Origin of the sequence: Arthrobacter sp. MP_M4 (assembly GCF_035984855.1) — a bacterium.
Classification (GTDB): Bacteria; Actinomycetota; Actinomycetes; order Actinomycetales; family Micrococcaceae; genus Arthrobacter.
On sequence record NZ_JAXCHX010000020.1, the window covers coordinates 1 to 56285 of the forward strand.

The 56285-nt window shown below is 67.1% G+C and carries 53 protein-coding genes, 3 tRNA genes and 1 pseudogene (1 of these 57 running past the window's edge); 30 read left to right on the forward strand and 27 right to left on the reverse strand.

What is annotated here, in order from left to right:
- Positions 1-91: 91 nt before the first annotated feature.
- Positions 92-676, reverse strand: coding sequence for an orotate phosphoribosyltransferase (gene pyrE, locus RCH15_RS13800; RefSeq protein WP_326961240.1), 585 nt, complete (start codon positions 674-676; stop codon positions 92-94).
- 139 nt (positions 677-815) lie between these two features.
- On the opposite strand from pyrE, the gene acsA reads away from it, so the two are divergent.
- The 5 genes from acsA to RCH15_RS13825 are packed head-to-tail and all read left to right on the forward strand — an operon-like array spanning position 816 to position 6334.
- Positions 816-2678 carry an acetate--CoA ligase gene (gene acsA, locus RCH15_RS13805; RefSeq protein WP_326961241.1) on the forward strand — a complete coding sequence of 621 codons (1863 nt, stop codon included), beginning with the start codon at positions 816-818 and terminating at the stop codon, positions 2676-2678.
- On the forward strand, positions 2675-3709 hold the full coding sequence (gene pdhA / locus RCH15_RS13810; protein WP_326961242.1) for a pyruvate dehydrogenase (acetyl-transferring) E1 component subunit alpha: 1035 nt from the start codon (positions 2675-2677) through the stop codon (positions 3707-3709). The genes acsA and pdhA overlap by 4 nt, the downstream gene beginning before the upstream one ends.
- A complete protein-coding gene (locus tag RCH15_RS13815) occupies positions 3706-4686 on the forward strand; it encodes an alpha-ketoacid dehydrogenase subunit beta (RefSeq protein WP_326961243.1) in 981 nt (326 codons plus the stop codon). The genes pdhA and RCH15_RS13815 overlap by 4 nt, the downstream gene beginning before the upstream one ends.
- Positions 4679-6061, forward strand: coding sequence for a dihydrolipoamide acetyltransferase family protein (locus RCH15_RS13820; RefSeq protein WP_326961244.1), 1383 nt, complete (start codon positions 4679-4681; stop codon positions 6059-6061). Before RCH15_RS13815 ends, RCH15_RS13820 begins: the two co-directional genes overlap by 8 nt.
- Positions 6062-6091: 30 nt before the next feature.
- On the forward strand, positions 6092-6334 hold the full coding sequence (locus RCH15_RS13825; protein ID WP_326961245.1) for a phosphopantetheine-binding protein: 243 nt from the start codon (positions 6092-6094) through the stop codon (positions 6332-6334).
- A gap of 14 nt (positions 6335-6348) precedes the next feature.
- On the opposite strand, the gene RCH15_RS13830 is transcribed toward RCH15_RS13825, so the two are convergent.
- On the reverse strand, positions 6349-7590 hold the full coding sequence (locus RCH15_RS13830; RefSeq protein WP_326961246.1) for an FAD-dependent oxidoreductase: 1242 nt from the start codon (positions 7588-7590) through the stop codon (positions 6349-6351).
- Between the two features lie 106 nt (positions 7591-7696).
- Here RCH15_RS13830 and nadE point away from each other — a divergent pair, with 106 nt between their 5' ends.
- On the forward strand, positions 7697-8536 hold the full coding sequence (nadE, locus tag RCH15_RS13835; protein WP_326961247.1) for an ammonia-dependent NAD(+) synthetase: 840 nt from the start codon (positions 7697-7699) through the stop codon (positions 8534-8536).
- Positions 8537-8610: 74 nt separating this feature from the next.
- On the opposite strand, the gene RCH15_RS13840 is transcribed toward nadE, so the two are convergent.
- Positions 8611-9384, reverse strand: coding sequence for an IclR family transcriptional regulator (locus tag RCH15_RS13840; protein ID WP_326961248.1), 774 nt, complete (start codon positions 9382-9384; stop codon positions 8611-8613).
- A 198-nt stretch (positions 9385-9582) separates the two neighbouring features.
- Between RCH15_RS13840 and RCH15_RS13845 the strand changes: the two genes are divergently transcribed.
- The 8 genes from RCH15_RS13845 (at position 9583) to RCH15_RS13880 (ending at position 19837) form a co-directional block, all read left to right on the forward strand.
- Positions 9583-10326, forward strand: coding sequence for a CoA transferase subunit A (locus RCH15_RS13845; RefSeq protein ID WP_326961249.1), 744 nt, complete (start codon positions 9583-9585; stop codon positions 10324-10326).
- A gap of 31 nt (positions 10327-10357) precedes the next feature.
- Positions 10358-11071, forward strand: coding sequence for a 3-oxoacid CoA-transferase subunit B (locus RCH15_RS13850; RefSeq protein ID WP_326961250.1), 714 nt, complete (start codon positions 10358-10360; stop codon positions 11069-11071).
- Complete coding sequence (locus RCH15_RS13855; protein ID WP_326961251.1) at positions 11068-12252, forward strand: acetyl-CoA acetyltransferase; 1185 nt, start codon at positions 11068-11070, stop codon at positions 12250-12252. The genes RCH15_RS13850 and RCH15_RS13855 overlap by 4 nt, the downstream gene beginning before the upstream one ends.
- An 85-nt stretch (positions 12253-12337) precedes the next feature.
- Positions 12338-13393, forward strand: a complete 1056-nt coding sequence (locus tag RCH15_RS13860) for a zinc-dependent alcohol dehydrogenase family protein (protein WP_326961252.1) — start codon at positions 12338-12340, stop codon at positions 13391-13393.
- A 121-nt stretch (positions 13394-13514) separates the two neighbouring features.
- The gene (locus tag RCH15_RS13865; RefSeq protein WP_326961253.1) at positions 13515-16226 is read left to right on the forward strand and encodes a PEP/pyruvate-binding domain-containing protein; all 2712 of its coding nucleotides are present in this window, start codon (positions 13515-13517) and stop codon (positions 16224-16226) included.
- A 102-nt stretch (positions 16227-16328) separates the two neighbouring features.
- Positions 16329-17267: an alpha/beta fold hydrolase gene (locus tag RCH15_RS13870; protein WP_326961254.1), complete on the forward strand. Its 939-nt coding sequence runs from the start codon at positions 16329-16331 to the stop codon at positions 17265-17267.
- 356 nt (positions 17268-17623) lie between these two features.
- Positions 17624-17827, forward strand: a complete 204-nt coding sequence (locus RCH15_RS13875) for a cold-shock protein (protein WP_013599688.1) — start codon at positions 17624-17626, stop codon at positions 17825-17827.
- 195 nt (positions 17828-18022) lie between these two features.
- Positions 18023-19837, forward strand: a complete 1815-nt coding sequence (locus tag RCH15_RS13880; protein WP_326961255.1) for a sensor domain-containing diguanylate cyclase — start codon at positions 18023-18025, stop codon at positions 19835-19837.
- A 33-nt stretch (positions 19838-19870) separates the two neighbouring features.
- Here the strand turns inward: RCH15_RS13880 and RCH15_RS13885 are convergent, their stop codons facing one another.
- On the reverse strand, positions 19871-20590 hold the full coding sequence (locus RCH15_RS13885; protein WP_326961256.1) for a FadR/GntR family transcriptional regulator: 720 nt from the start codon (positions 20588-20590) through the stop codon (positions 19871-19873).
- A gap of 221 nt (positions 20591-20811) precedes the next feature.
- On the opposite strand from RCH15_RS13885, the gene eat reads away from it, so the two are divergent.
- Genes eat through RCH15_RS13910 form a run of 5 tightly spaced genes read left to right on the forward strand, consistent with a single transcriptional unit; the run spans position 20812 to position 26633 of the window.
- On the forward strand, positions 20812-22263 hold the full coding sequence (gene eat / locus RCH15_RS13890; protein ID WP_326961257.1) for an ethanolamine permease: 1452 nt from the start codon (positions 20812-20814) through the stop codon (positions 22261-22263).
- 52 nt (positions 22264-22315) lie between these two features.
- Positions 22316-23698: a glutamine synthetase family protein gene (locus tag RCH15_RS13895; protein WP_326961258.1), complete on the forward strand. Its 1383-nt coding sequence runs from the start codon at positions 22316-22318 to the stop codon at positions 23696-23698.
- Positions 23673-24428 carry a gamma-glutamyl-gamma-aminobutyrate hydrolase family protein gene (locus tag RCH15_RS13900; RefSeq protein WP_326961259.1) on the forward strand — a complete coding sequence of 252 codons (756 nt, stop codon included), beginning with the start codon at positions 23673-23675 and terminating at the stop codon, positions 24426-24428. Before RCH15_RS13895 ends, RCH15_RS13900 begins: the two co-directional genes overlap by 26 nt.
- Positions 24425-25798 carry an aldehyde dehydrogenase family protein gene (locus RCH15_RS13905; RefSeq protein WP_326961260.1) on the forward strand — a complete coding sequence of 458 codons (1374 nt, stop codon included), beginning with the start codon at positions 24425-24427 and terminating at the stop codon, positions 25796-25798. Before RCH15_RS13900 ends, RCH15_RS13905 begins: the two co-directional genes overlap by 4 nt.
- A 52-nt stretch (positions 25799-25850) precedes the next feature.
- Entirely contained in the window at positions 25851-26633 is a 783-nt protein-coding gene (locus tag RCH15_RS13910) for a 3-oxoacyl-ACP reductase (protein ID WP_326961261.1), read from the forward strand.
- A gap of 67 nt (positions 26634-26700) precedes the next feature.
- Here the strand turns inward: RCH15_RS13910 and RCH15_RS13915 are convergent, their stop codons facing one another.
- A complete protein-coding gene (locus tag RCH15_RS13915; protein WP_326961262.1) occupies positions 26701-27834 on the reverse strand; it encodes an acyl-CoA dehydrogenase family protein in 1134 nt (377 codons plus the stop codon).
- 264 nt (positions 27835-28098) lie between these two features.
- Here RCH15_RS13915 and RCH15_RS13920 point away from each other — a divergent pair, with 264 nt between their 5' ends.
- The 3 genes from RCH15_RS13920 to RCH15_RS13930 all read left to right on the forward strand — a co-directional run bounded on the left by RCH15_RS13920 (position 28099) and on the right by RCH15_RS13930 (position 31315).
- On the forward strand, positions 28099-29838 hold the full coding sequence (locus RCH15_RS13920; RefSeq protein WP_326961263.1) for an AMP-binding protein: 1740 nt from the start codon (positions 28099-28101) through the stop codon (positions 29836-29838).
- A gap of 36 nt (positions 29839-29874) precedes the next feature.
- Positions 29875-30381: a MarR family winged helix-turn-helix transcriptional regulator gene (locus RCH15_RS13925; protein ID WP_326961308.1), complete on the forward strand. Its 507-nt coding sequence runs from the start codon at positions 29875-29877 to the stop codon at positions 30379-30381.
- Positions 30382-30460: 79 nt separating this feature from the next.
- Positions 30461-31315: a helix-turn-helix transcriptional regulator gene (locus RCH15_RS13930; RefSeq protein WP_326961264.1), complete on the forward strand. Its 855-nt coding sequence runs from the start codon at positions 30461-30463 to the stop codon at positions 31313-31315.
- 51 nt (positions 31316-31366) lie between these two features.
- On the opposite strand, the gene RCH15_RS13935 is transcribed toward RCH15_RS13930, so the two are convergent.
- Positions 31367-32803, reverse strand: coding sequence for an MFS transporter (locus tag RCH15_RS13935; RefSeq protein WP_326961265.1), 1437 nt, complete (start codon positions 32801-32803; stop codon positions 31367-31369).
- Between the two features lie 172 nt (positions 32804-32975).
- Here RCH15_RS13935 and RCH15_RS13940 point away from each other — a divergent pair, with 172 nt between their 5' ends.
- Positions 32976-33404, forward strand: coding sequence for a DUF1761 domain-containing protein (locus RCH15_RS13940; protein ID WP_326961266.1), 429 nt, complete (start codon positions 32976-32978; stop codon positions 33402-33404).
- Positions 33405-33530: 126 nt separating this feature from the next.
- On the opposite strand, the gene RCH15_RS13945 is transcribed toward RCH15_RS13940, so the two are convergent.
- From RCH15_RS13945 to RCH15_RS13960, 4 genes are read right to left on the reverse strand one after another with little or no spacing between them, the layout of a single operon-like run.
- Positions 33531-34310 (reverse strand): enoyl-CoA hydratase, encoded by a 780-nt coding sequence (locus RCH15_RS13945; RefSeq protein ID WP_326961267.1) that lies wholly within the window; start codon positions 34308-34310, stop codon positions 33531-33533.
- Positions 34307-35263 (reverse strand): 3-hydroxyisobutyrate dehydrogenase, encoded by a 957-nt coding sequence (gene mmsB / locus RCH15_RS13950; protein ID WP_326961268.1) that lies wholly within the window; start codon positions 35261-35263, stop codon positions 34307-34309. Before mmsB ends, RCH15_RS13945 begins: the two co-directional genes overlap by 4 nt.
- Positions 35256-36329 carry an enoyl-CoA hydratase/isomerase family protein gene (locus RCH15_RS13955; RefSeq protein WP_326961269.1) on the reverse strand — a complete coding sequence of 358 codons (1074 nt, stop codon included), beginning with the start codon at positions 36327-36329 and terminating at the stop codon, positions 35256-35258. The genes mmsB and RCH15_RS13955 overlap by 8 nt, the downstream gene beginning before the upstream one ends.
- On the reverse strand, positions 36329-37828 hold the full coding sequence (locus RCH15_RS13960) for a CoA-acylating methylmalonate-semialdehyde dehydrogenase (protein ID WP_326961270.1): 1500 nt from the start codon (positions 37826-37828) through the stop codon (positions 36329-36331). Before RCH15_RS13960 ends, RCH15_RS13955 begins: the two co-directional genes overlap by 1 nt.
- Before the next feature lie 201 nt (positions 37829-38029).
- Between RCH15_RS13960 and RCH15_RS13965 the strand changes: the two genes are divergently transcribed.
- Positions 38030-38836 (forward strand): exodeoxyribonuclease III, encoded by an 807-nt coding sequence (locus tag RCH15_RS13965; protein ID WP_326961271.1) that lies wholly within the window; start codon positions 38030-38032, stop codon positions 38834-38836.
- Positions 38837-38867: 31 nt separating this feature from the next.
- Positions 38868-39791, forward strand: a complete 924-nt coding sequence (locus RCH15_RS13970; RefSeq protein WP_326961272.1) for a hypothetical protein — start codon at positions 38868-38870, stop codon at positions 39789-39791.
- Positions 39792-39831: 40 nt separating this feature from the next.
- On the opposite strand, the gene RCH15_RS13975 is transcribed toward RCH15_RS13970, so the two are convergent.
- The 14 genes from RCH15_RS13975 to RCH15_RS14040 all read right to left on the reverse strand — a co-directional run bounded on the left by RCH15_RS13975 (position 39832) and on the right by RCH15_RS14040 (position 48336).
- Positions 39832-40920: a LacI family DNA-binding transcriptional regulator gene (locus RCH15_RS13975; protein ID WP_326961273.1), complete on the reverse strand. Its 1089-nt coding sequence runs from the start codon at positions 40918-40920 to the stop codon at positions 39832-39834.
- A 111-nt stretch (positions 40921-41031) separates the two neighbouring features.
- Positions 41032-41286 (reverse strand): hypothetical protein, encoded by a 255-nt coding sequence (locus RCH15_RS13980; RefSeq protein ID WP_326961274.1) that lies wholly within the window; start codon positions 41284-41286, stop codon positions 41032-41034.
- Between the two features lie 10 nt (positions 41287-41296).
- Entirely contained in the window at positions 41297-42184 is an 888-nt protein-coding gene (locus tag RCH15_RS13985; protein WP_326961275.1) for a carbohydrate ABC transporter permease, read from the reverse strand.
- Positions 42181-43218 carry a carbohydrate ABC transporter permease gene (locus tag RCH15_RS13990; RefSeq protein ID WP_326961276.1) on the reverse strand — a complete coding sequence of 346 codons (1038 nt, stop codon included), beginning with the start codon at positions 43216-43218 and terminating at the stop codon, positions 42181-42183. Before RCH15_RS13990 ends, RCH15_RS13985 begins: the two co-directional genes overlap by 4 nt.
- Positions 43219-43225: 7 nt before the next feature.
- On the reverse strand, positions 43226-44509 hold the full coding sequence (locus tag RCH15_RS13995; RefSeq protein ID WP_326961277.1) for an ABC transporter substrate-binding protein: 1284 nt from the start codon (positions 44507-44509) through the stop codon (positions 43226-43228).
- A gap of 129 nt (positions 44510-44638) precedes the next feature.
- Complete coding sequence (locus RCH15_RS14000) at positions 44639-45250, reverse strand: hypothetical protein (RefSeq protein ID WP_326961278.1); 612 nt, start codon at positions 45248-45250, stop codon at positions 44639-44641.
- Positions 45247-45879, reverse strand: a complete 633-nt coding sequence (locus RCH15_RS14005) for a DUF6286 domain-containing protein (RefSeq protein WP_409017188.1) — start codon at positions 45877-45879, stop codon at positions 45247-45249. The genes RCH15_RS14000 and RCH15_RS14005 overlap by 4 nt, the downstream gene beginning before the upstream one ends.
- A 38-nt stretch (positions 45880-45917) precedes the next feature.
- Positions 45918-46298, reverse strand: a complete 381-nt coding sequence (locus tag RCH15_RS14010) for a hypothetical protein (RefSeq protein ID WP_326961279.1) — start codon at positions 46296-46298, stop codon at positions 45918-45920.
- Positions 46295-46486, reverse strand: coding sequence for a hypothetical protein (locus RCH15_RS14015; protein WP_326961280.1), 192 nt, complete (start codon positions 46484-46486; stop codon positions 46295-46297). Before RCH15_RS14015 ends, RCH15_RS14010 begins: the two co-directional genes overlap by 4 nt.
- The gene (locus tag RCH15_RS14020; RefSeq protein WP_326961281.1) at positions 46483-46950 is read right to left on the reverse strand and encodes an Asp23/Gls24 family envelope stress response protein; all 468 of its coding nucleotides are present in this window, start codon (positions 46948-46950) and stop codon (positions 46483-46485) included. Before RCH15_RS14020 ends, RCH15_RS14015 begins: the two co-directional genes overlap by 4 nt.
- Positions 46951-47154: 204 nt before the next feature.
- A tRNA-Phe gene (locus RCH15_RS14025) sits at positions 47155-47230 on the reverse strand.
- A gap of 48 nt (positions 47231-47278) precedes the next feature.
- Positions 47279-47352 (reverse strand) — tRNA-Asp (locus RCH15_RS14030).
- A gap of 96 nt (positions 47353-47448) precedes the next feature.
- A tRNA-Glu gene (locus RCH15_RS14035) sits at positions 47449-47521 on the reverse strand.
- A gap of 176 nt (positions 47522-47697) precedes the next feature.
- On the reverse strand, positions 47698-48336 hold the full coding sequence (locus tag RCH15_RS14040) for an FMN-binding negative transcriptional regulator (protein ID WP_326961282.1): 639 nt from the start codon (positions 48334-48336) through the stop codon (positions 47698-47700).
- A gap of 17 nt (positions 48337-48353) precedes the next feature.
- Between RCH15_RS14040 and RCH15_RS14045 the strand changes: the two are divergent.
- The 5 genes and pseudogenes from RCH15_RS14045 to RCH15_RS14065 all read left to right on the forward strand — a co-directional run.
- Positions 48354-49115 (forward strand): annotated as a pseudogene (locus tag RCH15_RS14045) (ArgP/LysG family DNA-binding transcriptional regulator); the annotation flags it as partial.
- Between the two features lie 116 nt (positions 49116-49231).
- A complete protein-coding gene (locus RCH15_RS14050) occupies positions 49232-50233 on the forward strand; it encodes a DMT family transporter (protein WP_326961283.1) in 1002 nt (333 codons plus the stop codon).
- 21 nt (positions 50234-50254) lie between these two features.
- A complete protein-coding gene (locus tag RCH15_RS14055; protein ID WP_326961284.1) occupies positions 50255-50707 on the forward strand; it encodes a metallopeptidase family protein in 453 nt (150 codons plus the stop codon).
- A gap of 10 nt (positions 50708-50717) precedes the next feature.
- Entirely contained in the window at positions 50718-51638 is a 921-nt protein-coding gene (locus RCH15_RS14060; RefSeq protein WP_326961285.1) for a cation diffusion facilitator family transporter, read from the forward strand.
- 238 nt (positions 51639-51876) lie between these two features.
- Positions 51877-53367, forward strand: coding sequence for a C40 family peptidase (locus tag RCH15_RS14065; RefSeq protein WP_326961286.1), 1491 nt, complete (start codon positions 51877-51879; stop codon positions 53365-53367).
- A gap of 34 nt (positions 53368-53401) precedes the next feature.
- Here the strand turns inward: RCH15_RS14065 and RCH15_RS14070 are convergent, their stop codons facing one another.
- The 3 genes in view from RCH15_RS14070 to RCH15_RS14080 are tightly spaced (at most 27 nt apart) and all read right to left on the reverse strand, a layout consistent with a single transcriptional unit that may run on beyond the window.
- Positions 53402-54262: an ABC transporter permease gene (locus RCH15_RS14070; protein ID WP_326961287.1), complete on the reverse strand. Its 861-nt coding sequence runs from the start codon at positions 54260-54262 to the stop codon at positions 53402-53404.
- Positions 54252-55223, reverse strand: coding sequence for an ABC transporter ATP-binding protein (locus RCH15_RS14075; protein WP_326961288.1), 972 nt, complete (start codon positions 55221-55223; stop codon positions 54252-54254). The genes RCH15_RS14070 and RCH15_RS14075 overlap by 11 nt, the downstream gene beginning before the upstream one ends.
- Before the next feature lie 27 nt (positions 55224-55250).
- Positions 55251-56285, reverse strand: partial view of a LolA family protein gene (locus tag RCH15_RS14080; protein WP_326961289.1) — the 3' portion only. 126 nt of this gene lie beyond the right edge of the window; 1035 of the gene's 1161 nt are visible here — the last part of the coding sequence; its start codon lies off the right edge, out of view — the gene reads right to left on this strand; the stop codon is at positions 55251-55253.

Sequence of the window (56285 nt, forward strand, 5' to 3'; positions counted from 1 at the left end):
AATCCGGGACCACTGGCCATCACTCAAAACAGATGTTCGCGACACCCAACAAGCATTCCAGCCAGCGACCCCCTCATTTAGGAGACACGCCCTAGCTCAGGCCCAGTTCAGCCTTGCCGAATGCGAACAGGTAGGGGACACCGGCCTCGTCCTCGATTTTTTCCTTGGCGCCCGTGGCGCGGTCCACGATCACCGCCACGGCAACGACGTTGCCGCCGGCTTTGCGGACACCCTCGACGGCGGCCAGCGCCGAGCCCCCGGTGGTTGAGGTGTCCTCAAGCACCAGCACCTTGCGGCCTTCGACGGAGGGCCCCTCCACTTGCCGGCCCATGCCGTAGGACTTCTGCGCCTTACGGACCACGAACGCGTCCACGGGGCGTCCGGCGTCGACGGCGGCGTGCATCACGGCGGTGCCCACCGGATCGGCGCCCATGGTGAGCCCGCCCGCGCACTCAAAGCCGATGCCGGCCTCGTCCAGCAGCGAGAGCATGACCTCACCCACCAGCTTCGAGGCTTCGTGGTGCAGCGTGACCCGGCGCAGGTCGATGTAGTAGTCCGCCTCGGCGCCGCTGGACAGGATGACCTTGCCGCGGACAACCGCCAGTTCCTTGATGAGTTCAAGAAGGCGGGCTCGGGCGGCAGCGGTATCAGCTGTGGGGGCACTGGTGGCAGTCATGGGACCCAGTTTAGTGGCTCGCCGTGACCGGATTTCCAGCCGCTCCGTCACATGCAGGCGGCCTGCTGATTCCGCGGGGGCGGGGCCGCCGGGTCTTTATCCTCTAGGAACCGCCGCCGGTCCGGAGTGCGATGGACGTATGACGGCGGGAACGGAACCTTCGGTCCGCTGGCCCATCATCAGCAAAGATGTCGGCGGCCTCCGGGTCCGGCCGAACATGGTGGACTACGACGCAGCATGTGCAGCTTTCTCCTGGGATGAAGCCCGCCATCAACTCTCCGGGCTCCCGGGCGGCCGCGGCGTCAACATCGCGTACGAGGCAGTGGACCGGCACGCCACCGGGGAGCACGCCGGGCACGAGGCGCTGCGGTTTGTCCGGGCCGACGGCAGCAGCCACTCCCTGACTTTCGCTGAACTTTCCGAACAGACGAACCGCTTCGCCGGTGTGCTGCGCGGCCTGGGCATCGGGCGGGGTGAGCGGGTCTTTTCGCTCACCGGCCGCGGCCCGGAGCTGTACGTCGCGGTGCTGGGCACCTTGAAGAACGCCAGTGTTTTCTGCCCGTTGTTCTCCGCGTTCGGCCCGGAGCCTGTGCGCCAGCGGCTGCAACTGGGCTCCGGCCGGGCCCTGGTCACCACCCGGGCCCTCTACCGCAAGAAAATTGCCCAGCTCCGCGACTCGCTGCCGGAGCTCCGGCACGTTCTGCTGACCGACGCCGACGGCCGCCCGGAACCGGGGACCCTGGACCTCGCCGCGCTGATGCGCGGGGCCCCGACGGACGGCGCCATCGCGGCGACGCAGGCCGAGGACATGGCGCTGCTGCATTTCACCTCCGGCACGACCGGAACGCCCAAGGGTGCGATCCATGTGCACGACGCCGTCACCGCCCACCACGCGACCGGCCGGTCCGCGCTGGACCTGCACCCGGAGGACATCTACTGGTGCACGGCCGACCCCGGCTGGGTCACCGGGACCTCGTACGGGGTGATCGCTCCCTTGACCCACGGGGTGACGACGATCGTGGATGAAGAGGAGATGGACACGGACCGCTGGTACCGGATCCTCGCCGAGCAGCACGTCACCGTCTGGTACACCGCCCCCACGGCTCTGCGGATGCTGATGAAGGCCGGCGCGGACCGCGCCCGGGGACACGACCTGTCGGCGCTGCGTTTCGTCGCCAGCGTCGGGGAACCGCTTAATCCGGAGGTCGTCCTCTGGGGCCGGGAAGCGTTCGGCCAGCCCGTGCATGACAACTGGTGGCAGACCGAGACCGGCGGCATCATGATCTCCAACTACGCAGCCACGGAAATCCGCCCCGGCTCCATGGGCCGGCCGCTGCCCGGCGTCGAGGCGGGCATCGTGGCCCGGGATGCCCGGGACCGGCCGGTGGTCCGCGACGGCAAAGCGGTCCTCGTGACGGCGCCGGACGGCGTCGGCGAACTGGCCCTGCGGCCGGGCTGGCCCTCGATGTTCCGCGGGTACCTGCATGAGGAGGAACGCTACCGCCGCTGCTTCGTGGGCGGCTGGTACCTCACCGGCGACCTCGCCCGCCGCGACGCCGACGGGTATTACTGGTTCGTCGGCCGCGGCGACGACGTCATCAAGTCCTCGGGACACTTGATCGGGCCGTTCGAGGTGGAGAGCCTGCTGATGGAACACGCGGCTGTGGCCGAGGCCGGAGTGATCGGGGTCCCCGATCCGGTGGCCGGCGAAGTGGTGAAAGCGTTCGTGGAGCTGCGCCCCGGCTGGGAGCCCTCCGAAGAGCTGCAGCTGGAGATCATTGGATTCGCCCGGAAGAGGCTCGGCCCGGCGGTGGCGCCCCGGTTGCTGGACTTCACCGATGCCTTGCCTCGGACCCGCAGCGGCAAAATCCTCAGGCGCCTGCTCAAGGCCCGCGAACTGGGCCTGCCGGAGGGCGATACCTCCACTGTCGAAGCCCAGGCAGCCGCACCGGAACCGGACGGCGCACCTCCCGGCACCCGGGCGCCGGAGGCACCGAAATGACCGGGTCCCTGGACAGGCCGGCGAGCGGGCCGGAACCGGCCCACGGCCGGCACCTGCTGCTGCAGATGCTCCGCGTCCGCCGGTTTGAAGAGAAATGCGTCGAGCTCTACAGCGCCGCCAAGATCCGCGGCTTCCTGCACGTCTACATCGGCGAGGAGGCCGTCGCAGCAGGGGTGCTGAACACCCTGGCTCCGGAGGACGCCGTCGTCGCCACGTACCGGGAGCACGGCCACGCGCTCCTGCGCGGGGTACCCGCTGGCGCGATCCTGGCGGAGATGTACGGTTTCGTGGAGGGTTGCTGCCGCGGCCGGGGCGGATCCATGCACTTGTTCGACGCTGCGACCCGCTTCTTTGGCGGCAACGCGATCGTTGCCGGGGGGCTGCCGCTCGCCGTCGGACTGGCGCTCGCGGACAAGATGGCCGGACGCTCCCGGGTGACCGTGTGTTTCTTTGGCGAGGGCGCCGTCGCCGAAGGGGAATTCCATGAGAGCCTCAATCTCGCCGCGCTGTGGCAGCTGCCGGTGCTGTTCTGCTGCGAGAACAACCTCTATGCCATGGGGACGGCGCTGGGGCGCTCGGAATCGCAGCCGGACATCGCCCTCAAGGCTGCGGGTTACGAGATAGCGGCGTGGGCCGTGGACGGCATGGACGTCCTGGCCGTCGAGGAGGCCGCCCGCCGCGCGGTGGACGCCGTCCGTTCCGGCGGCGGCCCGCACTTCCTGGAGCTGCGCACATACCGGTTCCGGGCGCACTCGATGTTCGACCCGGAACGGTACCGCGACAAAGCAGAAGTTGCCCGCTGGCTCGAACGCGACCCCATCGTCCTGCTCCGCGCCACGCTGGAGGCCGCCGGCCAGCTCTCCGCGGAGGATTGGGAGCAGCTGGAGGCGGACGCCGCCGCGGAGGTGGCCGCCGCGGTCCAGTTCGCCGAAGCCGGGAGCCCCGAACCGCTCGAGGACCTCACCCGGTTCGTCTACAGCGAGCGCGGAGCCGGACCTGAAACCGGTGCCGGCGGGCAGGGCAGGCCATGAAAACCAGCTACCGCGAGGCGCTCCGGGCCGGCATCCGTGCCGCGATGCTCCGGGACGAGAGGGTGTTTCTGATGGGCGAGGATGTGGCGGCGTACGGCGGATCCTTCGCGGTCAGCCTGGGGTTGCTGGAGGAATTCGGGCCCCAACGGATCCGCGATACCCCGCTGTCGGAGTCCGGCTTTGTCGGGGCAGGGATCGGGGCGGCGCTCGGCGGGATGCGGCCGATCGTGGAGATCATGACCGTCAACTTCAGCTTGCTGGCGCTGGACCAAATCGTGAACAACGCCGCCTCCTTGCTGCACATGTCCGGCGGGCAATTCAACGTCCCTCTCGTGATCCGGATGACCACGGGCGCCGGCCGCCAGCTCGGTGCCCAGCATTCGCACAGCCTGGAGGGCTGGTACGCGCACATCCCCGGGCTGCGCATCCTCGCTCCTGCCACGCTCGCCGACGCCCGCGGCATGCTGTGGACCGCGCTGGAGGATCCCGATCCGGTGCTGATCTTTGAGCACGGTTCGCTGTACAACGTCACCGGGGAGCTCGACGACGACGCCGGCCCGGTGGACATCGACACCGCCGCCGTGCGGCGGCCCGGAAACGACCTGTCGCTGATCACCTATGGCGGAACGCTTCCGGCAGTGCTCGACGCCGCCGGGCAGCTCGCGGCTGACGGCATCGATGCCGAGGTGCTGGACCTGCGCACGCTGCGGCCGCTCGACGGGGCCGCCATCCTCGCCTCCGTGCGGCGGACGCACCGGGCAGTGGTGGTCGATGAGGGGTGGCGCAGCGGAAGCATCTCCGCCGAGATCAGCGCCCGGATTACGGAGCAGGCGTTCTACGACCTGGACGCCCCGGTTGGCCGGGTCTGCAGCGCCGAAGTGCCAATCCCCTATTCCAAGCAGCTGGAACTGGCGGCCCTGCCGTCCGTCGAGCGGATTGTGGCCGCGGCCCGGGAGGCGGTCGCCGGACGTGGGTGATTTCCTGATGCCCTCGCTCGGGGCTGATATGGAGCACGGCAAGATCGTCGAATGGCTGGTCAAACCCGGCGACTACGTGCGCCGCGGGGACCTCGTGGCGGTGGTGGACACGGACAAGACCGTGATGGACGTGGAGTCCTTCCAGGAGGGGGTGGTCGCCGAGCTGCTGGTGGACCTCGACGAAACTGTGCCGGTGGGCACCCCGATGGCCCGGATCACGCAGACCCCGGCCGAGGTCGGGGCCCCACATCATGAGGCACCCCCGCCCCGTGCCGCGGCAGGCGCCGCGGCGTCGGCCGCATCCAGGGGGGCCACCCCGATCGCGCCGCCGGTGCGGCACCTGGCCCACCGGCTGGGTGTGGACACCGCCCGCATCCACGGCACCGGCAAGGGCGGCACCATCACGAGGGCGGATGTGGAGCATGCCGTAGCCGCCGCGCCGCCCGCCGCGGGCCGGGTTCGGTCCGCACCCCGGGCCCGTCGGCTGGCAGCCGAACTCGGCGTCGAGCTCTCCGCCGTCAGCGGTACCGGCCCGGAGGGTGCCGTGACCGTCGATGACGTGCAGCGCGCCGCTGCCCGGAAAACGGAGCCGGGCACCCCGGAGGCTGGTCCCCCGGAGGAAGCTCCCGAAGCTCCGGGTCCCGGGGCCCCTGCCGCAGGGCCGCCGGCCGGGCAATCGGTTCCGGAAAAACCCTCAGAGGCCCGCGAGCGCGTGGCCAGCCTGCGCCGCGCCATCGGCGCGCTGATGTCCCGCTCCAAGAAGACCATTCCGCACTACTACCTCAGCACCACCCTGGACCTGAGCGCCGCCGTCGGCTGGATGCAGTCCGTTAATGCACAGCGGCCGGTCGCCTCCCGGCTAGTTCCCTCCGCTCTGCTGCTCAAGGCCGCGGCGCTCGCAGCCAAGGAGGTCCCGGAAGTCAACGGCTTCTACGACGACGGCGGGTTCCGACCAAGCGCGGCCGTGCACCTCGGCATCGCCGTTGCCCTGCGACAGGGCGGCCTGGTGGCCCCGGCCATCCACGATGCGGACACCCTGCCGTTGGACGTGCTGATGGAGCAACTCCGGGACCTCGTCAGCCGGGCCCGCGCCGGGCGGCTTCAGCGCGCTGAAATGGCCGACCCCACGATCACCGTGACCAACCTCGGGGACCTCGGTGTGGAAAGCGTCTTCGGTGTCATCTATCCCCCTCAGGTCGCGATGGTCGGTTTCGGCCGGGTGCTGGAACAGCCGTGGGCGCAACACGGAATGCTCGGCGTCCGGCCCGCCGTCGTCGCCACGCTCTCCGCTGACCACCGCGTCAGCGACGGGCTGCGGGGCGGCCGCTACCTCGCCCGGATCGATGAGCTGCTGCAGAACCCGGAGGATCTGTGAACCGGGCGGGGAAGGTGAAAGGGAGGAACCATGAATGAACAGGACGCCCGGGCTGCGGTGCAATCCGCGATCGGCAAAGTGGCCCCTGATGTGGACCTGGCCGAGGTGGACGGGGACGCCCGGCTGCGGCAGGACCTCGACCTCGATTCGCTGGACTTCCTCCGGCTGGTCGAAACCCTCGACACCGCCACCGGTGTCGACATCCCGGAGCGGGACTACCCTGAGGTAACCACGGTCAAGGGACTGATCGGCTATCTCGCGGCCCATGGATAAGGCGGACCCCGTTCCTAGGGGGCCTGCGGGGCACGCCGGGCGAACGCCGGCGCGTGTTCGGGCCGCGGCCCGAACGCGACGAACCGAGGCAGCACCCTGCCGAGCGCCGGTACGTGCCGGGCCGCGAACAACAGCACGGCTGGCGCCCCGGCGCGTGTTCCGGTCATGATCGGCCCGAAAACCACACGGTGCATCACCCGCTGCACGGCCTGCACGACGGCGGTAGGCAGCTGCCGGCGGCGTTGGACCCTGGCCAGCCCGGAGCGCGGCACCTGTCCGCGGAGCAGCGCAGGGGCCAAACAATCCGCGGCCGCCACAGCATCCTGGATGGCCAGGTTGATCCCCACCCCGCCGGCAGGTGACATCGCGTGGGCAGCGTCACCGATGCACAACAGGCCGTCAATATGCCATTGCCGGAGCCTGTCCAGGCGCACGTCCAGCCAGTGCAGATCGTCCACCGATGTGATGGCGTCCACCCGGTCGGCGAGGTCGGGGCGGAGAGCCGCGACCCGGCCCCGGAACCTGCCGATACCTTCGGCCCGGATCCGGGCATCCATGCCTTTCGGCGCCAGGTAGCCCATTTGGTAATAGTCGGTGCGAGTGAGCGCTATCAAGGCCTCACCCCGGCCGAACGCGGGAACGATTCCCGCCACGGCCCCCACCTCGGAGGGATGGCGCGGCAGGCGGAACCACCAGGCGTCGAACGGCACGGGATACTCCTTGGACACCAGCCCGGCCGCTCGCCGCAAAACTGAATGCCGGCCGTCGGTGGCTATCACGAGGTCCGCCCGGATGTCGCCGTCGAAACCTTTCGCAGTCCGGTACCGGATGCCCGCGACCCGGCCGTCGTCGCGGACCAGGCCGGTGGCCGTGTGGCCCATGCGCAGGCTGAAGGATGGTTCCTGGGCTGCGGCGTCGGCCAGGAAGTTCAGGAAATCCCACTGCGGCATCATGGCGATGTAGTTGTAGGGCGGAGGCAGCGAATCGAAGTTTCCCACCGTCACGGGCGGGCCGCCAGGCACGGGAAAGGCGACGCTGCTCATGCGGCTCTGCGGCAGGCCGCGGAACTCCTCACCGAGGCCCAGTTCGTCGATCAACCGGATGGTGGAGGCGTGGACGGTGTCGCCACGGAAGTCCCGGAAGAAATCAGCGTGCTTCTCCAGCACGGTGACCTGGACGCCGGCCCGCGCCAGCAACAATCCCAGCATCATGCCGGCCGGCCCGCCGCCGACCACCAGGCATCCCGTCGTTTCCATGGCCATACGCTACGCCTGCGCAGGGTGCAGCGGGAGGGCTTCCCGCTGCCGTCGTTCCCGGGGACACAGTTGGGCCCGGTTGACAGTGCTGGCTAGGCTTTAACGCATGCGTGAACTCCAGGCGACAATCATCGAAGAAATGGGCGTGCAGCCCCGGATCGACCCCGCCGGGGAGGTGCGCAAACGCGTCACTTTCCTCAAGGAATATCTGACGTCGACCCACACGAAGGGATTCGTGCTGGGCATCTCCGGCGGCTTGGATTCCTCACTGGCGGGGCGCCTGGCCCAGCTTGCCGTCGAGGAGTTGACGGCCGACGGTGTGGACGCGAACTTCGTTGCCGTCCGCCTGCCCTACGGCGTACAGCACGACGAGGACGACGCCCAGGCCGCCCTGGACTTCATCCAGGCCAAGACCGAGTGGACGTTTAACATCTCCGCTGCGGTGGACGGCTTCGAGGACGAATTCGAGAAGACCGTCGGCAATGGCATTTCCGACTTCCACAAGGGCAACACCAAGGCCCGCACCCGCATGATCGCGCAGTACGCCCTCGCCGGTGAGCACAACTACCTGGTCATCGGAACAGACCATGGCGCGGAGTCCGTCACCGGTTTCTTCACCAAGTACGGCGACGGCGGCGCGGACATCCTGCCGCTGTTTGGGCTGAACAAGCGCCAGAACCGGGCGCTCCTGGCCGAACTCGGCGCACCGGCGAGGATCTGGGAAAAGGTCCCGACGGCGGACCTCCTCGACGGCCAGCCCGGCCGCACCGACGAAGACGAACTCGGCCTGAGCTACGACACGATCGATGACTACCTTGAGGGCCGGGATATCCCCGTGGCCGCAGCCGAGCTGATTGAACGCAAATACCTGCAGACCCGGCACAAACGCACAGTTCCGGTGACCGTCTTCGACACCTGGTGGAAGCAGCCGGACCGCCAAGTGTGAACCACGACGTCGGGACTTACCTTCATGGGGCGACGCCCGCCGTCGAACTGCCCGCCGAGGCGGGTCGTGCTGCTTTAGCGCCCCTGCAACAGGCCTGAGATCCGGTGGGCCTCATCCATCAGGAGACGGCCGAGCATCTCCTGCCGTTCGCCTTTGAAGCGCGGCTCGATGCCCGTCAGCGACAGTGCCCAGCCCGGGCGCCCGCGCGGGTCGAAAACTGCGGCGCCCATCCCCCAACTGCCCTCCAGCACGAGCCCCGGATTCACCGAATAGCCGGCCTGCCGCGTCGCAGCAAGGTTGGCACGGACCAGGGCCTCGGTGTGCGCGGCCGCGAACCAGCCCGCGTGCGTGGCCCAGCCGGTAAGCAGTTCCTCCTGCTCCGCCTCGGGCAGGAAAGCCAGAATGGCGGTCCCGGCGGAGGCCACCCCGAGCGGGAACCGGACACCCTCGTGCAAGACGAAGGACCGCACCGGGAAGCTGCCTTCCTCCCGGAGCAGGCACACCGTTTCGGCACCGCGCCGGATGGAGAAGAACGCGCTTTCGCCGGTCTCTTCGGCGAGCCGGCGAAGACTGGGGCGGGCGATGTCCTCCAGCGGAAAGCGCGCCGACGCCACCGAGCCCATCAGCAGGATTTCCGGCCCCAGCACCCAGTTGCCGTTGGCCGGGTCCTGGTCCAGCAGGCCCTCGGACGCCAACGAGGAGAGCAGCCGGTGCACAGTGGGGCGGGTGAGACCCGATTCCCGGACGAGTTGTACGAGCGGGGAGCCTTCCGGTTGCCGCCCGACAATGCGCAGCAGCGACGCGACGCGGCTGACGACCTGTGCGCCCTGGACCGGTGGTGACGTCATTTTTCCTCGCAACTGGATTTCGATCGACCTGCATCATCCACAGTGTGGACAGTCTCCAGCCTACCGTCCACACTGTAAAGATGCCCCGATTTGGGCCACAATTATTCATTGACAGCCGTCATTTTGTCCCCGTAGGCTCCAACAGCAGAGAAACAGTCCACAAAGTGGATTGCGTCAAGAGCTCAACGAGGAGATGCGATGTCAAAGCTGAAATCCGGACCAGCCGCCGCGCTGCAGGACGTACTGCGGGACGGCATGACGCTCGCCGTCGGCGGTTTCGGCCTCAGCGGCATCCCGGCGGACCTGATCGAGGCGGTGCGCGACTCGGGCGTCAAGGACCTCACCGTGGTCTCCAACAACATGGGCGTGGACGGCAAGGGCCTTGGCGTGCTGATTGAGGCCGGGCAAGTCCGCAAGGTGATCGCCTCCTATGTGGGCGAGAACAAACTCTTCGCCGAGCAGTACCTCGCCGGGAAGCTGGAGGTCGAGTTCACCCCGCAGGGCACCCTGGCGGAGCGCCTGCGCGCCGGCGGCGCCGGCATCCCGGCGTTCTACACCAAGACCGGCGTCGGGACCCTTGTCGCCGAGGGCAAACCGCTCGCGGAGTTCGACGGCGAGACGTTCGTTTTGGAGCGCGCCATCAAGGCCGACGTCGCCCTGGTGCACGCCCACACCGCCGACACCGACGGCAACCTGACCTACCGGTTCACCGCGCAGAATTTCAACCCCGTCGTCGCGGCGGCCGGCGCCGTGACCGTCGCGGAGGCCGAGGTGATTGTGGAGCCAGGTCAGCTGGACCCCAACCACATCATCACACCGGGCGTTTTCGTCCAGCGCCTGGTCCAGGCCAGCGACCGGGTCAAGGACATCGAACAGCGCACGGTCCGCCCCCGCGCCGAAGCCACCGCAGCCAGCGCAGCCGCCGCATCCGTTCCGGCCTGAGCGCCGCCCCTACTTTTTCAGGAGAATCATCATGGCTTGGACCCGGAATGAAATGGCCGCCATCGCGGCCGAAGAGCTCAACGACGGAGACTACGTCAATCTCGGCATCGGCATCCCCACGCTGGTCGCCAACAACCTGCGCGACGGCGTCCGCGTGGTCCTCCAAAGCGAGAACGGCCTGCTCGGCATGGGCCCGTTCCCCTATGAGGGCGAGGAGGACGCAGACCTGATCAACGCCGGCAAACAGACCGTCACGGTCCTTCCGGGCGGCAGCATCTTCGACTCCGCCGCCTCCTTCGGCATGATCCGCGGCGGACACGTCAAGGTCGCCATCCTCGGCGCCATGCAGGTCTCCGGCGCGGGCGATCTGGCCAACTGGACCATCCCCGGCAAGATGGTCAAAGGCATGGGCGGCGCCATGGACCTCGTCGCCGGCACTCCGCGCGTCGTGGTGCTCACCGAACACAACGCCAAGGACGGCACCGCCAAGATCGTGAAGGAGTGCACCCTTCCCCTCACGGGCCTGAGTTGCGTCGACCGGATCATCAGCGACCTCGCGGTGTTTGACCTGAAGAAGACTGACGCGGAAGCAGGCGGCGGCCGGAAGCTTACGCTCACCCGCCTCGCCCCCGGCGTCACCGTGGAAGAGATCCGGGAAAAGACCGGGGCGGCGTTCGACGTCGACGCCTCCCTCGCGTCCACTCCCACCCGGGAAGCCGGCACCCTCGAAGGAGCCACCGCATGAGCCTGAAAGCGCAGTTCGGCAAAGATGTTCTGCTCACCGGCTGGGGACACAGCCGGTTCGGCAAGCTCACGGACGAGACCCTCGAGTCGCTGATCGTTCAGGTGGCCACCGAGGCGATCGGCAACGCCGGGATAGAACCGGGCCAGCTCGACGAGATCTACCTGGGCCAGTTCAACTCCGGCATGATGCCGCTCGCGTTCCCGTCCTCGTTGGCCCTGCAGGTCTCGGATCAGCTGGCCAACGTCCCGTCCACCCGGGTGGAAAATGCCTGCGCGTCCGGTTCCGCGGCGTTCCAGCAGGGCACCAAGTCACTGCTCGCCGGTACCGCGAAAACCGTCCTGGTGATCGGTGCCGAGAAGATGACCCACGCCGGGGCGGACGTCGTGGGCGCGGCCCTGCTGGGCGCCGACTACGACATGGCCGGCAAGCCCTCCACTACCGGCTTCACCGGGCTCTTCGCCGAGGTGGCCAAGCACTACGAGAAGCGCTACGGACCTGTGTCCGACGTCCTGGGCACCATCGCGGCAAAGAACCACCGCAACGGCGTGGACAACCCCTACGCACAGCTCCGCAAGGATCTTGGCGAGGAGTTCTGCCGGACGGTCTCGGACAAAAACCCGATGGTCGCCGACCCGCTGCGCCGCACCGACTGCTCCCCCGTGTCGGACGGCGCAGCCGCCGTCGTGCTGAGCCTCGGTCCCACCGGCGGCGCCACCGCCCCGGTGCGCCTGGCCGGCTTTGGCCAGGCGAATGATTTCTTCCCGGCCGACCGCCGGGATCCTACCGCTTTCGCCGCGACCCGCGTGTCCTGGCAGCGCGCCCTGGCGATGGCCGGCGTCGGGCTGGACGGGCTCGACTTCGCAGAAGTCCACGACTGCTTCACCATCGCCGAGCTGCTGATGTACGAGGCCATGGGACTGACCGAACCAGGCCAGGGGGCCCGCGCCGTGGCGGAAGGCTGGGTCTTCAAGGACGGCAAATTGCCCATCAACGTCTCGGGCGGCCTTAAGGCCAAGGGCCACCCTGTGGGCGCCACCGGTGTGTCGCAGCACGTCATCGCTGCGATGCAACTCACCGGCACCGCCGGTGGCATGCAGCTGGCCACCGCCCGCCGGGCCGCGGTGCAGAACATGGGCGGCGTCGGCATCGCCAACTACGTCAGCGTCCTCGAAGCCGTCTGATCCCAGCGGTGGGAACCGGGCTACTTCCGCGGCCGGCGGAAGACTAAACTCGGTCCACACCCGCCAATCCCCCGCGAGGAGCCCCATGCGCGCCACGATCATCCACGCCCCCGGAGACATCCGGGTCGAAGACCGCGACTACCCCACCGTCCAACTGCCCACCGACGTCGTCGTGAAAGTCACCGCGTCCTGCGTCTGCGGCTCCGACCTCTGGCCCTACCGGGGCGTGCGGCCCACCAGCCGGCCCACTCCGATCGGGCACGAGTTCATCGGGACCGTTGAGAGCGTCGGCGCCGACGTGACGGACCTGACCGTCGGCGACCTCGTCATCGCCCCCTTCGTGGTCAGCTGCGGGACGTGCCCCCAGTGCCTCAACGGCGTCACCGTGGCATGTGACCATCTCGCCGGCTGGGGTGGCAAGGATGACACCGGACACGCGATCGACGGCGGTCAGGGCCAGGCGGTCCGCGTCCCGCTGGCCGAGTCCACCCTCGTCAAAGTTCCCGGAATCATCGAGCCCGATGACGCCCTCCGGAAGAGCCTGCTCACGCTGTCCGACGTCATGGCCACGGGCCACCATGCGGCCCTCGCCGCGCAGGCCGGGCCCGGCCGGACCGTCGTGGTGGTGGGCGACGGCGCCGTCGGGCTCTGCGGGGTGCTGGCCGCCAAACGGCTCGGCGCGGAGCGGATTATCGCGATGTCCCGCCACGCCGACCGGCAGGCCATCGCCCGGGAATTCGGGGCCACCGACATTGTGGAGGAACGCGGGGACGCCGGGGTCGCCAAAGTCCGCGAGCTTCTCGGCGGAGTGCTGGCCGATTCCGTGCTGGAGTGTGTCGGGACAAAGGAGTCCATGGACCAGGCCCTGCACAGCACCCGGCCGGGCGGCGCACTGGGATTTGTCGGCGTCCCTACCGGCGGCGGCGAGGTGCCGCTGCGATACCTCTTCGACACCAACATTTCCATCGGCGGCGGCATGGCTCCGGCCCGGACTTACATCCCGGAGCTGTTGGCCGACGTCCTCGACGGCACCATCAACCCCGGCCGGGTCTTCGACGTCGTCATGCCGTTGGAGGAAGCCCCGGAGGCTTACCGCGCCATGGACGAACGGCGTGCCATCAAGGTCCTCCTGACGCCCTAGAAACATTCCCGACGGCGGCGGGCCGGGACAGCGCGCGGGCTCTTGTTCTGCCCGAGAGTCCGGTCTAGCGTGAAGCACATCAGCATCCGCCACCGTCACGGACTTTCCTTGGGGGCCTGCCATGGATCCTGCACCCGACGCCCCGCCGGCGCACCGTCCCACCAATGATCCGCTCGTGCTGGACCTCGCCGGGACCGGCACGGAACCCCTGCGGCTTGTCGGGGGGAAAGCCTTGAATCTCGGCACGCTGGTGGCCGCCGGGCTGCCGGTGCCACCCGGGTTTTGTCTGACAACGGTTGCCTACGAGCTGGCAGCGCCTCACGTGCTGGGCACCCTCGCCGCCGCACTCGACGCGGCGCGCTCCGATCCGGCGGACGGCCCCGGCGCCGGTGCTGCGGCCCCGGGCAGCCTCGCAGCCCGGGCCAGGATGCTGATCGCGGAGGCGCCAATCCCGGCCGCTGTGGACGCCGCCATCCGCACCGCCTACGCGGGAATGGGCGGCGCCCTGCCGGTCGCGGTCCGCTCCTCGGCCACGGCGGAGGACCTGCCGTTCGCCAGTTTCGCCGGCCAGCAGGACTCCTACCTCGACGTCGTCGGGGCAGACGCCGTGGTCGAGGCTGTCCGGCGTTGCTGGGCTTCCCTCTGGAGCGAGCGGGCGGTGGCCTACCGCGCCGCCGCCGGGATCAGCCACCGCGAGGTGGGGCTCGCCGTCGTCGTTCAGGCCATGGTCGACGCCGCCACGGCCGGGGTGCTGTTCACCGCGAATCCCGTGACGGGCACCCGGACTGAGACCGTCATCAACGCGAGCCCGGGCGGAGGCCAGGCTGTGGTCTCGGGAGCCGTCAACCCGGACCAGTTCGTACTGGAGACCTCGTCCGCCCGGGTCGTGGCGCGGACGCCGGCAAGGGCGGAACCGGGCCGCAAACCGGCCGTGACCAGCCCGCAACTGCAGGAGCTCACCGCCCTGGGAGACGGCGTCCAGCGCCTCTTTGGAATGCCGCAGGACATTGAGTGGGCGATCGATGCGGGCGGCAAAGTCTGGCTGACCCAGTCGCGCCCGATCACCACCCTGTATCCGCTGCCTGAGCCCGCCCCGGGGGATGCGGCGGCCGGCGCCGCGGCCCCGATCCGGTTGTACCTCTGCGGCACCCTGCTCCAAGGCCTCACCCGGCCCATCACGCCGATGGGCCTTACTGTCCTCGAGGCGATGCGGAACAGCAAAGGACCCTGGCGGTACGCCAACCCGGGGCTGCGGATGTTCGTGGACCTCACCAGCCTGGTCCGCACCAAATCCGGCCGGCTCTATCTGCTGCGGATGCTCCCCCTCGCGGATGGCCGGTCCGGCGCGGTCCTCCCGGCCCTGCTTGAGGATCCGAGGTTTGGCCTGGCCAGGAACCCCCTCCGGCAGTCCCTCCGCAGAGCGTGGACCGCCCGCAGCCTCCCGTCACCGCGCCGGCACTCGGAAGAATCCGAAAGCGCAGCCGGCCTCGGTCTCATCGCACAGCTGGTTCCCGCCATGGTCCGGGCCGCAGTCCGTCCCGCCGCAAAACTGCGCCGGGCGACGAGGTACGGAACCCGGCTCGAGGCCGGCCTCAGCCTCGCCGAACCCGCCAGCGCCCTCCAGCGGCTCGACCACACCCAGCTGATCCTCCACCGGACGATCAACGGGCTCATCCAGGCCACCTTGCCGGGCCCGTCGACTGGCTACCTCATGCTGGCGGTGGCACGCCGGCTGCTGCGCGGCATTGCGCCGCCCCGGGAGCTGGAAGCTGTCCTGCGCGGGCTCCCGCACAACGTCACCACCGAAATGGATCTGGAACTCTGGCGCCTCGCCGTGTCCATCGCCGACGATCCGGTGTCACGCGGGATGTTCCTGGCCGACCACCCCTCGGAGTTGTCCGCCGCTTATCTCGCCGGGAAGCTGCCACCGCAGGCCCAGGCCGGGGTGCGCGGCTTCCTGGCCCGCTACGGCCACCGCGCCGTAGCGGAGATCGACGTCGGCATGCCCCGCTGGTCGGAGGAGCCCGGCCACATCCTCGGCATGATCGCCAACTATCTGCGCGTCGATGACCCGGAGCAAGCTCCCGACCGGCAGTTCGCCCGGGCCTCCGAGCACGCGGAGGCCCGGATTCGCAGCCTTGTGGACCGGACCCGGACACGGAGCCCCTGGCGGGCACGGGCGCTGAAGCTTTGCCTGCGCCGCGTGCGGCAACTGGCGGGACTGCGCGAACTGCCTAAATTCAATATTGTGGTGGTGCTCGGCGAGATGCACCGGCAGCTGGTACAGATCGGCGCGGACATGGTGTTGGCTGGCACCATCGGGGCCGCTGAGGACGTTTTCTTCCTCGATTTCGACGAAATCCGGGTGGGCCTGCGCGGCGCCGACCTCCACGGCCTCATTGCGGACCGCCGCCGGCTGTACAACACCGAGCTGCGGCGCCGGCGCATCCCGCGGCTATTGCTTTCTGACGGTACTGACGTGGAAGCCGCCCTGCTGGCGAAAGCGCCGCCGTCCGGCGCGCTGGCCGGGACACCGGCTTCGGCCGGAACGGCCACCGGACGGGTGCGGGTGATCCTGGACCCTGTCGGCGCCCACCTGGAGCCCGGTGAGATCCTGGTCGCTCCCTCCACGGACCCCGGCTGGACGCCGCTGTTCCTGACAGCCGGTGCCCTCGTCATGGAAATGGGCGGGGTGATTTCCCACGGGGCCGTGGTGGCACGGGAGTACGGCATCCCGGCCGTCGTCGGTGTTCCCGACGTGACCACGCGGCTGCGGAACGGCCAATTGGTCACGGTCGACGGCGCCGCCGGCACCATCCGTGAGGAGCCGTGATGGTGCGGGCCCGGCCGGTGCTGATGCACTTGGTGAAGGCCCAGCGGGACCCCGGCCCGGAGTATCCCGGCCCGTCCGTATCCGCAGGACTATGTTTATTCCATGGTGTCTGCTGACCGCAACGCCCGGGATGATCGGGAGCCAGAGGGCTTCGGGTCGGCGCTGATCGACGAGGCAGCCCGTCGTGATGCCGCCCTGGGCGACGTCGATTGGGCTGCAGTGCCCGACGGAGCCGTGCGTGGCTCGTTTGCGGCCCCCAGCGGACCGCTGACCACCCTCTCCATGGGCACCCCGGGGAGCCCGCGGGTGCTTCTGGTCCCCGGGGCCACGGGCTCCAAGGAAGACTTTGTCCTGATGCTGCCCGAACTGGCCGGGGCAGGGTATTTTGTCCAGAGCTACGACATCGCCGGCCAGTATGACTCGGCCGCCGCTGGCCCCGAGCATCTGACGCCTCCCCGCGCCCATTACGATTACGACCTTTTCGTCGATGACCTGCTTGCCGTGCTCGATGCTGTCGAAGGTCCCGCTCACGTCGTCGGGTACTCGTTCGCCGCGATCATCGCCCAGCTCGCGTACACGCGGTGTCCGGCGAAGTTCCGGAGCCTCACCCTGCTCAGCTGCCCGCCGGAGCCGGGGCAGAGCTTTCGCGGGATCCAGCGCATTGGCCGCTTCAGCCGCTGGGCCAGCCCGCGGATCGGCGCCGCGGTGATGATCTGGGGCATCCGGGCCAACGTAATCCACGTTCGGCCCAACCGGATCCGATTCGTGAAGCACCGGTTCCGTTTCACCCGCCGGAGCTCGGTCGCGGACATCTTCGGGCTGTTGCAGCATGCACCCGATGTGAGGGCGGCACTGGGCGCGGCATCGCTGCCGAAATTCGTCGCCGTGGGCGAGCACGACCTATGGCCGCTCGCATTGCACCGTAATTTCGCTCAGTCGGTTGGCGCTCGCATCGCGGTTTACCGGGGCGGGCACAGTCCCAGTGAGACCTCGCCGTACCAGATCAGCCGCGACTTGATCGCGCTTTACGGGTCCGTCTGACGCGGGTGGTCGCGTTCGAATTACCGGCTGCGGACGGAGTGCCCGCTCGCCAGCGGCCGGGCAGAGACCTGCACCCGCAGCGCGGGGTGGGAGGGCGGGCCGAGTCCGTGTCCAGCCTCGCCATCAGGGGAGCGCGGCCAAGCACCCGCGAGCATGCCAGCGTCGTTGCGGGTGGACTACCACCGGGATTTTGCTCATATTGCCCCGGCTCTCATGCACGCGTTCGGGGAAATGCCCCCGTTGGGCCCTTGCACCACGGGCCCGCGCCCCGTAGGTTGGGCAACAGCGGACGAATGTCTCCGCAGCCGTTGGCCTCCGGGCCGCCGGAGATCATCAGCATTTCAGAAGGATATGGCATGGCTACTGGCACAGTTAAATGGTTCAACGCCGAAAAGGGTTTTGGCTTCATTGCCCCGGATGACGGGTCAGCCGACGTTTTCGCCCACTACTCGGCAATCGCCAGCAGCGGCTACCGCTCGCTGGACGAGAACCAGAAGGTCGAGTTCGACGTCACCCAGGGCCCGAAGGGCCCGCAGGCTGAGAACATCCGCCCGCTCTAAGTACTCCGGATAGCAGCACCGGCCAGCCGGCCGCCACGCTCTCCCCAAGACCACAAACGCCCCCCTCGAGGCTTCCTCGGGAGGGGCGTTTGTCGTCCGGGACGCCTCCGGTCCGCGCCCTGGAGCGGTCCGGTTGGATCCTCCGATGTCCGCGACAGTTGTTCCCTGCGCGGCCAGGCCGTGGATACTAGGAAAATGACTACTCGCAGTCCTCTCAACCGGGATCAGGCAATCCCGGCGCCGCTGCCGGAACTGCCGGAACTGATCCAGGCAGTTCTGAACGGGATTCCCGCAATGATTGGCTACTGGGACAAGGATCTGCGCAATTGTCTCGCCAACGACGCTTACAGTGAGTGGTTCAAGGTCGATCCCCGGCAGATGCACGGACTCCATATCCGGGACCTGCTCGGCGAGGAGCTCTTCGCCGCGAACCGGCCGTACATCGAAAAGGTGCTCACCGGTGAACCGCAGCTCTTTGACCGGACCCTGGTGGACGCCTCGGGCACAACCCGATACGCCCAGGCATCCTACGTTCCGGATCTCAGGGACGGCGGCGTCCAGGGCTTTTTTGTGCTCGTCACCGACATCACCGAGCGGGTCCTGGCCGAGCGACGCCAGCAGCGCGACATGGACCGGTACCGGACACTGGCCCGCAGCATTCCCGGGGTCTTTGTACTTCTGTTCGATGCGGACTTGCGCTATTTGGTGGCGGAGGGGCAGGAGCTGGAAGCATTTGGCTATAGCCCTGAAGCCATGGAGGGCCGACTTCTCCATGACGCCGTCAGTGCAGGGCTGGCCCACGAACTGGAGCCGCGGTACCGCGCCGCCCTTGCCGGCGAGGAAGTCACTTGGAAACGGACCATCGGCGAGCGCCAGTACCTTCTGACGGCCCGCCCGGTCGTCTCCGACGACGATGCCGCCGGCATGGTCGTCGCCGTGGACGTCACCGCCCGCCGGCAGCAGGAAGACACCTGGGCGGCGCTGCATGAAATCGCCACCGCCGTGGCACGGAGCCAGGCCCTGGCGGACATCGCAGGCCAGGTCGCCGCCATTGTCCGGACCCTTTTCGATGTCGATTCGGCCGCCGTGGCGCGCTTCACCGGCCCCACGTCCGCTGAAGTCGTGGCGATGGCACCCGTGCTTCCGCCTACCCTGAGCCGCACACACATCTTCGCTGCCACCGATGCCTCGGCCACCGTCCGGGTCGCTGTCACCGGAAAGCCCGCCCTCGTCACCTACGGCCCCGATGGCGGCAGCACCTCTGAGCAGATGCTTGCCGGCGGATTCCGGTCCACCGCTGCAGCACCCATTCGGGTCAACGGTTCACTGTGGGGCGTCATCGCCCTGACATCGAAGTCCACCACGGCCCTCACGGAGTCAGTACTGGCCCGGCTCGCGCAATTTGCCGAGCTTGTGGAGATTGCCATCGCCAACGCCGAGGCCCGCGCGAGCCTGGAACGGCAAGCAAGCACCGACATGCTCAGCGGGCTGCCGAACCGGCGGGCCCTGGAGGAATACCTCGACAGGGAGGTGGAGCTCGCCCGGACCCGCGAAACGCCGCTCAGCGCTGTGGTCCTGGACATCGATCACTTCAAGCGGGTCAATGACACCTTTGGCCACCTCACCGGCGACACCGTTCTTTCCGAGGTCGCCGATCGACTGCGCCGGGTTGCCCGCCAGGGCGAGATCGTCGCCAGGTTCGGCGGCGAGGAGTTCGTCTGGCTGCTGCCCGGCAGCGACGCAGCCGAGGCACTGGAGGCCGCGGAACGTGCCCGCGCGGCCATCGCGTCCCGGCCTTTCGACGGCGTCGGGTCCATCACGGTCTCCGCTGGAGTCTGCGAACTGCAGGAGGCCGGCACGCATAGCTTGCTCTCCTGCGCGGACCGTGCGCTGTACGCCGCCAAGCATGGCGGCCGGAACCGCTGCCAGCGCTACCACGCTCCTTCAGCGGACGACGCCGGGATGGCCGACCGTGAGGCTGCGGCTGCACAGGACAGACGAAGCGCCTAAAGCGGCGTCACCGCCCTACGCTGACCGGGCCCCTTAAGACAGGAAGCCGCGCAGCAGGGCTCCCGTTCCTTCCAGATGTTCAACTGTGGCTTCTTCCGCCGCCACCGCATCGCCGCGCAGGATGGCGTCCGCTATCTCTGCGTGCTGGGTGTTGGAGTGCTCCAGGTTTGTGCTCAAAAACGGGATCCTGTCCAGCAGATCATTGAGCCTGGACCGCGTCTCGGCCACCGCGCCGACGAGACTGGGCGCCCCGGTCAGTTCGGCGATCGCAATATGGAAGCGGGCATCCCGCGGCCGGTAGCTTGATTCCGGAGCGGCGGACACTTCCGCCAGGCAGTGCCGCAGGTGGCCCCTCGCCGCCGCCGACAAGTCAGCTTCGGCTGCCAATGCACTCGCTGCCGGCTCGATGACCCTTCGGAAGACCAGCACATCATGGACATCGGCGGGGTCCAGCCGCGGGTTTCCATGCGGCTCCGCAAGGACCGGATTTTCCGAGATGCACGTCCCGCCGTACCGCCCGCGCCGGACGGTCAGGTAGCCGGCAGACTGCAGTTCACCCAACGCTTCGCGCAGGGTGGCCCGCGAAACGCCCAGCTGCTCGGCCAGTTCACGCTCCGGAGGCAGTTTGTCGCCGGGCGCGAAGATGCCCAGCTTAATTGTTTGGAGAATATGCTCAATAGTTTCCTCGAAGGCGTTCCCGCCCCGGACCGGGCGCAGCATCGAGTACGGCCGCTGCAACAAAAAATCGGTCAAGCTCAACCCCTCGATCTGCCACACCACATATATCTACCGTGAGCCTACATTTAGGTGCCTCGAAAGTTAAGTTTCCGATCCATTACGCCCCTGACATCTAGAGTTTTTCCGGGAAAACCTTGACGTATGTGATGCAGCCCACCACACTGATAATCGTGCGCTTGGACTGATAACAGTCCTTTGGAACTTCGGGCGACACTCCTCTTCTCAAAGGGAAACGCATGAAATCAGCAGATCACGACGCCGGTACGGCCGGCGCAGACAGAAGCACCGAGGCCGACTACCTCAAACACCGGACCCTCCAGCGCGGGGCCGCCGGCTGGGTGCTCCTCGCCGGGCTGGGGGTCGCCTACGTCATTTCCGGTGACTTCGCCGGCTGGAACCTCGGACTCGCCCAGGGCGGGTGGGGCGGTCTGCTGATCGCCTTCGTCCTGATGGGCATTATGTACACCTGTATGGTGTTCGGGCTCGCCGAGCTCTCCTCTACCTTGCCCACGGCAGGCGCCGGCTACGCCTTCGCCCGCCGGGCCCTGGGCCCCCTGGGTGGGTTCGCCACCGGCGTCGCGGTTTTGATCGAGTACGCGGTGGCGCCGGCAGCCATCGCCACCTTCATCGGCGGCTACATCGAAGCGCTCGGCCTGTTCGGGCTGACCAACTCGTGGCCGGTCTATCTGTTCACCTACGTAATCTTTATCGGCATACACCTCCGCGGCGTCGGCGAAGCGCTGAAGATCATGTTCGGCATCACCGCCGTTGCCGTTGTCGCCCTCGTCGCCGCCGTCTTTGGGCTGCTGCCGAAGTTCGACCCGGCCAAGCTGTTTGATATTGTGCCGGACGGGTCCGCCGGCTCCAGCGCGTTCCTGCCCATGGGCATCAGCGGCATCCTGGCCGCCCTTGTCTACGGCATCTGGTTCTTCCTTGCCGTCGAAGGTGTTCCCCTGGCCGCAGAGGAATCCGCAGACCCGAAAAAGGACATGCCAAAGGGCATCATCGTTGCAGTGATCATCCTCGTCGTCTTCGGCGCCCTGATGCTGGTCCTGGTCCCCGGGGCGGCCGGCTCCCAAGCCATGAGCACCTCGGACAACCCCCTGCCCGAAGCCCTCCGCCTCGCCTACGGCGGCGACACCCTGCTTGCCGACTTCATCAACTATGCAGGACTTGCCGGGCTCGTCGCCAGCTTCTTCTCCATCATCTACGCCTACTCGCGCCAACTCTTCGCCCTCTCCCGGGCCGGGTACCTCCCCAAGTGGATGTCCCTCACCGGCGCGCGCCGGACGCCGTACTGGGCCCTCATTGTTCCCGGCACCGTCGGCTTCCTGCTGGCAGCCATCACCCAGAACGGCGCGCTGCTGATCAACATCGCCGTTTTCGGCGCCACTGTCTCTTACGTCTTACTGAACCTTTCCCACATCGTGCTGCGGATCAAGGAACCGGAACTGGAACGCGGCTACCGTACTCCCGGAGGCATCGCCACGACTTCCGTTGCACTGGTCCTGTCCGCCGTCGCCGTCGCCGCCACCTTCGTTGTGGACGTCTTCGCCGCCTCGATCACCGCGACGATCTTCGCCGCGGCCATTGCCTACTACTGGTTCTACAGCCGGCACCGCATCGTCACCGGATCCCCGGACGAGGAATTCGCCAAGCTGGCCCTCGCCGAGGCGGAACTGAAGTAGCAATCCCACAATCACCACACCCCATGCCAAGAACCAACGTTGCGGAGCAACCATGAATGAAGCATCCCCAAACCACGGCAGAAACGCCCAGCTCACCCTCGACGAACTGCGGGCCGACGTCGCCTCCGGAGCGGTCGACACCGTGATCGTGGCGATCACCGATTCCCTGGGCCGGTTGCAGGGCAAGCGCTGCGGCGCTCGGTCCTTCCTGGAGGACGTGCTGGACCACGGCGCGGAAGGCTGCAACTACCTGCTCGCAGTCGACGTCGAGATGAACACCATCGACGGGTACGCAATGTCCTCCTGGGACACCGGCTACGGCGACATGGTGATGCTGCCGGACGTCTCCACCTTGCGCCGGGTTCCCTGGCAGCAGGGCACGGCCATGGTGCTGTGCGACATCATGTGGGCGGACAAGTCACCGGTGGTCGCCTCGCCGCGCCAGATCCTGCTCGCCCAGGTGGAACGGCTGGAGAAACTCGGCTACCGCGCCCACATGGGCACGGAGCTCGAATTCCTGTTGTTCGACGACTCATACCGCGAGGCCTGGCAGAAGAACTATCACGGACTCAATGCCTCCACGCAGTACAACGTCGACTACTCGCTGCTCGCCACGGCCCGCCTGGAGCCGGTCATCCGGTCTATCCGCACCAACATGGAAGCGGCTGGACTCGTTGTCGAATCCTCCAAAGGCGAGTGCAACCTCGGGCAGCAGGAAATCACCTTCCGCTTTGATGAAGCCCTCAAGGCTTGCGACAAGCATGTCTTCTACAAAAACGGCGCGAAGGAAATCGCGGACCAGCTGGGCAAAAGTATCAGCTTTATGGCCAAGTACGACCAGCGCGAAGGAAATTCCTGCCACATCCACTTCAGCCTGACCGACCTTGCCGGCAACCCCGTCCTGCCCGGCGACGGCGAGCACGGCTTCAGCCCGGTGATGGAGCACTTTATGGCCGGCCAGCTGGAGGCGCTCAAGGAACTCACCTACTTCCTGGCTCCCAATGTCAATTCCTATAAGCGGTTCGTCGAGGGAAGTTTTGCCCCCACCGCCATTGCCTGGGGCCTGGACAACCGCAGCTGCGCCCTCCGGGTGGTGGGCCACGGACGCGGCCTCCGCACCGAAATGCGCGTGGGCGGCGGGGACCTCAATCCTTACTTGGCTGCCGCTGCACTGATCGCCGCCGTGATCCACGGACTGGAAAACCGGCTGACACCGGGTCCGGCAATTCAGGGCAGCGCCTACGCCTCCGACACCGACCGGCTGCCGACGAACCTCCGCGACGCCCGTGATCTGCTCGCCGAGTCCAGCGTGGCCCGGAAAGCCTTCGGCGACGCCGTGGTGGATCACTACGTCCACGCAGCCGGCATCGAACTGAGGTCCTTTGACAGCGCCGTCACAGACTGGGAGCGTGTCCGTGGCTTCGAACGGCTCTGAAACCTACCGGCCGCGGATTGCCTTGACAAGCTACTACCAGGACGCATCCTGGGGCGTCTGGAACGCCCCAGCTGCCATCATCCCGGGCACCTACGTGGAGGCGGTGGTGGCAGCTGGCGGCACGCCGCTGCTGCTGCCGCCGTTGGGCACCGACGAGACCGTCCTGGACCTTGTGGACGGGCTGATTGTGGTAGGCGGCCCGGACGTGGACCCGGTCCGCTACGGTGCGCCCGCACACCCCCGGACAGTGGCCCAACCACTGCGCGATGAGCACGACACCATCCTGACGCGGGCAGCGCTCGAGCGCGGGCTGCCGCTGTTTGCCATCTGCCGGGGAGCCCAGATCCTCAACGTGGCCCTGAACGGCAGTCTGAACCAGCACTTGCCGGACACCAACCCGACGGCCAACTACCAGCCCGCACCGGGGGTGTTTGGCGAAGCCGCGTTCACCACAGCGCGGGGCAGCCTGATCCAATCACTGCTCGGCGATGCTGCAGCGGCCCCGTGCTACCACCACCAGGCCATGGATGTGGTTCCTGACGGCCTCCGCGTCACAGCGTCGTCAACGGATGGGACCGTCCAGGCCCTGGAAGCCGCCGACGCCTCGGGCTGGGTATTGGGAGTGCAGTTCCACCCGGAGCAAAACCCGAATGACCTGCGGCTTTTCAGCGGCTTTGTCCAGGCCGCGGGCAGCTATCGCGCCAATCGAAATGAGATGTCTTCGCTATGACCGCAACAACATTCGACGTTATAAACCCCGCCACCGAGGAAGTGCTCGAAACGGTGTCGCTGGCCGGCCTGGCCGAAGTCGACGACGCCATCGCCCGTGCAGCCGGAGCCTTCGAATCCTGGCGTGCCGTTGCTCCGGCGGACCGCTCGCTACTGCTGCGGCGCTTCGCGGCCGCAGTGGACGCCGACCTGGAGAACCTGGCCCGGCTCGAGGTCCGCAACGCCGGGCACACCATCGCCAACGCCCGCTGGGAAGCCGGCAACGTCCGCGATGTGCTGAACTACTACTCGGCCGCACCGGAACGGCACTTCGGCAGACAGATTCCGGTTGCCGGCGGAGTGAATATCACCTTCCACGAGCCGCTCGGCGTTGTGGGTGTCATCGTGCCTTGGAATTTCCCCATGCCGATCGCGGCTTGGGGTTTCGCCCCGGCGCTTGCCGCGGGCAACACCGTGGTGCTCAAGCCTGCGGAGATGACACCCCTGACGGCGCTGCGCTTGGCCGAGCTGGCCCGGGAGGCCGGCATCCCGCCCGATGTCTTCCAAGTCATTCCGGGCAAGGGCTCGGTCGTCGGCGAACGGTTTGTGACGCATCCGTCGGTCCGGAAGGTGGTCTTCACCGGCTCCACCGGAGTGGGAAAGAAAATCATGGCCGGATGCGCAGACCAGGTCAAGCGAGTGACCCTTGAGCTCGGCGGCAAAAGCGCCAACATCGTCTTTGACGATGCCGACCTGGAGATGGCCGCCGCTGCGGCCCCCGGGGGTGCCTTCGACAACGCGGGCCAGGATTGCTGCGCCCGGTCCCGAATCCTCGTCCAGCACAATGTCTACGACCGCTTCATGGAACTGCTGGAATCCGCCGTCAAGGCCATCACCGTCGGCGATCCCGCGGATGAAAGGACCAGCATGGGGCCGCTGATTTCCGCCGCCCAGCGCCGGAACGTCGCGGGTTTTGTGCCGGAGAACGCCCCGATCGCTTTCCAGGGACAGGCCCCTTCCGGGCCGGGCTTTTGGTTCCCGCCTACCGTGCTCACTCCCGGACTGGACGCGAGGTCGTTCACGGAGGAGATCTTCGGGCCGGTGGTCACCGTGGTGCCGTTCACCGACGAGTCGGATGCGATCCGGATCGCCAACAACACCGACTATGGCCTGTCCGGCTCGATCTGGACCTCCGGCGTTGACCGGGCCCTTCGCGTAGCGCGCGGTGTTGAGGCCGGAAACCTCTCGGTGAACTCACACTCCTCGGTCCGGTACTCCACTCCGTTCGGCGGCTTTAAGCAGTCCGGACTGGGCCGCGAATTGGGCCCGGACGCCCTTGACTCGTTCACCGAAACCAAAAATGTCTTTATCTCCACCCCGGCCCTGACCTGAGCCGTTCCTCGCAGCCCCCACGGTTTTTTACCCCCGCACTAAGGAGTTCCCCATGCAGTCAGTAGTTTCGAACCGCCTCGCCGGTCGCAGCGCAGTTATCACCGGCGGTGCCAGCGGCATTGGCCTGGCCACGGCACGCCGGATGGCCGCCGAAGGAGCCAACGTCGTCATCGCCGACATCGAGCCAACCTCCGGCCTCGCCGCAGCGACCGAGGTCGGGGGGATGTTCGTCAAAGTTGATGTCACGAGCGAAGAGGACGTCAAGAACCTGTATGCCCAGACCAAGGAAACGTACGGCAGCGTTGATATCGCCTTCAACAACGCCGGAATCTCGCCCGCCAGCGACGGTTCCATCCTCGACACCGGCATTGACGCCTGGCGGAAGGTCCAGGAAGTTAACCTGACCTCCGTGTACTACTGCTGCAAGTACGCCATCCCCTACATGCAGGAGCAAGGGAAAGGCTCCATCATCAATACAGCCTCGTTTGTTGCCGTGATGGGCGCCGCTACCTCACAGATTTCCTACAGCGCCTCCAAAGGCGGGGTCCTGTCCATGAGCCGTGAGCTAGGCGTCGAATTCGCCCGGCAGGGCATCCGTATCAACGCCCTCTGCCCCGGACCGGTCAACACACCACTACTGAAGGAGCTCTTCGCAAAGGACCCGGAAAAGGCTGCCCGCCGGCTGATCCATGTGCCGCTGGGGCGCTTCGCCGAGCCGGAGGAGCTGGCCGCCGCCGTGGCTTTCCTGGCCAGCGATGACGCTTCCTTCATCACCGCCTCCACCTTCCTGGTGGACGGCGGAATCTCCGGAGCGTACGTCACGCCGATCGATTAAGCGCTAGGTCCCGGTCAAAAAACGTGGAAGTGCCGGCCCGAACCGTTCCGGCCGGCACTTCCACGGACTAAACGAAAGCTGACTTCCCGGTCACTGCCCTGGCCACAATCAGCGAGTTGATCTCGTAACTGCCCTCGTACGTGTACAGGATTTCAGCGTCGCCAAAGAGCTTGCCCATCTCATAGTCGCTGCTGATCCCGTTGCCGCCCATCAACGAACGCCCCATCGCCACCGACGCCCGGGCCAGCCGGGTGGTGGTGGATTTGGCCATCGCCGCCTGGACCATTTCCAGCTTTCCGGCCTCCTGGATCCTGGCCAGCTGCGCCATCAGTGACAGCGACGCCGACGCGTTGCCCAGGATCTCGGCCAGCTGCTGCTGGATCAGCTGGAAGCGGGCCAGTTCCTTGCCGAACTGTTTGCGTTCCAGCGAATAGGAACGCGCGACGTCGAACGCGGCCAATTGAATGCCGGCGGCCTGCCAGCCCACCCAGGCGCGGGAGTCCCGCAGCAGCTCGTTGGCTTTGGAGAAGTCGGTGGCCCCGGGCAGGAGGTTGGACTCCGGGATGCGGACCCCGTCGAGCACGATATCCGCGTTCTGCATGATCCGCAGCCCGATCTTGTTGGCGATCTTCGTCGCAGTGTAGCCAGGCCGGTCCGTCTCCACGATGAAGCCCTTGATTTGCTGGTCCGCGACATCCCGCGCCCAGACCAGGGCGAAGTCGGCGATGGTGCCGGCGCCGATCCAGCGCTTGGCGCCGTCGATGACCCACTCCCCGTCCTCCAGCCGCGCGGTGGTGGCCAGTCCGCCGGCGATGTCCGAGCCGTGGTCCGGTTCGGTCAGGGCGAAGGCGCCGATCTGCGTGAAAGCAGTAAGCCCGGGCAGCCAGCGTGCCTTCTGCGCCTCGGAGCCGAGCTGGTCGATCATGCCCACGATCAGCTCGTTATGGATCCCCACGAGCGCCGAGAGGGACACGTCGGCGCGGGCCACCTCCACGTACATCAGGCCCTTGAACAACTTGGACGTGCCGTCCGTCTGCAGCCCGCCGAGGCCGTACTTGCCAAGCTCGGCGAGCAACCCGAAGGGGAATTCCTCACGGTTCCAGAAATCGATCGAGGCCGCACGGATCCGGGACTGCAGGAAGTCGCGGATTTCCTGGTAGCGGGCCTGTTCCTCCGGGGGGAGCAAATCCACGATGTACATCAAGTCAGCGTCCGGGAAGGGCGGCGGCGCCGGCACTTCATGCGATGCGTGGTCCCGGATGACCCTCTGTCCGCTGGCACGTCCTTGTGGCTGCACGGGCATGTGTCCCTTCGCTAGTGACCGGTTCACGAAGCGAGCCGGCTCTTCCAAACCCTTGGATGTCCTAGTATATTGCACAGTGACGGGGATCACGAGGACAGCTGTGATTCCCGGGCAACGGCGCCGGACTGAACTGCTGCGCCGCCAGACTTCGAAAGGTGCACCATGACCGTCACAGAGGAATTTCGCGCCGCCCGCGACCGCATGCTGGACCTTCGAGAGGACTACGAGGCGGCGCGCAGCGAATTCCAGTGGCCCCGCTTCGAGCACTTCAACTTCGCCCTGGACTGGTTCGATCAGATCGCTGCCGACCCGGCGAAGGCTGCCCGGCCCGCCCTTGTTATCGTCGAGCAGGACGGCACTGCCACGCGGCGCAGCTTCGCTGACCTGTCCCGGCGCTCCGCCCAGGTGGCAAACTGGCTGCGCGGCCAGGGCGTCCGGCGCGGTGACCGCATGATCATCATGCTCGGAAACCAGGTGGAACTCTGGGAACTGATGCTCGCAGGAATCAAGCTGGGCATCGTCATGATCCCCACCACCACCCTGATGGGCCCTGCGGACCTCACGGACCGGGTGGAGCGCGGCGGGGCGAACTGGGCCGCCGTCGGCAGTGCGAACCTTGCCAAGTTCGCCGACGTCCCGGGGGCGTACACGCTGATTGAAATTGGCGGGGACGCCGGCACGGACGCAGCCGCCCTGCAGTACTCCGGGTCGGCCGGCGCGGGCGAGGACTTCACCCCGGACGCGCCCACCCTGGCCGATGAGACCCTGCTGCTCTACTTCACCTCGGGCACCACGTCCAAGGCCAAGCTCGTGGAACACACGCACTCGTCCTATCCGGTAGGCCACCTGTCCACGATGTTCTGGATCGGGATGGAACCTGGAGACGTGCACCTGAACGTGGCCTCCCCGGGGTGGGCCAAGCATGCCTGGTCCAACGTCTTCACGCCCTGGATCGCTGAGGCCTGCGTCTTCATTTACAACTACGAGCGCTTTGACGCGAAGGCCCTGATGGCGCAAATGGACCGCGAGCGGGTAACGAGTTTCTGTGCGCCGCCGACGGTCTGGCGCATGCTGATCCAAGCCGACCTGACCCTGCTCAAGAACCCTCCCACCAAGGTGGTGTCCGCCGGGGAACCGCTCAACGCCGAGGTGATCGACCAGGTCCACCGCGCGTGGGGCCAGACCATCCGGGACGGCTTCGGCCAGACCGAATCCACTGTGCAGATCGCCAATACCCCGGGCCAGCCGATCAAGATCGGCGCCATGGGCAAGCCGCTGCCCGGGTACGACGTCGTCCTCGTGGACCCGGCAACGGGCGAGGAGTCCGACGACGGCGAGCTCTGCCTGCGCCTGGATCCCCGCCCCGTCGGGCTGATGAAGGCCTACTATGGCGACCCGGAAAAGACGGCGGAAGCGTTTCGCGACGGTTACTACCACACCGGGGACATGGCAAGCCGGGACGAGCGCGGCATCATCACGTATGTGGGCCGCGGGGACGACGTCTTCAAGTCCTCGGATTACCGGCTCTCCCCGTTCGAACTGGAAAGTGTCCTGATCGAGCACCCGGCGGTGGCCGAAGCCGCCGTCGTCCCGTCCCCCGACCCGCTCAAGCTCTCAGTCCCCAAGGCATTTGTGGTCCTTGCCGCCGGCCACGAGCCCGGACCGGAACTGGCCGAGGACATCCTGCGGTACTGCCGCGACCACCTGGCACCGTTCAAGCGGATCCGCAGGCTGGAGTTCGCCGAACTGCCCAAAACAATCTCGGGCAAGATCCGCCGCGTGGAGCTGCGGCACAGCGAGGAACTGCGCCACGGCGGAGGAACGGTTCCGGCCGGTCTTGGCACCGAATACACCGAAGCCGACTTCCCCGGGCTGAAGAGCCCGGCCGAAAAGCTAGGCTGAGGACCATGGATGTCAGGACAAACAGTGGGGGGTGCCGTGGCAACGCCCCTGCCGCGTGACCCGATTGCCGACGCCCGGTTGAACTGGGAACGGCACGGCTGGTCCGACGTCGCCGCACCCATGGCCGCCATCACCGCCGTGATGCGGACCCAGCAGATCCTGCTGGCCCGGATCGAGGGGATCCTGAAACCGTTCGGGCTGACGTTCGCCCGGTACGAACTGCTCGCCCTGCTGGGCTTCGCCCGCAGCGGCGCGCTGCCCATGAACAAAGCCAGCGCGCTGTTGCAGGTCCATCCCACGTCGGTCACGAACGCCGTCGACCGGCTGGAAAGGGCGGCCCTGGTACTTCGCTCGCCGCATCCCACCGACGGGCGCACCACCCTGATTGAACTCACCCCGGAGGGGCGGACGCTGGCAAAGCGGGCGACGGCGGCCCTGAACGCCGAGGTGTTCGCCCAGTCCGGCTTCGCAGAGCAGGACGTTGACCAGCTGATCCGGATCCTGGGCACATTCCGACGCAACGCCGGCGACTTCAGCGACTAACCCCTGGCTTGTCTTGCCTGACCACGATTGACGGCCGGCCACAATGCGGTGACCGGTTCCGCGCACCTGGAGACGACTCATGCAGCCGAACGACTACTCCCGCCCCGATGACCGGGAACTGCTCCGCGCCTCGCTGCGCCAGCTCTCCGGGAGGTTCCGTCCCGCCGTGCTGTTTGCCGGGCTGGCCAGCGGCGAGTTGCTCCAGCTGACGGACTTTCTCGGCACCGCCACCTCCAGCCTGCACCAGGTTGTGGTTGTTCCCGGGGCGGGCCTCGGCGGCCGAGTCCTCACGCAGCGGCGCCCGTTCCTTGTCGAGGACTACATTGCCTCCGAAGGGATCACCCACGAATACGACCTCGCTGTCCGGCGGGAACGGCTGACCTCGATGGCAGCCGTTCCCGTGGTGGTCCGGGGCCGGTCGCGTGCGGTGTTGTATATCGCAAGCCGGGACAGCACGCCGCTCGGAGAAAAAGCTGTGAGCGAGGCGGCAGCTGCGGCCGCCGAGATCGCCGAGGAGCTGCGGGTCCGGGACGAGGTGGACCGGCGGGTTTCGATAATCGACACGGCGCGGGCTGCACCTGCGTTGGCCCTGGACCGCAGCTGGCTGGAGCACGTCCGGGAAGCCCACGCCGAGCTGAGGTCCCTGGCCGGCACGGTAACCGACCCGCACCTGGCCCGGCAGCTGGATATCATCGGCACCCATCTGGCTCCCACGCCCGCCGACGGCGTCCATCCGACGGCCCGGCTGGCCCGCCGGGAGCTTGATGTTCTGGCGCAGGTGGCGCTCGGCTGTTCGTATCAGGAAACCGCGGATCGTCTGGGCCTGAAAGCGGTAACCGTCAAGAGTTACCTGCAAAATGCCATGGTCAAGCTTTCTGCGCACAACCGGCTCGAGGCCGTGTCGGTGGCCCGCCGGCTGGGGCTGATCCCCTAGGAGCGGAGCCGCCGGTCCTACCGGAGACCCCGCTCCCCAGCCGGGATTCGCCTATATTCCCCGCTGCGGTTGGTCCTTGGCCCGGCAGCCTGAGCGCCGGGAGACGGGCTCGGCAGGTCCCGTGCTGTCGGCGTAGCCCGGCGCAAGGTCGTGCTTTCCGCTTTCCAAAGCCCGCTTTTCGTGGTTGGGCAGCGCCAGGGTGCACAGGACGCTGAAGACGCCAATTCCGGCGAGCAGGAAGCCGACCGAATTGGCGCCGGAGGTGCCGGCGAGCTGGGCCGCAACGAGCGGAACGATGCCTCCACCGACGACGCCGGCCAGGTTATAGCCCATGCCGGCCCCGGTGTACCGGTAGCGGGTCTCGAAGAGCTCCGGCAGGAGCGCCCCGGCAGGGCCGTAGGCGATGGCGAAGATCACCAGGGTCACGGTGAGGCCGAGACCGAAGGCGAAGACGGTGTTCGCGCTGAGGATCGGGAAGAGCACGAGCGACCACGGCACGGCGAGGCTGCAGGCGGTGGCAATGACCTTCTTGCGTCCGAAGCGGTCCGAGACGATCCCGGAGGCCAGGGTGGCGGCGGCGACAAACAGCGAGGCGATAATGCCGGTACTCAGCACTTCCGCCCGGCTCAGGTGCATGCCGGTGGGACTGGTGGCATAGCTGGTGAGGTACGCGGTGCCAAGGTAGAAAAAGGCAAAGAGAAGCGTCAGGGAGCCGCCGGCGAGAAGGATTTCGCGCGGCTGGCGCTTGATGGATTCGAGGATCGGCAGCCTGCTGCTGGTTGCGGTGGCCGTTGCGGCGTTCTTGAAGACCGGCGTTTCCTCGATGCTCAGACGCACCCACAGGCCGACGAGTACCAGCACAGCGCTGAGAATGAACGGCACCCGCCAACCGATGGTGATGAAAGCCTCCGACTTGTCCCCAAGGGTCAGGTTGGTGATGAGAAACGTACCGCTGGCCAGGGCAAACGCCACGGACGGGCCGAGCTGCGGGAAAGAGCCGAAGAGCCCGCGTTTTCCTTTCGGAGCGTATTCCGCGACGAGGAGGGTGGCGCCGGCCCATTCGCCGCCGACTGCGAGGCCCTGCACGAAGCGGAGCACGACGAGCAGGATGGGGGCGGCCACGCCAATGGTGCTGGCGTCCGGGATGAGGCCGATCAGCACGGTGGCGATGCCCATCATCAGCAGCGTGGTGATGAGGGTCTTCTTCCGGCCGATCCGGTCCCCGAAGTGCCCGAAGATGATGGCACCGACCGGCCGGGCGAAGAAGGCAACGGCGAAGGTACCGAATGAAGCGATGGTGCCGGCCGCGGCACCGAGCGCCGGAAAGAAAACCACGGGGAAAACCAGTGCGGCGGCCGTGCCGTAGATGAAGAAGTCGTAGAACTCGATGGTGGTTCCGGCGGCGCTGGCGAACGCGACCTTGCGAAGGGTTTTGCGGCTGGGTGGCGCCTGCAACCCGGCTGCCGAAGTCGGTGAAACTGAGGTCATGGCAATCTCCTTTGATGTCAGCCCCAATGCCAGGCTGTGTGACTCAGCTCACCGTAGCCAGCAGGGTGGACGCCCAGCTACCTCCTAAAAGAGGTAGCCGCGAACTGCCGATGCCCGCCCTGTCGGTCCCTTAGACTTCGGAGAGAACGGACCTCGAACCGAGGAGTGCACGATGATTCCGGAAATCAACATCTGGGCCGTTCTGCTGGCGACCCTGTCCAGCATGGTGGTCGGCTCTGTCTGGTACACCCCGAAGGTGTTCGGCAACTACTGGATGCGCGTCGCCGGAGTCACTCCCAGCGGGGAAGCCAAAGACGCCGTCAGGCCGATCCTGGTCACGCTGGTGGTCAGCTTCATCAGCGCCTCGGTGCTGGCGGGGGCTGCCGCCATTGCGCAGCACTTCTACGGCGGTAATTTCCTGGTCAATACTGTGGTCACCACACTGATCCTCTGGGCAGGATTCACGGCGGCACGGTTCATCACCCACGACACCTTTGAGGGCCGCCCGGCCGGCTTGACGGTGCTGAACTGCGCCCACGAACTCGTGACGCTTGTGGTGATGGCCTTGATCATCGGCCTGCTCGGCATCAGCGTCATGTGATCCCTTGAGGCGATTCCTGCCGGGCGACACGCAAAAGCCCTGCCGTTCCCGGGATCCGGCAGGGGCCAGGGCTTTTGCGCGTCACGAAGAAATTAGCGCGTCGCGGCTCCGCTGGAGCGTCGCCGCTTAGCGGTGCGTGAAGTCCGGCTGGCGCTTCTCGGTGAAGGCCGCCATCCCTTCCTTCTGGTCCTCGGTGGCGAACAGCGAGTGGAACACGCGCCGTTCGAAGAGCACGCCCTGGGCCAGCCCGGTCTCAAAAGCTGTGTTGACGGCTTCCTTGGCCACCATCGCCACCGGCTTGGACTTGGACGCAATGACCTCGGCGGCTTTGAGGGCCTCTTCAACCACGTCCGCGGCGGGCACCACACGGGACACCAGTCCGGCGCGTTCGGCTTCCCCGGCGTCCATGAACCGCCCGGTGAGGATCATGTCCATCGCCTTGGCCTTGCCCACGGCGCGGGTGAGGCGCTGCGAGCCGCCCATCCCGGGCAGCACGCCAAGGCTGATTTCCGGCTGGCCGAACTTGGCGTTCTCGCCCGCGATGATGAAATCGCACATCATGGCCAGCTCGCAGCCGCCGCCGAGGGCAAACCCGGAGACGGCGGCGACGACGGGGATGCGCAGCCGGGTGAAGTCTTCCCAGCCCCTGAACCAATCGGCCGCGTACATGTCCATGTAGCCCTTGGACTGCATCTCCTTAATGTCCGCGCCGGCTGCGAAGGCCTTGCCGGACCCGGTCAGCACGACGGCGCCGACGTTCGGATCGGTGTCCATCGCGGACACGGCGGCGACGAGCTCGTCCATGGTGGCCTTGTTGAGGGCGTTCAGAGCCTGCGGCCGGTTGAGCGTTACCAGCCCCACACGCCCGCGCCGCTCCACCAGAATGTTTGCGTATTGCTCCGTCATGCTTGTCCCCTTGGCTGCTGTTCGGATTTGTCCCGGATGTCGGTGATGATTCCGGAGAAGTCCCGGCCAGCCCCGCCTTCCGCGGCAAAGGTATCGTAAATTTCGGACGCGAGCGGCCCCAACCGGGCTGCAACGCCCGTGCTTTCCAGCGCGTTGAGTGCCAGCTTGAGGTCCTTGGCCATGAGCGCTCCGGCGAATCCGGGCTGGTAATCGCGGTTCGCCGGGCTCGCCGGCACCGGCCCGGGCACAGGGCAGTTGGTGGTCAGAGCCCAGCACTGGCCCGAGGCCGCGGACGCGACGTCGAACAGTGCCTGGTGCGTCAAACCCAGCTTCTCGCCCAGCACGAAGGCTTCGCTGACCGCGATCATGGAGACGCCGAGGATCATGTTATTGCAGATCTTGGCGGCCTGCCCGGCGCCGTGCTCCCCGCAGTGGACCACGCGCTTGCCCATCACCTCGAGCATCGGCTTGACCGCCCCGAAATCGTCCGGAAGGGCACCCACCATGAACGTCAGGGTGCCCGCCTCGGCCCCGACGACGCCGCCGGACACCGGGGCGTCCACGGCCCGGTGGCCGGCCGCGACGGCGAGTTCGGCGGCTTCGCGGGCCTCGTCGACGTTGATCGTGGAACAGTCCAAAAAGAGGGTGCCCGGCGGCGCCACGTCCAGCAGTCCCGGCCGGCCGGGGGTGCCGCGGTAGGCATCCAGCAGGTGCTTGCCGCTGGGCAGCATGGTCAGCACGACGGCGGCCCCCGCCACGGCCTCTGCGGCGGTGTCCGCCGTGCCGATGCCGTGCGAGCGGGCGGTTTCCAGGGCGGCCGGAACAACGTCGAAGCCGGCGACGGAATAGCCGGCCTTGACCAGGTTGATGGCCATGGGGCCGCCCATGTGGCCGAGGCCCAGGAAGGCGACGGGCCCGGTCTGCGCGGCGTCAGGCAGCGGTGTTTCAGACATTGTGGCGCTCCTTCGAGAGTTTCAGTTCACGCTCGCCGAGCGGCGCAAAATAGGCTGCGACGTCCTCGCGGCTGACTTCCGGCAAGGTGGCCGGCTTCCAGTGCGGGGCGCGGTCCTTGTCCACCACCTGGGCACGGATTCCCTCCCGGAAATCGGGTCCGGTGAGGAACCGCAGTCCCACCCGGTATTCCTGCTCCAGTGCTTCCGCCAGGCTCAGCCCACGCACCCGGCGCAGGGATTCCAGCGCAACCTTCACGGCAGTCGGCGACTTGGCCTCGATCGTCTCGGCGACGTCGGCGGCTTCCCCGCCCACTGTGCGCAGCCGGCTGACGATCTCCTCGGCAACGTCGGAGGAATAGCACGCGTCAATCCATTCCCGCTGGGCCGCCAGGACGGAGTCCCCGGCCGGCTCCGCGAAGTGTGCGACGGCGGTGTCCGGCGCCTCCCCCTCCAGGGCTTCGGCGAGTTCCGCCAGCTTGGCGGAGGGCACATAGCGGTCAGCGAGCCCCAGGAACACGGCATCGGCGCCGTTCAGGTGCGCGCCGGTGAGGGCGGCGTGGGTGCCGGTCTCCCCCGGCGAGCGGGAGAGCAGCAGGGTTCCGCCGACGTCGGGCACGAACCCGATCGTGGTTTCCGGCATGCCCATCCGGGTCCGTTCGGTGACGATCCGGACCGAGCCGTGCGCGGAAATCCCCACGCCGCCGCCAAGCACCAACCCGTCCATGAAAGCTATATACGGCTTCGGATACCCCGAAATGAGGGAGTTCAGCTGGTATTCCTCGGCCCAGAACCCGGCGGTCGCGTCACCGTCGTCGAGCATGTCGCGGTAGATGGCGACGATGTCGCCGCCGGCGCACAGCCCCCGCTCGCCGGCGCCGCGGACCAGCACCGCGGCCACGGCGTCGTCGTCGGCCCAGAGCGTGAGCTGGACGAGCATGGCAGAGGCCATGCCCGCGGTCAGCGCATTGACGGCCTGCGGCCGGTTAAGTGTGATGACGCCCAGCCGGCCGCGCCGCTCGAACAGCACTTCAGCTGCCGGGCTCTCACCCAGGTGCTCCCCCGTCATCAGCTGCCTTCCGGCATCACGAAGCTGGCACCGCTGCGGATGCCGGACGGCCAGCGGGTGGTGACCGTCTTGGTCTTCGTGTAGAACCGGAAAGCGTCGGCACCGTGCTGGTTGAGGTCGCCGAAGCCCGAAGCCTTCCAGCCGCCGAAGGTGTAGTAGGCGATCGGTACCGGAATGGGAACGTTGATGCCCACCATGCCCACCTGGACCCGGCTGGCAAAGTCGCGCGCGGCGTCGCCGTCACGGGTGTAAATGGCCACGCCGTTGCCGAACTCGTGCTCGCTGCACAGGCGCAGGGCCTCGTCGTAGTCCTCGGCACGCAGGACACTCAGGACCGGCCCGAATATCTCTTCTTTGTAGATCGTCATGTCCTTTGTGACATTGTCGAAAAGCGTGGGGCCAACCCAGAAGCCGCCGTCGTAGCCGTCAACTTTGAGGCCGCGGCCGTCGGTGAGCAGGGTGGCGCCCTCGTCGACGCCCGCCTGGATGTAACCCTCGATCCGTTCCTTGGCGGAGGCCGCCACCACGGGGCCGAAATCCGAGTCCTTGGCGAGGCTGTGGCCAACCTTCAGGTCAGCGATCCGTTCCTCCAGCTTGGCGACCAGCGCGTCCCCGGTGGCCTTGCCGACCGGAACGGCCACGGAGATTGCCATGCAGCGTTCGCCGGCGGAGCCAAAGCCGGCGCCCATGAGGGCATCCGCTGCCATATCCAGGTCGGCGTCCGGCATGATCACCATGTGGTTTTTGGCGCCGCCGAAGCACTGGGCGCGTTTGCCGTTCGCCGCCGCGGTGGCGTAGATGTACTGCGCGATCGGTGTGGAGCCCACGAAGCCGATGGCCTGGACCCGGGGGTCCCCAAGCAGCGCATCCACCGCTTCCTTGTCGCCATTGACAACGTTGAAGACGCCGTCCGGCAGGCCGGCCTCCGTGAAAAGCTCCGCCAGGCGCAGCGGCACCGACGGGTCCCGTTCGGACGGCTTGAGGATGAAGGAGTTACCGGCGGCCAGGGCCGGCCCTGACTTCCAGAGCGGAATCATGGCCGGAAAGTTGAAGGGCGTGATCCCGGCGACGACGCCGAGTGGCTGGCGCATCGAGTGGACGTCGATGCCCGTGCCGGCGCTGTCCGAGAACTCGCCCTTAAGCAGGTGCGGGGCGCCGGCGGCGAATTCCACCACTTCAATACCGCGCTGGATGTCGCCCTTGGCGTCGAGGAACGTCTTGCCGTGTTCGGAGGACAGCAAGGTGGCGAGCTCATCCATGTTCTGGTTGACGAGATCCACAAACTTGAGCAGGATCCGGCCACGGCGTTGCGGGTTCATGGCAGCCCATTCGAGCTGGCCCTTCTCCGCGTTGGACACCACGTTGCGGACTTCCTCGGTGCTGGCCAGCGGCACCCTGGCCTGGACCTCGCCGGTGCAGGGATCGTAGACATCGCTAAAGCGCCCCGAAGTGCCTTCAACATGCTGCCCGTCAATGTAATGGGATAGTTCGCGAACCATGAGGGAATGCTCCTTTGCACCGTGTGATTGCGGAGTGAAACTGCGTCGTGCGGATGCGGATGCCCGCGCCAACAGCCGGGCCGTGTGTGATCCACGCCATGCTCTCCCTCCGAATATACTCGGACTTCCTACTAAATTCCAGAGGGGCCGGCCGGACGTCCTCTTCCTCCTCCGGCTGCCAAGTTCGGTAAGTTAGGAACTGTGAAGATAGCTACCTGGAATGTGAACTCGCTCCGCGCCCGCGCCGACCGCGTGGAAGCCTGGCTTCAGCGCACCGACTGTGATGTCCTGGCCATCCAGGAAACCAAGTGCAAGGACGACAACTTCCCCTGGGAGTTGTTTGAAAACATGGGCTACGAGGTAGCGCATTTCGGCCTGAGCCAGTGGAACGGCGTGGCGATTGCCTCCCGGGTGGGACTCGACGACGTCGAACGCACCTTCCTGGATCAGCCCGCGTTCGGCAAGAACGGCAAGGACGCCGTGCAGGAGGCCCGCGCCATCGGCGCCACGTGCGGCGGCATCAGGATCTGGAGCCTCTACGTCCCCAATGGGCGCGCGCTCGACGACGAACACATGCCGTACAAGCTCGGCTGGCTGGATACCCTGCGGGCCCATGCCGAGGGCTGGCTCCGGGAAGATCCGGCGGCACAGATCGCCCTGATGGGAGATTGGAACATCGCCCCGCAGGACGGGGACGTCTGGGACATCGATTACTTCCGCGCCGGTGGCCTCACCCACGTCAGCGAGCCGGAACGCGCCGCCTTCCACGCGTTCGAAAACGCTGGCTTCCAGGACGTGGTCCGCCCGCACACTCCCGGCCCCGGCGTCTATACCTACTGGGACTACACGCAGTTGCGCTTCCCCAAGAAGGAGGGCATGCGGATCGACTTCGTCCTGGCTTCTCCGGAACTGGCCGCTCGGGTCACCGGCGCGTCCATCGACCGCGAGGAACGCAAGGGCAAGGGCGCCTCGGACCACGCCCCCGTGATCGTGGAGCTGGGCGGCTGATGTCGGCAGCCCAGGAAAGGGACAGCTTCCGATGACGGGAAACCTCTACCGGGGTCAGGCCGGGCTGCCCTTCTCCTCCTCGCTGCGGATCTACGAGCCGTTGGAGGCATTCCCTGCGGAGCAGCAGGCGGCATTGCGCGGGGTCAGCGCGCAGAGCGGTTCCCGGGCGGCCGTCGAAAACGCCGAGCTTCTCGCGTCCCTGGGGCGCATCACCCGGCCCGGCGGGGACCCTTTTCCCACCGGGGCGACGGATCTGGTCCGCGTCCTTGCGGTGCCCCGAAACGGCGGTACCTCCCCGGACGCCGCTCCGCCCGGCGAGACGGCACCCGGGACTGGATCCGCCGGCACCGGATCAGCGGAGCCATTGCTGTACTGCCCCAGCCAGCTGGTACTCCGGGCCGGGCTGGCCGCCAACGCCCTGATGGAGGGCATCCACGCGCCGCTGGCTGAATTGCTCATTCCGGAACTGCAGCGGGACAAGCACCAGGAACGCATCGATGAAGTGCAGGCACGATCCGGGCTGGGCCGCGTGCATACCCGCGCATCCACCTGGGGAATCCCTTTCAGCTGGTTCTGCCTCTTCATGGAGTCGGACCCTACGGACGTGGTGGAGTCCGACGGCCGGATTGTCACCGTACGGATCCGCGCGACGATCGGCGAGGCCCTGGAACGGGTCCGTTATGCGGTGGCCCACCTGTCCCTCGCCGCGCCGGAGCTCGACATGCTGGAGGACCTCACCCAGCTCACCGCCTGGCTGGAACTCTTCCACCCCGGCGCGGTGGTGGAGCTGGATTACGGGGCGGTGGCGGACAAGGTCTATCCGGACGATTCGCCCATGGATGTGCGGCTGGGCATTGAGTGCCTGGCTGAAGGGGACATGACCGGGGCAGCCGCCGCGTACCGGCGGCTGGCATCCCGCTGGATCCCGATCCGGCAACTCGCGCGCGCGTCCTAACGAGGACGCGCGTCCTCCCCGGACCGCGCCCCTGCGGGCATCAGATACTCGCCGATGCCGCCGAGACAGGTGCCCCCGCGCGGCGGGGCGGCGCCGTCGTGCTGCGGACAATCAGCTGGTGCGGGGCGACCACGGAGCGCACCGATCCGACGATGCCGTCGAGCTCATCCAGCAGCATTTTTGTGCCTAGTTCCGCTTGCTCATCAGGGCGCTGCCCGACGGTGGTGAGACCCATGGCCTCGGAAAAGTCGTGGTCGTCGATCCCGATCACCGAGAGGTCATCCGGAATCCGCACCCCCGCCCGGGCGGCCTCTAGGATGACCCCCATGGCCATTTCGTCGGAGGCGCAGAAAATGGCTGTGGGCTTGGGTCCGGGCTTGTTCCACAGCCGGCGGAACGCTTCCTGGCCGCTACGGACCGTGAAGTCGCCCAGTTCGTCCCACTCCTCCCGGACCCGCAGGCCGGATTCCGCCATGATGTCTTTAAAGGCCTCGATCCGGACCCTGGGGACGTCGAAGTTCAGGTCGGTCTCGTCATCACCGTGGAGCAAGGCGATGTCCTGGTGGCCGAGGCCGATCAGGTGGCGCACGGCAGTCGCTGCAGCCGCGTAGTCGTCGATCCCGATATACGGGCATTCTTCGACGTGGCCGCCGACGACGACCAACGGGATGTCAATCTTCTGGAGGTGCTCGATTTCCTCATGCGTCAATGCCATGCACAGGACCAGCAGTGCATCGATTTGTTTGTAGACCATGGTCTTGCTGAAGAGCCGTTCCCGGTTGCTGCCGTGGCCGCCCAAATTGAAAAGTGAGAGGTTGTACCGGCGGGCGTGCAGTTCGCGGTCAGCGCCCTCTATCGCCTTGGAGAAAAACCAGCGGCTGACGAAGGGCGCCAGGACGCCGATGGTCTTGGTTCGCCCGGTGGCAAGGCCCGACGCTGACGACGACGCCACATAGCCCAGGTCGTCGGCGATGACCAGGATTTTTTCCCTGGTGGCCGGCGAAACCCTGGGCAGGCCGCGGACGGCGCGGGACACGGTAGCGGTGGACACTCCGGCGGCAGCGGCCACATCCTCGATGCTGACCCCGGAGTGCCCTCCGCGCTGTGCCCTGTCTGACGTCCTTGCCACCGTGTCCCCTTGTCGACTGTCTACCGCCGACGCATGGCCGGATGCCGGAGTTCCTGCTCGCCGCGTCAACAGCAACGAAGCCGCCGCTCCGGCCCCTGGCTGCGCTGCCCCTCAGCCGCGCCTGGTCGCCGTCCGTTCGGGCAACTTCCGGCGCAACCGGATCATTCCATAGACCGCCAGCAGCGTGGCCAGCAGTCCGAGTGACCACCCGAGCGCCGGTTGGGCGGTCACTTCCATCCAGACAGTGACCACCAGCAGTACCACCGCCCAGAAGCCCAGGAACCCGATGATGATGTCGAAGTCCTCCCCGGACCGCACCCTTCGGCGGGGTGCGGATACGTGGCCCTGGTTTTGGCCGGCCGTCACAGCTGGTCCCTCACTTGACCGCACCGGCGGTCAGGCCCGCGACGATCTTCCGCTGGAAGACAAGCACCAGGATGACCAGGGGGATGGTCACGATGGTGCCTGCAGCCATGATCGCCGTGTACGGGATCTGATTGGGCTGCGCACCGGCAAAGCTGGCAATGGCCACCGTGACCGGCTGTGTCCTGTCGCTTGAGAGCTGGCTGGCAATCAGGAATTCATTCCAGGAGGAAATGAACGCCAGGATGGCCGTCGTGAAGATGGCCGGCGCCGCCAGGGGCATGATGACCTTCCGGAAGGCCTGCCCCTGCGTGCAGCCGTCCACCCGGGCCGATTCCTCAAGCTCCCACGGCATTTCCCGGAAGAACGACGTCATGGTGTAGACCGTCAAGGGAAGTACGAAGGAGATGTTCGGAATGATGAGCGCCTGGTAGGTGCCGATCCAGCCGATATTGGTGAAGAGCTGGAACAGCGGCGTGATGAGGGCAACGCCCGGGAACATCGACGCGCCCAGGATGAAACCGAGCACCAGGTACTTGAACCGGAAGTTCAACCGCGCCAGGGCATACGCCGCAAAAACGCCGATAACCAGCGAGATGGCAGTCACCACGACGCCGATGAAAACACTGTTGGCCAGGGCCTGGCCGAAGTGGTTGCCAAAGGAGGTGTCGAAGGCGGTCTTAAAATTGTCCAGCGTGACGTGGGAGGGCAGGAGGGAGGTGTCGTAAGTGAACCCGACATCCCGGAACGCCGTCACCACCATCCAGTACGCCGGCGCCAGGCACCAGATGAGGATGACGGCCGCACTGATGTACGTACGTCCCTGCGCCCACTTCTCGCGGTTCTGCGCTACCTTGCGGCCATGGTCCTGGCGGGCCCGCAATTCTGTCGCGGCGGTCATTTCTTCCCCTTAGTTGCGCCTGTTTGCTGCTCGACGACGTTCGCACCCAGGAACCTGACAAAGATGAAGGCCACCAGGAAGATGATGATGAACGTGATGGTGGACAAGGCCGCTGCGGCGTTGAACCCTTGCCTGATCTGGTTGATCACCAGAATGGACAGCGTGGTGGTGTTGTTCGAGCCGCCCGTCAGGATGTACGGGAGGTCGAACATGCGCAGCGCGTCCAGGGTGCGGAAGAGGATCGCCACCATCAGCGCCGGTTTCACCAGCGGAAGGGTGATCATGCGGAACCGCTGCCACGCGGATGCGCCGTCCACCTTGGCGGCTTCATAGACTTCGGCCGGAATCATCTGCAGGCCTGCCAGAATCAGCAGGGCCATGAAGGGCGTGGTCTTCCATGTGTCGGCAATGATCACTGCCCATTTGGCCGGCCATTCGCTGCCGGTCCACAGGATCGTGGTGTTGAACATCTTGTTGGCGATGCCCTCGAACGCGAAGATGAACAGCCACAGTTTGGCAGTCACAGCCGTGGGAATAGCCCACGGGACCAACACTGCCGCGCGGACCAGGCCGCGGCCCTTGAAGGTCCGGGCCATGATCATGGCCATCCAGAAGCCAAGGACGGTTTCCAGGGAGACTGTCACGATGGTGAAGAAGAAAGTGGTGGCCGTGGCCGACCAGAACTGTGAGCCGAGGGTCCCCGGCGGGCAGGCTACGGTCCCGCCGCCCGGAGCGGCGCACTGCTGGGCCAGCCAGTTGACGTAGTTGGAGAAGCCGGCCGGCCCGCCTGCGGTGAAGAGTCCGGTGACGGGATCAAGGCCGGAGTCGGCCTGGAAAGACATGATGATGGCGCTGATGATCGGGTAAACGATCACGATGGCCAGGGCGGCGATCGTCGGGGCCAGCAGCCACGAGGCCCAGCGGCCCTGCGTGGCAATGCGGTTGTCTTCCCCTACGCCCTTCGGGCCGCGGTTAGTCGGGGTCCCGCCCGACGCCGGTGACTTGACCGGCGTCGGGCCCAGTTCAGTTGCCATGGCTAGGCTACTTTCCTGCGGTCGCTGTTTCGATGGACTTCTGCATGTCAGACAGGGCGGCTTCCACTGTCTTCTCGCCCTTGATGGCCGGGTATGCATTTTCCTGGATGGCCTTGGTGACGGCCGGGTAGAACGGGGTAACCGGGCGGGGCACTGCGTTCTCGATCGAGGTCTTCAGGACCGGCAGGTACGGCAGTTTGGCGATCAGTTCCTGGTCCTCATACAGCGAGCCGAGAACCGGCGCCAGGGATCCCTGGGTCGCGAAGAACTTCTGCGTCTCTTCCGTGGTCAGGAACTTCAGGAAGTCCAGGGCGGTGGCCTTGTTCTTGGAGTAGACGCTCATGCCGGCGCTGTGGCCGCCGAGGGAGGACGCACCGGGGCCAGACTTTCCGGGCAGTGCCGCCATGCCGAGGACATCCTTGACCTTCGAGGAACCTTCCGTGGTGGCCAGGTTGTAAACGTACGGCCAGTTGCGCAGGAACAGCAGCTTCCCGTCCTGGAACGCCTGGCGGGATTCCTCTTCCTTGAACGTGATGGCTTCCTTGGGGATGCTGCCGTCCGCGTAGGACTTGGCGAGGTTTTCAAGCCCGGCCTTGGCTTCCGGCGTGTTCAGGCTGGGCTTGCCGTCCTTATCCAGCACGGCGCCGCCAGCAGAGTTGATGGCCTCGGAGGCGTTGACCGTCAGGCCTTCGTACTTGGCGAACTGACCTGAATAGCAGCCCATGTTGTTCGCCTTGGCGATGGAGCACATGCCCATCATCTCGTCCCACGTCTTCGGCGGCGTCGGGACCAGGTCCTTGCGGTAATACAGGATGCCGCCGTCGGAGGATTCGGGGGCAGCGTAGAGGGTGCCCTTGTAGGACGCGGACTCCACCGTCGGCTTCAACATCTTCGAGGTATCCAGCGCCATCTTGTCCTTGAGCGGCTGCAGCCAGCCCTTGGCCGCGAATTCCGCGGTCCAGACCACGTCCACGCTGGCGACGTCGTAGTTGGGGTTCTTGGCCTGGAAGTTCTGGACGAGGTCATCGTGCTGCTGGTCGGCGCTGTCCGTCTGTTCCTTGAACGTGACCTTTTCGTCGGGGTGGGCGGCGTTCCACTTCTCGATCAGCGGACGGACCACGTTGCTGTTGTCCTTTCCCTGGACGTAGGTGATGGGGCCGCGGCCGTCGAGGCCCTGCTCCGCGTCACCGGCCGCCGGGGTACTGCCGCCGCCACCGCCACCGCAGGCGGAGAGGGTAAGGGCTAGAACGCCGGCTGTGGCCACGGGAAGTAAAAACTTCGGGGTTTTCATAGGTGGTCTCCTCGCTGAGTACCGGTCAGAAATCGGCAGTGCATTGATGTGTCGACTGTCACACTAGTTAAGAGGCAATGCTGATGCAAGCGTTTACACACGCCTTTATGGAAACGAGACATTGTCCGGTCAGCGGACACGCTCTGCGCGGCCGAACCTGGACCGGGCTCCGGCGACGATATGGATGAGGACCGGGGGTCGTTTACCCAGCGCGACGTCGAGCGCCTCCACCAGGGCCGAGACCTCGGCTGCGAGACGGTGCGGGGCCACGCCCTGGCGGGGCTGGACCCTGATTTTCAGGGTCGGTTCGCCGCGGAACTCGTAGGTGCCGACGGTTGCACCGGCCAGGTCGGGACGGTCCGCCAACGCGGCCCGCAGCGCCTGTTCGGCGACGCCGCTGCCGATCCTGACATTCCCGGGCACGTCACCGGGGTCCTCTTCGGACACCAGGAGGCTGGCCCGGCCCTTGCCCTGCTGGGCAACCCAAGCCACCATGGCGGCAGTCACCAGGAGCAGTGCCAGAACCAACACCGTCCAGAGCCAGCTACCCGTCCCTCCGGGAAAGCGGGTGCGCTCAAAGAGGTCCTGCCAGTTGTTCCACGTCCCGGCGGCCCAGCCCTGCCACCAGGCTGCAACTGCCGGCACGCTTGCCAGCAGGATCAGCAGAACCCCAAGGCCGGAGAAGGCGAGCCCCAGGAGGCCGAGGATGATCCGGTTAAGAATTCTTGGGGTTCCGTTCATGCGCCCACCACCCCAGCCGGAGCCACCGTGATCTGAACGTCGGGGGTGGGTGAGAGCCGCATTCCCCGAAGCTCGTCCTGCACGGCAGCGAGCAGGGCGTCCTGGTTTAGCGGGACCCCGGACGTTGGACGGACGCTGACCCGGACCTGATGCCGGGAGACGGTCACCATCACCTGCTCCTGACTCACGTTCACGGCCACCCTGGCCCGGCGCGCCAAGGCGGAGGCAATGACTTCATCGTCCACCACGACGGCGGCACGGCGGTCGCGAAGTTGATGCCGCGCCCGTCGCCCCGGCAATATCGCGGACAGGAAAAAGAACAGCCCCACCATCAGCAGGACCGCACCGACCACACCGAGCAGCAGCGGCGGAACCCCCTTCGGAAGCGCCGCCGCCTGCTCGGCAGCCGTTTGCGGATCTACGAGCCAGGGCGGTTGCCCGAGGGCCCGGACCGCAGTCTCCAGGAGGGCGTAAACGCACAGGGCGATGACAAGGACGGCGGCGGTGATGGAGGCGAAGGCCCGGGAGGAGTGGGTTTCGCGTCGCAAAATCCGGTCTATGCCCGCGGCGTCGATTTCCGATGGTGCGGGGCTGCCGGACGTAGGCGCTTCCCTTGGAACGGGAGGCACGGAGCCGCCGGTGCTGGAACTGGGGTAAGCATCGAGGCTCACTGAACGCGTCCTCCCTCGGTCACACTGGCGCCGCTGATCCGGATGTCCACGCGGCTCAGCCGGGCGCCGCTCAGTTCGGTCACCCGGCGCAGGATGTCAGCTTTGGCTGCCACTGCCCTGTCCCAGATGGAGCCGCCGAAGCCCGCGACCCGACCGGGGTCGCGGGCCAGTGCCGTCAAGGGCGGGACCGTGATGGGCGCAACCAAGGAGAGGGCCAGCAGTCCCTCGTCGTCGGTCCACTCCGCGCGCACGTCCTGCGGCGCGACGCCGAGAGCTTCCGCGGCGGCAGCCTTCGCCACGCTGGTGAGCGCATGGGTGCTGATGCGGGTATGTCCAGCCCTCACCGAGGGCTGGACTGCGCTGGCCGTGCCGCTCATGAAGAGGAACGCCGGCCCGAGAGGGCGTCAAGCACGCTGCGCAGGTCCAGTTTCCCTTCCGCGGCGCGGCCCAGCAGGGCACCGATTCCCATGAACAGCAGCGCACCTAGAAAGCCCCATACGCCGAATTGGAAGGACATGAACGCGGCAAAAGCGCCGATCGCGATTCCTGCAACGGTCAGATTCACTGGATTGCCTCCCTGGCAGGCCTTGTCTCGGCCGGAACACCGGGTTTTACCGGACCGGGCACGTAGACATCGTTGATCTCGATGTTGACTTCGATCACCTGGAGTCCAACGAGCTCCTCCACGGCAGCGTAGACGGCGGCACGGATGTGGTCGGCCAGGGCGTGCAGCGGCGTGCCATAGAGTGCCACCAGGGCAATATCGACGGCCACCTGGGTTTCGCCAACCTCGGCGTGGACGCCGGCCGCGTGGTCCGCGCTGCCCACGGCGTCACGGAAAGCTCCCAGCGCACGGGACGCGCCGGATCCCAGGGAGTAGACGCCGGGAACGGCGCGGGCGGCGATGCCTGCGACCTTGGCGACGGCGGCCTCGGAAATGACTGTGCGACCGGCGCCGGGGACCGGAACGATGGCCGGCAGCCCGGGCACCACCGGAACCGCCGCCGGTTGAGGACTCTGGTATTCCATCAGGCACTCCCCTTCTCTTTGAAACCACCCTAGTACCTGGCGCCGACAAGATCGCGGCCGAATGCAAGGAAGCTTACGAAGTTCGCCGTTGCCCGCACCCGGCGCACTGACCGGTTGACCCGCCCCCGGCAGATGGGCAGGTATTGAGCAGTCGAGGGCGTTAAAGAAGAAAAGCACCAGTTCCGAAGAACTGATGCTTCCCAGTGGTGGCTCCGACCGGCGTCGATCCGGTGACCTTTCGATTTTCAGTCGAACGCTCTACCAACTGAGCTACAGAGCCTAGGTGACATGTCACCATGAGAGCCGGAATTTCTTCTGGCAATCAGAGCGACCCTGACGGGACTTGAACCCGCGACCTCCGCCGTGACAGGGCGGCGCGCTAACCAACTGCGCTACAGGGCCTTGATGTTTTTCTTGCTTCCTGCAGTATCGCTACTGCAATTTTTCAAGGCCTTTAGCCTACCAGACTTTGACATCCGGTCCGACCAGTTCCTTGCGTACCCCCAACGGGATTCGAACCCGTGCCGCCGCCGTGAAAGGGCGGTGTCCTAGGCCGCTAGACGATGGGGGCCAAGACGCCATCCGGTGAAACGGCCGAGTAAAGAACAAAAATCAAAGGCCGGAGCCGTGCATTTTTGTCCTTTCGGGTTCCTCCGAACTGGACTATAAAACTATAAGGGCACAGCCCCGATTTATCCAAAATAGGCGGTTTCCGGTTCCCGGTTTCGGGCGCCCGGGTGCGCGGGATCAGTTGCGCGGGACCGGGTTCGCCTGCGCCTGCTCGACGTCGTTGGCCGCCGCCAGGTCTCCCTTCGCCCGCAGCCCCTTGATGACGCCGTCGACGTCGGCCGCCGGCCTGTTCTGGCTGAGCTTCCGTTTCGCTTCAACCCGCGTGATGAGAAGTTCGACGCCGACAATCGCCCGGAGCTGGCCGGCAATGAATCGCGCGGGGGCGTCGTCCACCGTCCAGGGTTCCGCCGACGACGCCTCGTGCAGCGTGGTCAGTCGGCGGACCAGGTCTTCCACCCAGGCGGGGTCGTCGTGGACGACGAGCCGGCCGTAGACATGCGCGGTGGTGTAGTTCCAGGTGGGCACCACCCGGCCGTGCTCGGCTTTGGAGGGGTACCAGGACGGGGATATGTAGGCGTCGGGCCGCTGGATGATGACCAGAGATTCTCCGGATGCCGGCAGCAGCCACTGCTCGTTGTTGCGGGCGACGTGGCCCAGCAGCGCCCCGTGGTCGCCGGCGTCCGGATCATAGACGAACGGCAGCAGCGTCGCGAGCAGGCCACGGTCGGTCGATGTCACCAGGTTGGCTGCCCCGGGGTTCGAGAGCAGCTCTTGGATGGCGCCCTGGTCGGCGGCGAAATGCGCGGGGACGTACATAGGGCCAGCGCGTCCGCGCCCTCGAAGTGGCCGTCGGCCGGCCGGTGCTGAAACGGACCCGCCCCGTCGAACTCACGTCCTCCGGCCACGCGGTGGTGCGATTCGCCCGGCAGCTGGACATGCTCTCCGCCGATCTGGCCGAAGAGCTGCAGCCCGGCGCGCAGCCCGCCAGCGTCCGGCTGACCCTCGTCATCAACAGCGATTCCCTGCACACCTGGGCGCTGCCCGGGCTGGCGACCGTGGCGGACAGGGTCCAGCTGGAGATTCTGCGCGAGGACCAGGACTACTCGCTGGAGCTCCTCCGCAGCGGCGCAGCAGCCGCTGCCATCACCACCACGGCCAAGGCGGCGCCGGGCTGCTCCTCGCGGCGCCTGGGCGTCATGCGCTACCTGCCGGTCTGCACCCCGGACTTTGCCGCCCTGTGGTTTCCTGGCGGTGCCGCCGTGGACAGGCTCGCCGCCGCACCCGTCATCGTCTTCGACCGTAAGGACGACCTCCAGGACCGCTACCTGAGGGGCCTCAGCAGCAGGTCCCTCCAGCCGCCGCGGCATAACATCCCTGCCGCCCACGAATTCGGCGAAGCCATCCGCTGGGGAATGGGATGGGGGCTGCTTCCCGAAATGGAAGTCTCCCAAGAGCTGAAGCGCCGGACACTCGTGTCGCTGGACCCGGCGGCCCATGTCGACGTGCCCCTCCACTGGCAGCAATGGAAGTATGGATCGGCCGCCCTCGACGAGGTCGCTGCAGCGATCCAGGCCGCCGCCGGGCGCCTGAGGTAAGTCCGGTGGACTGCCGTGACCTGGCCGGCGGACGACTGCCGGGACTGGCAGGAACTCAACTAGACGTGGCCGATTTCCGCCAGCCCCCGGGCTCCGGTACAAGCTAGATTGGCTTCATGGCAAGAACCGCCCAGTCGGGCCCACCCCAGCGGGACAGCACCCACCCGGACAGCTCTGACCCAGTACCGCCCCAGGCTCCGGCAGCCCTGCCCGCCCAGCCCGGCCGGCAGGTTCTGCCGCCGGGACAGATCAGCCGGCTCGGCATCGCCGCCGTAATCGTCACCGTGGTCCTGTGGGCCTCCGCCTTCGTAGGCATCCGGGCCGTCGGGCCCAGCTTCTCCCCCGGGCCGCTGACCCTGGGACGGTTGGCCATTGCCGCCCTCGTCCTTGGCCTGGTGGTGCTGCCGCAACTTTGGAAGAGCAGAACCCTCCCCCAAGGCCGCGAGTGGTGGCCCATCGTGGCCTACGGCGTCATGTGGTTCGGCGGCTACAACGTGGCCCTGAACGCCGCCGAACACATGCTCGACGCCGGCACGGCCGCCCTGCTGATCAACGTCAACCCGATCCTGGTCGCCGTGATGGCCGGGATTATCCTGAAAGAAGGCTTCCCGCGCTGGCTGATCATCGGCAGCCTGGTCGCGTTCGGCGGCGTGGCGGTGATCGCCCTTGGTTCCGGCCAGCGCTCCACGGCCGACGTCGCCGGCGTGCTGCTCTGCCTGCTCGCGGCCGCTCTCGCGGCGGTGAGCGTGATCGTGCAGAAACCGGTGCTCCGGAAGTTCCCCGCGGCCCAGGCCACGTGGTTCGGCATCCTGGTCGGAGCCTTCTGTTGCCTGCCCTTCAGCGGCCAGCTGGTTTCCGAACTGCAGGCAGCGCCGCTGCCCGCCACGCTGGGACTGGTCTATCTCGGCGTCTTTCCCACCGCGATCGCGTTCACCACCTGGGCTTACGCGCTGTCGCTGATTGACGCGGGTCGGCTCGCCGCCACCACGTATCTGGTGCCGGGCACCACGATCCTGATCTCCTGGCTGGTGCTCGGCGAGATTCCCACCGTCTGGGGCCTCGTGGGCGGCGGAATCTGCCTCGTGGGTGTGGGGCTGACCCGGCGCAGGTCCCGCTGATTCGGCGCTAGAGTTTCAGCCATGCCCGCTTCCCTGCCGCCAGGCCTGCCCATCATCCCGGACAGCCCGGACGACGGCGGCACCGGCACCGGCGGTGTTCACGCACCGTTCCCGATGTCCGAGGCCGACTTCGACGCTGCGGTCAACGACGCCCTGGACCGGATTCCGCCGGAGCTCGCCAAAACCATGAACAATGTGGCCATCTTCATCGAGGACGCCTACACACCCCAGCCCGGCGAGGACAAGGACACCGTGCTGCTGGGCCTTTACGAAGGCGTACCGCTGACCGAACGGGACTCCTGGTGGGACGCCGGCTCGCTGCCGGACCGCATCACGATTTTCCGCGGGCCCATCCTGGAGATCTGCGAATCCCGCGAGGACGTGATCGAGGAAGTGACGATCACCGTGGTCCACGAGATCGCGCACCACTTCGGCATCAGCGATGAGCGGCTGCACCAGCTCGGCTGGGGCTAGCCTTGTAAGCATGGGACACGACCACAGCCACACACACGGCCTCACCGGCACTGTCAGGCACCGGAAACGCCTGGTCGCGGTACTGGCCATCACCCTCGCTGTGGTCCTGATCCAGATCGCCGGAGCACTGGTTTCCGGGTCCCTGGCACTGCTGGCGGACGCCGGCCATATGCTTTCGGACGCCGCAGGTGTCTTCATCGCTTTGCTCGCCGCGTGGATCGGCGCGCGGCCGGCCAGCGACCAGCGGACGTACGGCTACCAGCGTGCGGAGGTGCTGGCCGCGCTGGCCAACGCACTGGTGCTGATCGTCATCTCGGTAGTCATCTTCACGGAAGCCATCCGCCGGTTCGGCACCGCCACGGAGGTCCAGACCGACGTCATGCTGTATGCGGCGGTTCTGGGCGCCACGGCCAACCTCGTGTCCCTCCTGATCCTCCGGGGCGCCCAGAAAGAAAGCCTCAACGTCCGCGGCGCCTACCTAGAGGTACTCGGCGATCTGCTCGGCTCCTTCGCCGTGATTGTTGCCGCAGTGCTGATCATGGTCACCGGCTACCAGGCGGCGGACACAATCGCCTCCATCGTCATTGCCCTGATGATCCTGCCGCGTGCGTGGCACCTGCTCCGGGACGTGGTGGATGTGCTGCTCGAAGCCACCCCGAAGGGCGTGGACGTGCAGCTCATCCGTGAACACATCCTGGCTGTGGAGGGCGTGGTGTCGGTGCACGATATCCACATCTGGACCATCACCTCCGGCGTCCCCGTATTCTCCGCCCACGTGGTGGTGGAGGACGCCGCTCTCGGCGCCCGCGGCGCGGACCAGGTCCTGGACACACTGGTCACCTGCCTGGGCTCGCACTTTGACACCGAGCACTGCACCTTCCAGCTGGAGCCTGCCTCGCACGCCGAGCACGAGTCGCACCAGCACGCCTGAGCCCGGCTTCCCGGGCGGTAACACCAAAGCCCAGTCCAAACGCCCCTGGCCAGTCAGACACACCCGTCGGAATGTGCGCAAATAACACTGTTGTTGTTTATGTTACTGATGTGACTCATGTTGCCAAAGTGACATCTGCCACGTAGCCTCGACCGTGCTGGGGGTTCAGCCGCGGAATTCTTCCGCGGCGGAAGCCACGTTCACCCGCTCCAGCCCGACCCTGTAGCGAGGTTTGCCCATGACTTGGACCGGTTCCGGCCGAAAAACGGCTGTGCTCGGCGCCGCCGTTCTCCTTCTGGGAGCGCTGGCCGTCCCGGCGAACGCGGCTCCGCTCCCGCCGGCCCTCCAGGTCCCGGCAGAACGAGTTCCCGCGGCGCCGGACCTTCCATCACCGGACCAGATTGCCGCCGCCAAGTCCAGCGAAAGCGCGACGGCGGCCCAGGTCACCACGATTGATCAGCTCCTGGCGGATGCTTCCGCGGCCCAGGACGCCGGTCTTTCCGCTTCCCTGCAGGCCAACAACGCCTACGGCGAAGCGCTCGTGGAGCTGCAAAGCCGGCGCGACGCCGCCGAGGTTGCCGCGGCCAAAGCTGCCGCCGCCGGGGCAGAGCACCAGAAAACGCGCCAGCAGATCGGTCAGCTCGCCGGCGATCTCTACCGCCACGGCGGACTGAACCCGGCTTTGAGCAGCTTTGTCAGCGGCAGCGGCAACGCCCTGCAGCAGGCCGCCACGCTGGAGGCCGTCACGGCCGGCCGGACCCGCGCCTTCCAGTCGGCCGAGACAGCCGCAGTGGCCGCCGAATCCCTGACCGCCGCCGCCGCTGATGCCAACCGGGCCGCCGACGAGGCGGCACGGACAGCAGAATCGCGGAAGCGCGACGCCGAGCAGGCCAACGACGCCCAGCGCCAGGGAGTGTCCGAGGCCAAGGCGCAGCGGACACTGCTGGTCGAACAGCTCGCCACCCTCAAAAACACCACCGTTGTCCTGGAATCAGCCCGCATCGATGCCCTGGACCGGCAGCGACAGGAGGACCAACTGGCGGCTGTCACCGCAGCCGCCGCCCAGGACCCGTCACAGAACCAGGTTCCAGCCCAGGCCGCTGCGCCGCGGACCGACGCCGGAAACGCCTCTTCGGCCGCTCCCGCCGGCGGAAACCAAACTCCGCAGTCCCCGGCCCCCGCCGCGCCCGCAACGGCACAGCCCGCACCCGCAGTTCCGGCGGGCCCCGTCCGGCCGGCGCCGGTTCTCCCGGCCCCCGCTCCGGTGGCCGGCCCCAGTTCCGCCCCGTCTCCCCGGCCCGCTGCCCCGCCAGCTCCCACACCCGCACCAGCACCGGCACCGGCACCGGCACCGGGCGGATCCAACCAGACCGCCATCTCGGTGGCGCTGGGCAAGGTCGGCTCGCCCTACTTCTACCAGTACGGCGGAACCGGGCCGCACGGATTCGACTGCTCGGGCTTGGTGCAGAACGCCTTCGCCGCCGCCGGAAAGTACCTGCCCCGGACCGCGTCCCAGCAGTTCGCCCAGGCCCCGGTGCATGTTCCGCTGGCCCAGGCCAGGGCCGGGGACTTGCTGGTATGGGGCTCGGCCCCGGGTTTCTACCATGTGGCGATCTACCTGGGCGGCGGCCGCGTTGTCCAGGCGCTGAACGAGGATGCCGGACTCACCGTGACGGACCTCGCCTCCATGGCCGGCATGCAGCTCTACCCTGTCGCAGCCCGGTACTGAACGTCCGGGTGCTGAACGTCGGGGTGCTGAACGCCTAAGACAGCACGTCTTTGGTCACGAATCTGCCATAAGCCAGGGCGCCGAACACAGCGACATAGCCGCCCTGCAACAGCGCATTGGCCAGGAAAGAGTCCCAGGCGACAGGCTGGCGCAGCAGGTCAGCGAAATCCAGCCAATAGTGGCTGAAAAGCCACGGGTGCAGCCACTCCAGCTGCGGCAGGGCATCCAGGACCTGCGAAACCACCGAGAGCACCACGGTGGTCGCCATCGCCCCGACCGGCACGTCGGTCAGCGTCGAAACGAAGAGCCCGATCGCCGAGAGTCCCATGAGTGAGACGGCAAGATACCCGGCGATCAGCGCCAGCCGCAGCAGCGCCTCGGGCGGTTCGATCGTGGTCCCGGACAGCAGCGTGACCGGCCCCACCGGAAAAAGCGCAGCGCCGATCGCTGCCCCCACCAGCGCCACCACCAGCGGCGCCGCGACGGCGAACACCACCGCCCCCGCGTATTTCACCAGCAGCAACCGGACCCGGCCGGCGGGGGCCACCAGCAAATAGCGCAAGGTTCCCTGCCCGGCCTCACCGGCCACGGTGTCCCCTGCCACCACCCCTACCGTCAGGGGCAGGAACAACGGCACCGAGACGAGCATGGCGGTCACTCCGACGAACAGACCGTTCTGGGAGATCCGGTCCAAAAAGGCCGGGCCCCTGCCGGCCGGGACAGCGGAGGATACCCGGACCGCCACGGCGATCAGGATGGGGATGGCGGCTAGCGCAGACAGCATGGCCCAGGTACGGCGGCGGCGGAATAGGACGCCCAGCTCGGATGCCAGCAACCCGCGGCCCCAGGTGCTTCCCGGGGCAGCCGTGGCGGCGCCGGGCTCCTTACTGGGCAACGTCAAACCCTTCCCCGGTCAGCGCCACGAAACGTTCCTCAAGGCTCACCTGTTCGGTGGCGAAGCCCCGCACCCGGACGCCCGCAGCCACCAGCGCGGCAACCACAGCCTCCGGTGCCACGGCCGCAGGTCCCGCGGGGGAAGGAACCGGCGCGAAGATCACATCACCGGCACCGCTGACGGGTGCGCCCAGGCCCAGCCCTGTCAGCACCCGGGCCGCAGTCCCGGTGTCGGGCGTCAGGACCCGGATGCGGGCCTGGCCGCCGCCCCGCAGCTCGGCAAGGGTGCCCTGCGCCACGAGCCGGCCCGCACTCATAATGGCCGCGTGGGTGCAGATTTGTTCAACCTCGGCCAGAAGGTGGCTGGAAACAAACACTGTGGCGCCGTCGGCAGCCAGCGAGCGGACCAAGCTGCGGACCTCCCGGGTGCCCTGCGGATCGAGTCCGTTGGTCGGTTCGTCCAAAATAAGGAGTTCACGGGGAGCCAGCAGGGCGTTGGCGATGCCGAGCCTCTGCTTCATGCCCAGCGAGTACGCCCGGACCTTCTTATCCGCGGCGTGCGTCAGGCCCACCCGCTCCAGCGCCGACTGAACGCGGGCTGTGCGGCTGGCGGCGGGAACACGCGGGTCCGCGGCGTCGAAGCGGTGCAGGTTGGCCGCGCCGGAGAGGAACGGGTAAAACGCCGGCCCCTCCACCAAGGCACCCACGCGGGGCAACACCCCGTGTTGCTGGCCCGGCATCTCCTGGCCCAGGAGCCGGACCGAGCCGGAAGTGGCCGCAGCGAGTCCGAGCATCAGCCGGATGGTGGTGGTCTTCCCGGAGCCGTTGGGGCCGAGGAAGCCGAAGACCGAACCCGTGGGTACGGCCAGGTTTACGCTGTCGACAGCAAGTTGCTGGCCAAAACGCTTGCTGAGACCGGTGGTCTCGATGCTCAGGCCAGCCTCTGGCGCGGCGGCACTCACGCCTCGGTCACCGGGCCGCGCACCGGGTTATTTACCGGATACCGCGGCGGCCTGCAGCCGCTCCAACGGTACGGAACCGGCGAGGATCCGCCCGTCATCGAGGATCAGGACGTTCACCAGCGATGTCGATACGAGCCGTCCACCCGGGACGGCAACGGCAGCTTGTTCGAACAAGGCCGCCGCGCCGGATCCGGCAGCCGGGGAAGTCCCGCTGCGAAGTGGATTCGCCATGCCGGAGTCCGGTGTTCCGTTCTGCGCCTGGTTCCTGGCTGGCAATGCCACGGACCCGGCCGGGAATTCAAGCACGGATTCCCAGCCCGTGCCGGATACGGTGGGTCGCTTTGCAGTGTCCGGCTTGGCGGCGTCCGGCGGCGCTGTGGCGACACCGGATTTATGGGCCGGCAGCGGGATTTCCTTCACGGTTGCCCCGGCCGGAGGGGTGAAGTTGAAGATGGCGGAATCCGGCGCCTCCAGCGCGAGGCTGGTGAAGGCAACGCTAAAAGCCGGCTCCGCCTGCCCGCGTGCCTTGAGTTCGACGCCGAGCGGGAGTCCCGTGTCTCCGTCGACTGCTATGGCAATGGAATCCACCAGCGTGACTTGGGACTTCGGGGTCAGTACCAGGTTGTAGGCCGCCCGGCCTGCCACCTGGACGTCGGGGCCGACGGACACCTCTGTGGTCGCATCCATTGTGGCGAGCAGCCGGCCGGCCAGGTCCTCCGGGGTCGCCGCCGCGCCGGGTCCTGCCGCGTGGCGGCTGGCTGCATCGGCAGGAAGTTGGGCGTGTGCGGCGGTGTTGTCCTTGGAGTTGTAGAACCATAGATCATTGCCGTTCCGTACGGCATCCCGCTCCGCCATCGGGTCCATGACCTGGACCCGGGCATTGCTGGGTCCATCCAGGTAGACACGGGCCGTGTGGGGTCCTGTCAGGAGCTCCAGCCACGCCGTGTCCGGCGATCCCGCGCCGGACCCCGGCTTGGGCAGGTCGGGCAGACCGATCGCCGAGCTCTGTTCCAGGGTTCCGGACAAAGACTTTTCGCCGTGCTGGGCGATCATGAGAAGAAC

Bases quoted from the DNA above. Each gene is read 5' to 3' on its own strand.
- RCH15_RS13830 (WP_326961246.1), bottom strand. From the start codon at position 7,590: ATGGAAACGACGGGATGCCTGGTGGTCGGCGGCGGGCCGGCCGGCATG.
- pyrE (WP_326961240.1), bottom strand. From the start codon at position 676: ATGACTGCCACCAGTGCCCCCACAGCTGATACCGCTGCCGCCCGAGCC.
- RCH15_RS13870 (WP_326961254.1), top strand. From the start codon at position 16,329: ATGGTGTCTGCTGACCGCAACGCCCGGGATGATCGGGAGCCAGAGGGC.
- RCH15_RS13985 (WP_326961275.1), bottom strand. From the start codon at position 42,184: ATGACCGCCGCGACAGAATTGCGGGCCCGCCAGGACCATGGCCGCAAG.
- RCH15_RS14055 (WP_326961284.1), top strand. From the start codon at position 50,255: ATGCCCGCTTCCCTGCCGCCAGGCCTGCCCATCATCCCGGACAGCCCG.
- eat (WP_326961257.1), top strand. From the start codon at position 20,812: ATGAAATCAGCAGATCACGACGCCGGTACGGCCGGCGCAGACAGAAGC.
- mmsB (WP_326961268.1), bottom strand. From the start codon at position 35,263: ATGTCTGAAACACCGCTGCCTGACGCCGCGCAGACCGGGCCCGTCGCC.
- RCH15_RS13920 (WP_326961263.1), top strand. From the start codon at position 28,099: ATGACCGTCACAGAGGAATTTCGCGCCGCCCGCGACCGCATGCTGGAC.
- RCH15_RS13860 (WP_326961252.1), top strand. From the start codon at position 12,338: ATGCGCGCCACGATCATCCACGCCCCCGGAGACATCCGGGTCGAAGAC.
- RCH15_RS13850 (WP_326961250.1), top strand. From the start codon at position 10,358: ATGGCTTGGACCCGGAATGAAATGGCCGCCATCGCGGCCGAAGAGCTC.
- RCH15_RS13865 (WP_326961253.1), top strand. From the start codon at position 13,515: ATGGATCCTGCACCCGACGCCCCGCCGGCGCACCGTCCCACCAATGAT.
- RCH15_RS13895 (WP_326961258.1), top strand. From the start codon at position 22,316: ATGAATGAAGCATCCCCAAACCACGGCAGAAACGCCCAGCTCACCCTC.
- RCH15_RS13905 (WP_326961260.1), top strand. From the start codon at position 24,425: ATGACCGCAACAACATTCGACGTTATAAACCCCGCCACCGAGGAAGTG.
- RCH15_RS13915 (WP_326961262.1), bottom strand. From the start codon at position 27,834: ATGTACATCGTGGATTTGCTCCCCCCGGAGGAACAGGCCCGCTACCAG.
- RCH15_RS13940 (WP_326961266.1), top strand. From the start codon at position 32,976: ATGATTCCGGAAATCAACATCTGGGCCGTTCTGCTGGCGACCCTGTCC.
- RCH15_RS14065 (WP_326961286.1), top strand. From the start codon at position 51,877: ATGACTTGGACCGGTTCCGGCCGAAAAACGGCTGTGCTCGGCGCCGCC.
- RCH15_RS13880 (WP_326961255.1), top strand. From the start codon at position 18,023: ATGACTACTCGCAGTCCTCTCAACCGGGATCAGGCAATCCCGGCGCCG.
- RCH15_RS14010 (WP_326961279.1), bottom strand. From the start codon at position 46,298: ATGAGCGGCACGGCCAGCGCAGTCCAGCCCTCGGTGAGGGCTGGACAT.
- RCH15_RS13855 (WP_326961251.1), top strand. From the start codon at position 11,068: ATGAGCCTGAAAGCGCAGTTCGGCAAAGATGTTCTGCTCACCGGCTGG.
- acsA (WP_326961241.1), top strand. From the start codon at position 816: ATGACGGCGGGAACGGAACCTTCGGTCCGCTGGCCCATCATCAGCAAA.
- RCH15_RS13875 (WP_013599688.1), top strand. From the start codon at position 17,624: ATGGCTACTGGCACAGTTAAATGGTTCAACGCCGAAAAGGGTTTTGGC.
- RCH15_RS13990 (WP_326961276.1), bottom strand. From the start codon at position 43,218: ATGGCAACTGAACTGGGCCCGACGCCGGTCAAGTCACCGGCGTCGGGC.
- nadE (WP_326961247.1), top strand. From the start codon at position 7,697: ATGCGTGAACTCCAGGCGACAATCATCGAAGAAATGGGCGTGCAGCCC.
- RCH15_RS13995 (WP_326961277.1), bottom strand. From the start codon at position 44,509: ATGAAAACCCCGAAGTTTTTACTTCCCGTGGCCACAGCCGGCGTTCTA.
- RCH15_RS14050 (WP_326961283.1), top strand. From the start codon at position 49,232: ATGGCAAGAACCGCCCAGTCGGGCCCACCCCAGCGGGACAGCACCCAC.
- RCH15_RS13955 (WP_326961269.1), bottom strand. From the start codon at position 36,329: ATGACGGGGGAGCACCTGGGTGAGAGCCCGGCAGCTGAAGTGCTGTTC.
- RCH15_RS14020 (WP_326961281.1), bottom strand. From the start codon at position 46,950: ATGGAATACCAGAGTCCTCAACCGGCGGCGGTTCCGGTGGTGCCCGGG.
- RCH15_RS14040 (WP_326961282.1), bottom strand. From the start codon at position 48,336: ATGTACGTCCCCGCGCATTTCGCCGCCGACCAGGGCGCCATCCAAGAG.
- RCH15_RS13970 (WP_326961272.1), top strand. From the start codon at position 38,868: ATGACGGGAAACCTCTACCGGGGTCAGGCCGGGCTGCCCTTCTCCTCC.
- RCH15_RS13825 (WP_326961245.1), top strand. From the start codon at position 6,092: ATGAATGAACAGGACGCCCGGGCTGCGGTGCAATCCGCGATCGGCAAA.
- RCH15_RS13845 (WP_326961249.1), top strand. From the start codon at position 9,583: ATGTCAAAGCTGAAATCCGGACCAGCCGCCGCGCTGCAGGACGTACTG.
- RCH15_RS14060 (WP_326961285.1), top strand. From the start codon at position 50,718: ATGGGACACGACCACAGCCACACACACGGCCTCACCGGCACTGTCAGG.
- pdhA (WP_326961242.1), top strand. From the start codon at position 2,675: ATGACCGGGTCCCTGGACAGGCCGGCGAGCGGGCCGGAACCGGCCCAC.
- RCH15_RS13910 (WP_326961261.1), top strand. From the start codon at position 25,851: ATGCAGTCAGTAGTTTCGAACCGCCTCGCCGGTCGCAGCGCAGTTATC.
- RCH15_RS13945 (WP_326961267.1), bottom strand. From the start codon at position 34,310: ATGACGGAGCAATACGCAAACATTCTGGTGGAGCGGCGCGGGCGTGTG.
- RCH15_RS13930 (WP_326961264.1), top strand. From the start codon at position 30,461: ATGCAGCCGAACGACTACTCCCGCCCCGATGACCGGGAACTGCTCCGC.
- RCH15_RS13815 (WP_326961243.1), top strand. From the start codon at position 3,706: ATGAAAACCAGCTACCGCGAGGCGCTCCGGGCCGGCATCCGTGCCGCG.
- RCH15_RS14000 (WP_326961278.1), bottom strand. From the start codon at position 45,250: ATGAACGGAACCCCAAGAATTCTTAACCGGATCATCCTCGGCCTCCTG.
- RCH15_RS13840 (WP_326961248.1), bottom strand. From the start codon at position 9,384: ATGACGTCACCACCGGTCCAGGGCGCACAGGTCGTCAGCCGCGTCGCG.
- RCH15_RS13935 (WP_326961265.1), bottom strand. From the start codon at position 32,803: ATGACCTCAGTTTCACCGACTTCGGCAGCCGGGTTGCAGGCGCCACCC.
- RCH15_RS13960 (WP_326961270.1), bottom strand. From the start codon at position 37,828: ATGGTTCGCGAACTATCCCATTACATTGACGGGCAGCATGTTGAAGGC.